The sequence below is a fragment of the Salinibacterium sp. GXW1014 genome (assembly GCF_044769865.1).
Lineage (GTDB): Bacteria > Actinomycetota > Actinomycetes > Actinomycetales > Microbacteriaceae > Homoserinimonas.
In genome coordinates this window covers 55858-109172 of record NZ_JBIZWA010000002.1, presented here as the reverse complement: position 1 = coordinate 109172, position 53315 = coordinate 55858, and the positions used below count along the sequence as shown (strand labels likewise).

At 67.6% G+C, this 53315-nt stretch carries 61 protein-coding genes and 2 tRNA genes (2 of these 63 only partly in view); 30 read left to right on the top strand and 33 right to left on the bottom strand.

The genetic code is table 11. The features are described from left to right. The 5 genes from ettA to msrA all read right to left on the bottom strand — a co-directional run. A protein-coding gene (gene ettA, locus ACIQK7_RS10305) for an energy-dependent translational throttle protein EttA (protein WP_403024345.1) crosses the window boundary here: on the bottom strand, positions 1-1415 show its 5' portion. Its footprint begins 268 nt before the window's first position; 1415 of the gene's 1683 nt are visible here — the first part of the coding sequence; the start codon lies at positions 1413-1415; the stop codon falls past the left edge of the window. Positions 1416-1435: 20 nt separating this feature from the next. Then, complete coding sequence (locus ACIQK7_RS10300) at positions 1436-1762, bottom strand: DUF6993 domain-containing protein (RefSeq protein ID WP_403024342.1); 327 nt, start codon at positions 1760-1762, stop codon at positions 1436-1438. A gap of 226 nt (positions 1763-1988) precedes the next feature. Further along, positions 1989-2486, bottom strand: a complete 498-nt coding sequence (ssb, locus tag ACIQK7_RS10295; RefSeq protein ID WP_403024339.1) for a single-stranded DNA-binding protein — start codon at positions 2484-2486, stop codon at positions 1989-1991. Positions 2487-2587: 101 nt separating this feature from the next. After that, positions 2588-2797, bottom strand: a complete 210-nt coding sequence (locus ACIQK7_RS10290) for a methyltransferase (protein WP_325210430.1) — start codon at positions 2795-2797, stop codon at positions 2588-2590. 94 nt (positions 2798-2891) lie between these two features. Further along, positions 2892-3419, bottom strand: coding sequence for a peptide-methionine (S)-S-oxide reductase MsrA (gene msrA / locus ACIQK7_RS10285; protein ID WP_403024336.1), 528 nt, complete (start codon positions 3417-3419; stop codon positions 2892-2894). Positions 3420-3558: 139 nt separating this feature from the next. Between msrA and ACIQK7_RS10280 the strand changes: the two genes are divergently transcribed. From ACIQK7_RS10280 to ACIQK7_RS10265, 4 genes are all read left to right on the top strand, one after another. Beyond that, a complete protein-coding gene (locus tag ACIQK7_RS10280) occupies positions 3559-4527 on the top strand; it encodes an aldo/keto reductase (RefSeq protein WP_403025675.1) in 969 nt (322 codons plus the stop codon). A 5-nt stretch (positions 4528-4532) separates the two neighbouring features. Continuing rightward, on the top strand, positions 4533-5483 hold the full coding sequence (locus tag ACIQK7_RS10275) for an EamA family transporter (RefSeq protein WP_403024333.1): 951 nt from the start codon (positions 4533-4535) through the stop codon (positions 5481-5483). A 75-nt stretch (positions 5484-5558) separates the two neighbouring features. Further along, positions 5559-5879 (top strand): hypothetical protein, encoded by a 321-nt coding sequence (locus tag ACIQK7_RS10270; RefSeq protein WP_403024330.1) that lies wholly within the window; start codon positions 5559-5561, stop codon positions 5877-5879. A 74-nt stretch (positions 5880-5953) separates the two neighbouring features. After that, positions 5954-6892 carry a hypothetical protein gene (locus ACIQK7_RS10265; RefSeq protein WP_403024327.1) on the top strand — a complete coding sequence of 313 codons (939 nt, stop codon included), beginning with the start codon at positions 5954-5956 and terminating at the stop codon, positions 6890-6892. A 28-nt stretch (positions 6893-6920) separates the two neighbouring features. On the opposite strand, the gene ACIQK7_RS10260 is transcribed toward ACIQK7_RS10265, so the two are convergent. The 3 genes from ACIQK7_RS10260 to ACIQK7_RS10250 form a co-directional block, all read right to left on the bottom strand. Continuing rightward, positions 6921-7310, bottom strand: coding sequence for a pyridoxamine 5'-phosphate oxidase family protein (locus tag ACIQK7_RS10260; protein ID WP_403024325.1), 390 nt, complete (start codon positions 7308-7310; stop codon positions 6921-6923). A 93-nt stretch (positions 7311-7403) separates the two neighbouring features. Further along, positions 7404-7476 (bottom strand) — tRNA-Arg (locus ACIQK7_RS10255). A 64-nt stretch (positions 7477-7540) separates the two neighbouring features. Then, positions 7541-7810, bottom strand: a complete 270-nt coding sequence (locus tag ACIQK7_RS10250) for an oligoribonuclease (protein WP_403024322.1) — start codon at positions 7808-7810, stop codon at positions 7541-7543. 58 nt (positions 7811-7868) lie between these two features. Between ACIQK7_RS10250 and orn the strand changes: the two genes are divergently transcribed. The 5 genes from orn to ACIQK7_RS10225 all read left to right on the top strand — a co-directional run bounded on the left by orn (position 7869) and on the right by ACIQK7_RS10225 (position 9814). Continuing rightward, positions 7869-8489 (top strand): oligoribonuclease, encoded by a 621-nt coding sequence (gene orn / locus ACIQK7_RS10245; RefSeq protein ID WP_325210442.1) that lies wholly within the window; start codon positions 7869-7871, stop codon positions 8487-8489. 55 nt (positions 8490-8544) lie between these two features. Next, a tRNA-His gene (locus tag ACIQK7_RS10240) sits at positions 8545-8620 on the top strand. Between the two features lie 99 nt (positions 8621-8719). After that, positions 8720-9004 carry an ATP-dependent Clp protease adapter ClpS gene (gene clpS, locus ACIQK7_RS10235; protein WP_403024318.1) on the top strand — a complete coding sequence of 95 codons (285 nt, stop codon included), beginning with the start codon at positions 8720-8722 and terminating at the stop codon, positions 9002-9004. Beyond that, positions 9001-9471 (top strand): DUF2017 domain-containing protein, encoded by a 471-nt coding sequence (locus ACIQK7_RS10230; protein ID WP_403024315.1) that lies wholly within the window; start codon positions 9001-9003, stop codon positions 9469-9471. The genes clpS and ACIQK7_RS10230 overlap by 4 nt, the downstream gene beginning before the upstream one ends. Then, the gene (locus ACIQK7_RS10225; protein ID WP_403024312.1) at positions 9464-9814 is read left to right on the top strand and encodes a metallopeptidase family protein; all 351 of its coding nucleotides are present in this window, start codon (positions 9464-9466) and stop codon (positions 9812-9814) included. Before ACIQK7_RS10230 ends, ACIQK7_RS10225 begins: the two co-directional genes overlap by 8 nt. A gap of 6 nt (positions 9815-9820) precedes the next feature. Here the strand turns inward: ACIQK7_RS10225 and dinB are convergent, their stop codons facing one another. From dinB to ACIQK7_RS10205, 4 genes are all read right to left on the bottom strand, one after another. Next, the gene (gene dinB / locus ACIQK7_RS10220) at positions 9821-11050 is read right to left on the bottom strand and encodes a DNA polymerase IV (RefSeq protein ID WP_403024309.1); all 1230 of its coding nucleotides are present in this window, start codon (positions 11048-11050) and stop codon (positions 9821-9823) included. A 33-nt stretch (positions 11051-11083) separates the two neighbouring features. Continuing rightward, complete coding sequence (locus ACIQK7_RS10215; RefSeq protein WP_403024306.1) at positions 11084-11818, bottom strand: M23 family metallopeptidase; 735 nt, start codon at positions 11816-11818, stop codon at positions 11084-11086. 102 nt (positions 11819-11920) lie between these two features. Continuing rightward, positions 11921-12844 carry a cation diffusion facilitator family transporter gene (locus tag ACIQK7_RS10210; RefSeq protein ID WP_403024303.1) on the bottom strand — a complete coding sequence of 308 codons (924 nt, stop codon included), beginning with the start codon at positions 12842-12844 and terminating at the stop codon, positions 11921-11923. Between the two features lie 32 nt (positions 12845-12876). Then, complete coding sequence (locus ACIQK7_RS10205; protein ID WP_403024300.1) at positions 12877-13872, bottom strand: Ku protein; 996 nt, start codon at positions 13870-13872, stop codon at positions 12877-12879. A gap of 69 nt (positions 13873-13941) precedes the next feature. Here ACIQK7_RS10205 and ACIQK7_RS10200 point away from each other — a divergent pair, with 69 nt between their 5' ends. Then, positions 13942-16422, top strand: coding sequence for an ATP-dependent DNA ligase (locus ACIQK7_RS10200; RefSeq protein ID WP_403024297.1), 2481 nt, complete (start codon positions 13942-13944; stop codon positions 16420-16422). Positions 16423-16426: 4 nt separating this feature from the next. On the opposite strand, the gene ACIQK7_RS10195 is transcribed toward ACIQK7_RS10200, so the two are convergent. Beyond that, on the bottom strand, positions 16427-16663 hold the full coding sequence (locus tag ACIQK7_RS10195) for a hypothetical protein (protein ID WP_403024295.1): 237 nt from the start codon (positions 16661-16663) through the stop codon (positions 16427-16429). Between the two features lie 178 nt (positions 16664-16841). Between ACIQK7_RS10195 and ACIQK7_RS10190 the strand changes: the two genes are divergently transcribed. The 4 genes from ACIQK7_RS10190 to glpK are packed head-to-tail and all read left to right on the top strand — an operon-like array spanning position 16842 to position 22139. Beyond that, positions 16842-17762, top strand: a complete 921-nt coding sequence (locus ACIQK7_RS10190; protein ID WP_403024292.1) for an SDR family oxidoreductase — start codon at positions 16842-16844, stop codon at positions 17760-17762. Between the two features lie 22 nt (positions 17763-17784). Then, the gene (zapE, locus tag ACIQK7_RS10185; protein ID WP_403024289.1) at positions 17785-18894 is read left to right on the top strand and encodes a cell division protein ZapE; all 1110 of its coding nucleotides are present in this window, start codon (positions 17785-17787) and stop codon (positions 18892-18894) included. 9 nt (positions 18895-18903) lie between these two features. After that, a complete protein-coding gene (locus ACIQK7_RS10180) occupies positions 18904-20616 on the top strand; it encodes a long-chain-fatty-acid--CoA ligase (protein WP_403024286.1) in 1713 nt (570 codons plus the stop codon). Next, positions 20616-22139 carry a glycerol kinase GlpK gene (gene glpK, locus ACIQK7_RS10175; protein WP_403024283.1) on the top strand — a complete coding sequence of 508 codons (1524 nt, stop codon included), beginning with the start codon at positions 20616-20618 and terminating at the stop codon, positions 22137-22139. The genes ACIQK7_RS10180 and glpK overlap by 1 nt, the downstream gene beginning before the upstream one ends. A 39-nt stretch (positions 22140-22178) precedes the next feature. Here glpK and ACIQK7_RS10170 read toward each other — a convergent pair whose 3' ends face one another. Beyond that, positions 22179-22352, bottom strand: coding sequence for a hypothetical protein (locus tag ACIQK7_RS10170; RefSeq protein ID WP_325210469.1), 174 nt, complete (start codon positions 22350-22352; stop codon positions 22179-22181). A 49-nt stretch (positions 22353-22401) separates the two neighbouring features. Further along, positions 22402-23256, bottom strand: a complete 855-nt coding sequence (locus tag ACIQK7_RS10165) for a DUF3097 domain-containing protein (protein WP_403024280.1) — start codon at positions 23254-23256, stop codon at positions 22402-22404. Between the two features lie 127 nt (positions 23257-23383). Here ACIQK7_RS10165 and ACIQK7_RS10160 point away from each other — a divergent pair, with 127 nt between their 5' ends. Next, positions 23384-23839: an SRPBCC family protein gene (locus tag ACIQK7_RS10160; RefSeq protein WP_403024278.1), complete on the top strand. Its 456-nt coding sequence runs from the start codon at positions 23384-23386 to the stop codon at positions 23837-23839. Between the two features lie 9 nt (positions 23840-23848). On the opposite strand, the gene ACIQK7_RS10155 is transcribed toward ACIQK7_RS10160, so the two are convergent. Next, complete coding sequence (locus tag ACIQK7_RS10155; protein ID WP_403024275.1) at positions 23849-24994, bottom strand: Rv2578c family radical SAM protein; 1146 nt, start codon at positions 24992-24994, stop codon at positions 23849-23851. Here ACIQK7_RS10155 and ACIQK7_RS10150 point away from each other — a divergent pair. Next, entirely contained in the window at positions 24885-25373 is a 489-nt protein-coding gene (locus ACIQK7_RS10150; RefSeq protein ID WP_403024273.1) for a GNAT family N-acetyltransferase, read from the top strand. The genes ACIQK7_RS10155 and ACIQK7_RS10150 overlap by 110 nt on opposite strands. A 20-nt stretch (positions 25374-25393) precedes the next feature. Here the strand turns inward: ACIQK7_RS10150 and ACIQK7_RS10145 are convergent, their stop codons facing one another. Next, positions 25394-26911, bottom strand: coding sequence for a methyltransferase (locus ACIQK7_RS10145; protein ID WP_403024270.1), 1518 nt, complete (start codon positions 26909-26911; stop codon positions 25394-25396). Continuing rightward, positions 26901-27329, bottom strand: a complete 429-nt coding sequence (locus ACIQK7_RS10140; RefSeq protein ID WP_403024267.1) for an ankyrin repeat domain-containing protein — start codon at positions 27327-27329, stop codon at positions 26901-26903. Before ACIQK7_RS10140 ends, ACIQK7_RS10145 begins: the two co-directional genes overlap by 11 nt. Positions 27330-27401: 72 nt before the next feature. Between ACIQK7_RS10140 and ACIQK7_RS10135 the strand changes: the two genes are divergently transcribed. Then, positions 27402-27977, top strand: coding sequence for a YdeI family protein (locus ACIQK7_RS10135; RefSeq protein WP_403024265.1), 576 nt, complete (start codon positions 27402-27404; stop codon positions 27975-27977). An 8-nt stretch (positions 27978-27985) separates the two neighbouring features. Here the strand turns inward: ACIQK7_RS10135 and ACIQK7_RS10130 are convergent, their stop codons facing one another. Both ACIQK7_RS10130 and ACIQK7_RS10125 read right to left on the bottom strand, forming a co-directional pair. Then, complete coding sequence (locus ACIQK7_RS10130) at positions 27986-28723, bottom strand: membrane protein insertase YidC (RefSeq protein ID WP_325210478.1); 738 nt, start codon at positions 28721-28723, stop codon at positions 27986-27988. A gap of 126 nt (positions 28724-28849) precedes the next feature. After that, positions 28850-29143 (bottom strand): hypothetical protein, encoded by a 294-nt coding sequence (locus ACIQK7_RS10125; RefSeq protein WP_403024262.1) that lies wholly within the window; start codon positions 29141-29143, stop codon positions 28850-28852. Between the two features lie 122 nt (positions 29144-29265). Here ACIQK7_RS10125 and ACIQK7_RS10120 point away from each other — a divergent pair, with 122 nt between their 5' ends. After that, the gene (locus ACIQK7_RS10120) at positions 29266-30315 is read left to right on the top strand and encodes a zinc-dependent alcohol dehydrogenase family protein (protein ID WP_403024259.1); all 1050 of its coding nucleotides are present in this window, start codon (positions 29266-29268) and stop codon (positions 30313-30315) included. Positions 30316-30328: 13 nt separating this feature from the next. Here the strand turns inward: ACIQK7_RS10120 and ACIQK7_RS10115 are convergent, their stop codons facing one another. Continuing rightward, a complete protein-coding gene (locus ACIQK7_RS10115) occupies positions 30329-31060 on the bottom strand; it encodes a DUF4097 family beta strand repeat-containing protein (RefSeq protein WP_403024256.1) in 732 nt (243 codons plus the stop codon). 105 nt (positions 31061-31165) lie between these two features. Then, positions 31166-31459, bottom strand: a complete 294-nt coding sequence (locus ACIQK7_RS10110) for a DUF503 domain-containing protein (protein ID WP_403024254.1) — start codon at positions 31457-31459, stop codon at positions 31166-31168. 36 nt (positions 31460-31495) lie between these two features. On the opposite strand from ACIQK7_RS10110, the gene ACIQK7_RS10105 reads away from it, so the two are divergent. Then, positions 31496-32179: an NAD(P)H-hydrate epimerase gene (locus tag ACIQK7_RS10105; protein WP_403024251.1), complete on the top strand. Its 684-nt coding sequence runs from the start codon at positions 31496-31498 to the stop codon at positions 32177-32179. Then, positions 32176-32679, top strand: coding sequence for a metallophosphoesterase family protein (locus tag ACIQK7_RS10100; protein ID WP_403024248.1), 504 nt, complete (start codon positions 32176-32178; stop codon positions 32677-32679). Before ACIQK7_RS10105 ends, ACIQK7_RS10100 begins: the two co-directional genes overlap by 4 nt. A 2-nt stretch (positions 32680-32681) precedes the next feature. On the opposite strand, the gene ACIQK7_RS10095 is transcribed toward ACIQK7_RS10100, so the two are convergent. Next, on the bottom strand, positions 32682-33017 hold the full coding sequence (locus tag ACIQK7_RS10095; RefSeq protein WP_403024246.1) for a hypothetical protein: 336 nt from the start codon (positions 33015-33017) through the stop codon (positions 32682-32684). A gap of 83 nt (positions 33018-33100) precedes the next feature. Here ACIQK7_RS10095 and ACIQK7_RS10090 point away from each other — a divergent pair, with 83 nt between their 5' ends. The 4 genes from ACIQK7_RS10090 (at position 33101) to ACIQK7_RS10075 (ending at position 36039) form a co-directional block, all read left to right on the top strand. After that, positions 33101-34099, top strand: coding sequence for an NYN domain-containing protein (locus tag ACIQK7_RS10090; RefSeq protein WP_403024243.1), 999 nt, complete (start codon positions 33101-33103; stop codon positions 34097-34099). A 48-nt stretch (positions 34100-34147) separates the two neighbouring features. Then, positions 34148-34813 carry a SatD family protein gene (locus tag ACIQK7_RS10085; protein ID WP_403024240.1) on the top strand — a complete coding sequence of 222 codons (666 nt, stop codon included), beginning with the start codon at positions 34148-34150 and terminating at the stop codon, positions 34811-34813. Continuing rightward, positions 34810-35589, top strand: coding sequence for a hypothetical protein (locus tag ACIQK7_RS10080; protein ID WP_403024237.1), 780 nt, complete (start codon positions 34810-34812; stop codon positions 35587-35589). The genes ACIQK7_RS10085 and ACIQK7_RS10080 overlap by 4 nt, the downstream gene beginning before the upstream one ends. A 96-nt stretch (positions 35590-35685) precedes the next feature. Further along, positions 35686-36039 (top strand): VOC family protein, encoded by a 354-nt coding sequence (locus tag ACIQK7_RS10075; RefSeq protein WP_325210489.1) that lies wholly within the window; start codon positions 35686-35688, stop codon positions 36037-36039. A gap of 1 nt (position 36040) precedes the next feature. On the opposite strand, the gene ACIQK7_RS10070 is transcribed toward ACIQK7_RS10075, so the two are convergent. Continuing rightward, the gene (locus tag ACIQK7_RS10070) at positions 36041-37081 is read right to left on the bottom strand and encodes an LLM class flavin-dependent oxidoreductase (protein ID WP_403024234.1); all 1041 of its coding nucleotides are present in this window, start codon (positions 37079-37081) and stop codon (positions 36041-36043) included. Positions 37082-37183: 102 nt separating this feature from the next. On the opposite strand from ACIQK7_RS10070, the gene ACIQK7_RS10065 reads away from it, so the two are divergent. The 3 genes from ACIQK7_RS10065 (at position 37184) to ACIQK7_RS10055 (ending at position 39197) form a co-directional block, all read left to right on the top strand. Beyond that, complete coding sequence (locus tag ACIQK7_RS10065) at positions 37184-37396, top strand: hypothetical protein (protein ID WP_325210491.1); 213 nt, start codon at positions 37184-37186, stop codon at positions 37394-37396. A gap of 74 nt (positions 37397-37470) precedes the next feature. Next, positions 37471-38406, top strand: a complete 936-nt coding sequence (locus ACIQK7_RS10060) for a serine/threonine-protein kinase (protein WP_403024230.1) — start codon at positions 37471-37473, stop codon at positions 38404-38406. Continuing rightward, positions 38403-39197, top strand: coding sequence for an alpha/beta fold hydrolase (locus ACIQK7_RS10055; protein ID WP_403024227.1), 795 nt, complete (start codon positions 38403-38405; stop codon positions 39195-39197). Before ACIQK7_RS10060 ends, ACIQK7_RS10055 begins: the two co-directional genes overlap by 4 nt. Positions 39198-39244: 47 nt before the next feature. On the opposite strand, the gene gatB is transcribed toward ACIQK7_RS10055, so the two are convergent. The 5 genes from gatB to ligA form a co-directional block, all read right to left on the bottom strand. Continuing rightward, positions 39245-40774: an Asp-tRNA(Asn)/Glu-tRNA(Gln) amidotransferase subunit GatB gene (gene gatB / locus ACIQK7_RS10050; RefSeq protein ID WP_403024224.1), complete on the bottom strand. Its 1530-nt coding sequence runs from the start codon at positions 40772-40774 to the stop codon at positions 39245-39247. After that, positions 40774-42315 (bottom strand): Asp-tRNA(Asn)/Glu-tRNA(Gln) amidotransferase subunit GatA, encoded by a 1542-nt coding sequence (gene gatA / locus ACIQK7_RS10045; protein WP_403024221.1) that lies wholly within the window; start codon positions 42313-42315, stop codon positions 40774-40776. The genes gatB and gatA overlap by 1 nt, the downstream gene beginning before the upstream one ends. Then, positions 42312-42644: an Asp-tRNA(Asn)/Glu-tRNA(Gln) amidotransferase subunit GatC gene (gatC, locus tag ACIQK7_RS10040; protein WP_147721556.1), complete on the bottom strand. Its 333-nt coding sequence runs from the start codon at positions 42642-42644 to the stop codon at positions 42312-42314. Before gatC ends, gatA begins: the two co-directional genes overlap by 4 nt. Before the next feature lie 57 nt (positions 42645-42701). Continuing rightward, a complete protein-coding gene (locus tag ACIQK7_RS10035; RefSeq protein ID WP_403024217.1) occupies positions 42702-44066 on the bottom strand; it encodes an alpha/beta hydrolase in 1365 nt (454 codons plus the stop codon). Between the two features lie 96 nt (positions 44067-44162). Then, entirely contained in the window at positions 44163-46421 is a 2259-nt protein-coding gene (gene ligA, locus ACIQK7_RS10030) for an NAD-dependent DNA ligase LigA (RefSeq protein ID WP_403024214.1), read from the bottom strand. Positions 46422-46533: 112 nt separating this feature from the next. Here ligA and ACIQK7_RS10025 point away from each other — a divergent pair, with 112 nt between their 5' ends. The 3 genes from ACIQK7_RS10025 to ACIQK7_RS10015 all read left to right on the top strand — a co-directional run bounded on the left by ACIQK7_RS10025 (position 46534) and on the right by ACIQK7_RS10015 (position 50227). Continuing rightward, the gene (locus ACIQK7_RS10025; RefSeq protein WP_403024212.1) at positions 46534-48186 is read left to right on the top strand and encodes an ABC transporter substrate-binding protein; all 1653 of its coding nucleotides are present in this window, start codon (positions 46534-46536) and stop codon (positions 48184-48186) included. Between the two features lie 77 nt (positions 48187-48263). Further along, a complete protein-coding gene (locus ACIQK7_RS10020; RefSeq protein ID WP_403024209.1) occupies positions 48264-49268 on the top strand; it encodes an ABC transporter permease in 1005 nt (334 codons plus the stop codon). Beyond that, entirely contained in the window at positions 49265-50227 is a 963-nt protein-coding gene (locus ACIQK7_RS10015; RefSeq protein ID WP_403024206.1) for an ABC transporter permease, read from the top strand. The genes ACIQK7_RS10020 and ACIQK7_RS10015 overlap by 4 nt, the downstream gene beginning before the upstream one ends. A 27-nt stretch (positions 50228-50254) precedes the next feature. Here the strand turns inward: ACIQK7_RS10015 and ACIQK7_RS10010 are convergent, their stop codons facing one another. The 4 genes in view from ACIQK7_RS10010 to ACIQK7_RS09995 are tightly spaced (at most 39 nt apart) and all read right to left on the bottom strand, a layout consistent with a single transcriptional unit that may run on beyond the window. Continuing rightward, on the bottom strand, positions 50255-51892 hold the full coding sequence (locus tag ACIQK7_RS10010; RefSeq protein ID WP_403024203.1) for an ABC transporter ATP-binding protein: 1638 nt from the start codon (positions 51890-51892) through the stop codon (positions 50255-50257). 39 nt (positions 51893-51931) lie between these two features. Continuing rightward, positions 51932-53041 carry a tRNA 2-thiouridine(34) synthase MnmA gene (gene mnmA / locus ACIQK7_RS10005; RefSeq protein WP_403024200.1) on the bottom strand — a complete coding sequence of 370 codons (1110 nt, stop codon included), beginning with the start codon at positions 53039-53041 and terminating at the stop codon, positions 51932-51934. Positions 53042-53072: 31 nt separating this feature from the next. Further along, a complete protein-coding gene (locus ACIQK7_RS10000) occupies positions 53073-53294 on the bottom strand; it encodes a hypothetical protein (protein WP_325210502.1) in 222 nt (73 codons plus the stop codon). After that, positions 53294-53315, bottom strand: the end of a protein-coding gene (locus ACIQK7_RS09995) for a winged helix-turn-helix domain-containing protein (RefSeq protein ID WP_325210503.1). It continues 320 nt past the right edge of the window; 22 of the gene's 342 nt are visible here — the last part of the coding sequence; its start codon lies off the right edge, out of view; the stop codon is at positions 53294-53296. The genes ACIQK7_RS10000 and ACIQK7_RS09995 overlap by 1 nt, the downstream gene beginning before the upstream one ends.

Sequence of the window (53315 nt, the reverse complement as noted above, 5' to 3'; positions counted from 1 at the left end):
GTCGGCTCGTCGAGCAGCAGGAGGTTTCCGCCCTGCTTGAGCGTGAGGGCCAGGTTGAGCCTGTTGCGCTCACCGCCGGAGAGCACGCCCGCCTTCTTCTGCTGGTCTGGGCCCTTGAAGCCGAACTGGGAGACGTAGGCTCGCGAGGGGATCTCGGTCTTGCCGACAGTGATGTAGTCCTGGCCGTCGGAGACCACCTCCCACAGGTTCTTGTTGGGGTCGATGCCGCCGCGGCTCTGGTCGACGTAGGAGATGTCGACCGTCTCTCCGATCTTGAGGTCTCCACCGTCGAGCGGCTCAAGCCCGACGATCGTCTTGAAGAGTGTCGTCTTGCCGACGCCGTTGGGGCCGATGATGCCGACGATGCCGTTGCGGGGAAGGCTGAAGGAAAGGCCGTCGATGAGGACGCGGTCGCCGAAGCCCTTCTTGAGGTTCTTCGCTTCGATCACGACGTCGCCGAGTCGCGGTCCAACGGGGATCACGATCTCCTCGAAGTCGAGCTTCCTGGTGCGCTCCGCCTCCGCGGCCATCTCCTCGTATCGAGCGAGACGCGCCTTCGACTTGGCCTGGCGACCCTTGGCATTGGATCGCACCCACTCGAGCTCGCCCGCGAGACGCTTCGCGAGCTTCTGGTCCTTCTTGCCCTGGATCTCGAGGCGCTCCGCCTTCTTCTCCAGGTAGGTCGAGTAGTTGCCCTCGTAGGGGTAGAGGCGACCACGGTCGACCTCACAGATCCACTCGGCCACGTGGTCGAGGAAGTACCGGTCGTGGGTCACGGCCATGACGGCGCCGGGGTACTTGGCGAGGTGCTGCTCGAGCCAGAGCACGCTCTCGGCGTCGAGGTGGTTGGTGGGCTCGTCGAGGAGGAGCAGGTCGGGCTTCTCGAGGAGGAGCTTGCAGAGTGCGACGCGGCGCTTCTCACCGCCGGAGAGGTGCCCGACCTTCTCATCAGCGGGCGGACAGCGCAGGGCGTCCATAGCCTGCTCGAGCTGTGAATCGAGGTCCCACGCGTCGGCCGCGTCGATAGCCTCCTGGAGCGTGCCCATCTCGGCCATGAGTGCGTCGAAGTCAGCGTCGGGCTCCCCCATCGCGAGGGAGATCTCGTTGAAGCGGTCGATCTTCCCCTTGATGTCTGAGACACCCTGCTGCACGTTCTCCAGCACGGTCTTGTCTTCGTCGAGCTCGGGCTCCTGCATGAGGATGCCGACCGAGAAGCCCGGCGTGAGTCGAGCCTCACCATTGCTCGGGGTGTCGAGCCCCGCCATGATCTTGAGGATGGTCGACTTACCGGCACCGTTCGGGCCGACGACACCGATCTTGGCCCCGGGGAGGAATGCCATGGTGACGTCGTCGAGAATCACCTTGTCGCCAACCGCCTTGCGGGCGCGGACCATCGAGTAAATGTATTCGGCCATGCCTCGAGTCTAGTTGTCGCTCAGCCCACGCGATGCGGGGTGCCGATCAGGCAGGTGCCGCTCGAGAGCACCGGAAAGACCGCGCTCGTGTACTCGCCGTTCCACTGGCCGACGATGCACTCCTCGCCCATGAGCGCGGCGAAGGAGACAGTGTCCGTGGCATTGCCGAGCGGCGTGCCATCCGGGGTGACCTCGAGTTGTCCCGCGGTCCAACCGGCCGAGGTCAACAGGGAGACGATCGTGGCGTTCGACATGTCTCCCCCCGCGGCAATATGAGATCGCACGACCTCGTCGAAGTACGCAATGTTGTCGCTCGCGCCGCCCTCGGGGTCGAACGTGGGAGGCAAGTCCGCCTCAGCGCTGGTGCTGGGGCTCGCGGTCGGCGGTGTCGAGGGTGTGGACATCGGTGATTCAGCAGCGCAGCCTGCAAGCACAAGAGTGACGACGATTGCGGTGAGCGCGAGCCCTCCGCGACGTGGCGTGCGCATGCGGCCTCCCCTGTCTCGTCGATGGGCGCTCCCCCGGCGCCGGCTCCACCGATTCTAGGGGCACGCCGACGCCGGGATGCTGTGCTCAGAACGGCTTCTCCGCGCCCGCGTCCTGCAGTTCTCCCGCGGGCGCCGCCGCCCAATCCGAGGCGCTGTCACCGAGAGGGCGTGCGGGATCGCTCGGCCCGGCCGGGGCATCCGCTCGCTCCTCTGGCGCCGAGACCACAACCGAGTTGCGACTGAAGCTCGCGGTGCCCCATGTGAGGTCGTGCCCGATCGACTCGGCCTCGACCTCAACGGTCAGTCCGCTGCGGTCGCCGCTCTGCCAGTCGCGCAGGCGCAGCCGACCCGTCACAAGCACCCGCTGGCCTTTCTGGAGTGACACGGAGGCGTTGGACGCGAGTCGACGGAATGCGGTGACTGTGTACCAGTTCGTGTCGCCGTCGACCCAGGACTGCGCTGCGCGATCGTACCTGCGCTGGGTCGAGACGAGCCGAAAGCTCGTGATGGGCAGCCCCTCGCTCGTCGTGAGATGCTTCGGCTCGGTCGCAACGAGCCCGGTCAGGGTGATTGTGTCTGTCATGCCGCCATTCTTCGGCGCGCATGAGCACACAGGAGGGCTGGTATCGACGACTGTGGAGGGCCAGCGGCCAGCCCCTGTGTGGAGGCCTGACGGGGTAGTTCCTAGTGCTCCCGGAACTCCGGCCAGTCACTGCCCGGCAGCAGGTTGGAGTGCAGCGCGCTCTTGGCCACGTCGAGGCTCGGATACACGCCCTTGGAACCGCCGGAGAGCATCCGCACCTCGTAGCCCTGCTCCGTCGAATGGATGGAACCCACGGCTCCTGCGGCCCCGAAAGCGACCCAGGTCTTGCCGACAACGATGTTGTTGCTCACGAGTGCTCCTTTCGTCGTGCCTCGACGATACGACGACTGCCCCTCGGAAGGCCAGAATTCAGGGCACTCCCAGACGCCGTCGCGAGAAGCGAGCTCAGGAGGCGCGCACGTAGCTCGCGAAGCTCTTGCGCACCTTCGAAACCTTGGGAACCGCAACGGCCATGCAGTACCCCTGGCCCGGGTTCTTGGCGAAGAAGTCCTGGTGGTACTCCTCGGCGTCGAAAAAGACCCCGAGCGGCGAAATCACAGTGACCACGCCCCCACCCCACGTCTCGGATGCCCGGTCGCGGGCGGCCTCGAAGAGCTCGCGCTGCGCATCATCTGTGTAGAACATCTCGGAGCGGTACTGGGTGCCGACATCCGCGCCCTGGCGGTTCAGCTGCCGCGGGTCGTGCAGCGTGAAGAAGACGTCGAGGATGACGTCGGCCGGGATGACCGACTCGTCGAACGTCACCGCAACGGCCTCCGCGTGCCCCGTCGCCCCCGTGCACACGGCCTCGTAGCTCGGCTGCTCGATGTGGCCGCCCGTGTAGCCAGAGACCACATCCTGCACGCCCTCGAGTGTGCGATACACCGCATCAAGGCACCAGAAGCATCCACCGGCGAGTACGAAAGTCTGCATGTTCACCACCCTACGTCTGCAACGGTTGCGAGACATGAGGGACAACAGGCGGCATCCGCATGGCATTCCCGCGGGACGGCCATATCCTTTAGCGGTGAACGCCGAGACCTACATCCCAGCTGCCGACCGGTACGACTCGATGCCCTACGCTCGCTCGGGGCGCAGCGGGCTCAGGTTGCCCCGGATCTCACTCGGCCTGTGGAACAACTTCGGGCACGATCATCCGCTCGAGACACAACGGGCGATCGTGCGACGCGCCTTCGATCGCGGCGTGACCCACTTCGACCTGGCGAACAACTACGGGCCGCCCGCAGGCTCCGCCGAGGAGAACTTCGGGCGCATCCTGAAGAGTGATTTCTCCCGCCACCGTGACGAGCTCATTATCTCGAGCAAGGCCGGCTACGACATGTGGCCGGGCCCTTACGGCGAATGGGGATCGCGCAAGTACCTGCTCGCCTCGCTCGACCAGAGCCTCGGACGCCTCGGACTCGACTACGTCGACATCTTCTACTCGCACCGTCCCGACCCCGAGACGCCCATCGAGGAGACCATGGGGGCACTCGCGACCGCCGTGCAGTCCGGCCGCGCGCTCTACGCCGGAATCTCCAACTACAACCCCGAGCAGACGCGGGCGGCATATCGCGCCCTCGCCGCTCACGGTATCCCCCTCGTGATCCACCAGCCGCGGTACAACATGTTCGATCGCACGCCCGAAGAAGGCCTGCTCACCGTGCTCGAGGAACTCGGCATGGGCGGCATCGTCTTCTCTCCCCTCGCCCAGGGACTCCTGACCTCCCGCTACGCCGCCGGGATTCCCTCCGACTCCCGCGTCGCCGAGGGACGCTGGTTGACGGAGAAGAACCTCGACGAGGCCTACCGCGAGCGAATCGCCGCGATCTCCAACGTGGCGGATGCCCGTGGCCAGAGCGTCTCGCAACTGGCGCTCACGTGGGTGCTGCGGCATCCGCAGGTCACCTCGGCCCTCATCGGCGCCAGCAGCGTCGCACAACTGGACGACAACCTCGCAGCGCTGGAAGCCCCGGCGCTGACTGCGGAGGAACTCGCCGAGATCGAGCCCTACGCGGTGCACGGCACCGGCGCCCGCTGACGGGCGTGGGGTACTTCTACGCGCTGCTCGCCGCCGTACTGTTCGGCGTGAACGGGAGCGTCACGCGCATCGTCGTCGACTCCGGACTCGACCCGGCCCAGCTGACGCTCTTCAGGGTCGCGAGCACGGCGGTCATCGCAGGGATCTACCTGCTCTTCGCCAACCGGCGCGCCTTCCGTGTGACACCGCGCCAGCTGCTCGCACTCATCCTGCTCGGCATCTTCGGCATTGCGATGCTCCAGTGGACCTACGCCATGGCAATCCAGCGCCTGCCCGTCGGCATCACGCTCCTCCTGGAGTACACAGCCGTGCTCATCGTCGCGGTCGTCGCGTGGGCGTTCTTCAAGGAGCAGGTCAAGGCCCGCCTCTGGGTCGCCATCGCGTGCGTGCTGGGCGGTCTCGTCGTCGTTGCGCAAATCTGGACGGCGGAACTCGACCCCGTTGGCGTGCTCTTCGGCCTGGGCGCGGCCGCCTCGCTCTCGATCTACTTCCTCGGTGGCGAACGCGAGGTGGGAAAGTCATCGGCGATGGCCGTGGCGTTCTGGGCCATGTCGTCGGCCACCGTCTTCTGGCTGCTCTTCAGCGGTTGGTGGAACCTCGACCCTGCGCTCTTCACCGACGCCGTCTCACTCCAGGGCAACCTTGCCCACGTGGAGTTGCCCCTCTGGATCCCGCTCGCATGGAACATGCTCCTGGGGTCATTCGCGCCCTTCTTCTTCTCGCTGCTCGCCCTGCGCTACCTGAGCGCGACCGCGGCGGGCGTCGTGGCAACGGCCGAGATCATCTTCGCCTTCGTCTTCGCCTGGCTGTGGCTCGGTGAGGGGCTCGCAGGAGTGCAGGTGCTCGGCGCTGCCGTCGTGCTGATCGGCATCGTGCTCGCGCAGACCGCCCGCAAAGACAAGGTGGTCGACGCCAACCTCGCCCTGAGTGACAGCGAGACCCGCGCAATCGCCTGAGCCGCAGGCGACGGATGTCGGTGGCCGTCGATAGCGTGCATGTCACACCGATCGGGGCCGGCCGACGGTGCAACCATGACCGTCGACCCGGAGAGAATCATGCTCGCACCGACCACTGCTCCCGACCGCCCGCGCCCGCACTCCAGCACCCACCCCTCTGCCACGGGGGCAACTCGCGTTGCGGGCCCCGCTGGACCCACGCTTGTCCCCCTGCGGGGCGGACTCTGGCGCGTGACGCGCAGCGACGGTGAGGTTCTCGGCTATGTGGAGCGGTATCAGGATCCGCAGGGCGAGCGCTACCGGGCAAAGCGCGTCAGCAGCTCGCTTCGCCGCTTTATCTCGCTTGGCGAGTTCTGGCGCATGGATGACGCACTCGCCTGCTTCGGCGCTGCCTGAGCATCTCGGGCGACCCGAGACGACACGCCCCACCACGCCCGGGATGTACCCCGGTCTCGCATAGTATCTGCCCCATGCAATGGTGGAACGATCTCGTGGACTGGCTCAATTCTGACGATGGGTGGCGCGTCATCTCGACGGCGGTCATCCCCTTCCTCGCGATCGTGGTGGCCGGCGTCGTCGCCGCCCTCATCGGCCGCGGAAGCGCGCGCCGCGCGATCGCGCACGCCGAGCAGGAGCGACGCATCGCCACCGTGGCGGCGCTCATCAGCGGCGCCCGCCGGGCCGCCCGCTGGAATGCGCTCTCCCTCCCGGAACAGCAGCACGCCGAGCATCTGCTGCACGACGCCGACACTCGCCTGCGACTCCTCCCCCTCAACGGCAGCGGCATGGTCGCCGACTGGGCCGCGCACGAGATCGAGGAGATGAAGCGCAACTCCGTATCGTTCAGCTTCCAGGCCGAGCAGTCACTCATCGAGTTCCGCAACCGGCTCGTGGAGTGGCAGATCCGGCCGGGACGCGCCAAGAAGCTCTTCAAGGCCGACCTCGACACCTGGGCCTACGAAGCCGGCCAGGCAGACCAGGACCTCGTGCGCCAGCAGAAGGAGTGGGCTCGCAAGCAGGTTGACGAGGCCGGTCCCGCGACAGTCGCGCCTGCAACCGGCGCGCCCGCAACCGCCGAACCCTCGAACGCCGCTGCGACCGGTGGCAAGGACGCGACGGCGGCGGAGCCATTCACGGCCCCGGACTATGCGCTGCCGGAATCAGTGACGGCGCGTGGGAGCGAAGCCCCGGTCGAGGACTGGACCGCCTCTACACCGGCCACACCTCCCCAAGCGTCAGTGACAGGGTCGCCTAATTCGACCGACGTGGTGGACGGACCGAGCTCGTCTGCCGGGGCAGAACCCGTTGCGGGCGAGTCTCCGAGCCCCGCAGATGACGATCAGACGCCTGGACCTGTCTCCGCCGGCACCGTGCGTCAGCGCACAGCGCCGGACGAACGAGACTACTGAACTCAGAAGCGCGGGATGGTCGTCGACCTCAGTCGGCGATCATCCCCCGTGAGCCCATCGCTTTCGTGATCTCGATGAGGATCGCGACGCGCTGCGGATTCACGCGGGGCGTGCGGTAGCGCTCCGCATAGAGGCGTACCGCCTCGGCGACGGATTCCGGATCATCCACCACCCTTCCCGTGCCCACCAGGGTCAACCATCGGGCGCCATCGACCTGCGAGATGGTTGCGTGCTGGCGTGCGCGGATGTTTCGCACTTTCTGCGACGACCCGGATGTGATGATTCGAGCGGTCCCGCTCACAATCGTGAAGCCGACAGGGACCACGTGGATGCTGCCATCCTTAGCGTGGGTCGACAGGGTGGCTAGGTGACGCTCGGTCGCGAAGGCGAGCCCGGCATCCGTCAGGGTGTGCGGCACGCCCTGAAGCTTACGGGCGGCTCGCGCAAGCACGGGATCGCGATTTTCCAGACTAGGTGGCAACTTTCCGAACTAGCGTGGCAAGTGACACTGTGCCCCCGGCAGGATTCGAACCTGCGACCAAGAGATTAGAAGGCTCCTGCTCTATCCCCTGAGCTACGGAGGCTGGGCACCCCTAGGATACCGCGGCGGGCACCTTCCACAGTGCCCACCGCGGACTCACGCGGTACTCAGTCGCGGTCGGCCGGGTCCTCAATTTGCTCGCTGTCGCCCGGGTCGTAGGTATAGGTGACGTGATACGTGCCGCCGACCTCGCGCCAGCTGGTGGCGTCGTAGTTGATCATCCCCTCGTTTCCAGCCTCAGACGCGAGGACGGTGAGCGAGTCGTCCCACGAGCCATCCGTGCTGATACGACGGTCGGTCTGCCCGTCGCTCGGGCCGCCGCTGTAGATCACGATGTATTCGTCGCCGTGGGCGAGTGTGGGCTTTGAGTCAGTCATGCCCTCATTGTTAGCACCACTGTGATGGCGAGTCACTGGGCGGCGATAGGATTTCCCAATGGCTAGCACCTCCGACCGACTCGTCTGGATCGACTGCGAGATGACAGGACTCGACCTCGAGAACGACGAACTCGTCGAGGTCGCCGTCGTCATCACCGACTACGACCTGAACCCGGTCGACCCGGGATTCTCGATCGTCATCAAGCCCGACCAGTCGGCGCTCGACAACATGGGCGATTTCGTGCGCAACATGCACGAGGAGTCGGGCCTCCTCGAGGAACTCCCCAACGGCGTGAGCCTCGCCGACGCTGAGTTCGCCGTGAACGAGTACATCCTGAAGCACGTGCCGGTGGCCGGCAAGGCTCCCCTCGCAGGCAACACGATCGGCACCGACCGCGCCTTCATCGCCAAATACATGCCCCGCGTCGACAGCCACCTGCACTACCGCAGCGTCGACGTGTCGTCGATCAAGGAACTCGCCCGCCGCTGGTTCCCCCGCGTGTACATCAACGCACCCGTCAAGAACGGCGGACACCGGGCCCTTGCCGACATCCTCGAGTCGATCCGCGAGCTCGAGTACTACCGCAAGGCCGTCTTCGTCTCCGACCCCGGGCCGACGACCGAGGAGCTGCAGGTCATCTCCTCCGGCGTGGTGGAAGATTTCGCCTCGCGTCTGTAATAGAATCTTCTAGTTGCCATCGCCGGGTCGAGAAATCGGCAGGCGAGAACACATGGTGGGCGTAGCTCAGTTGGTAGAGCGCTGGCTTGTGGTGCCGGATGTCGCGGGTTCGAGTCCCGTCGTTCACCCCACGGTGAGCCTCCCTGGAGGCCCAGGAAAGGCCCGGCATTGCCGGGCCTTTCCTGTTTCCGCCCCACGGGCGGCTCATCCCCATGTGACAGGCTGGAGTCATGACCCGCACGCTCGAGAGCACCGACACACGGCGCGAGGTCGCCTCTGACTCGCCGTGGCAGACGGTCGTCTGGAACGACCCGGTCAACCTCATGTCGTATGTCTCCTACGTCTTCCGCACCTATTTCGGATTCACGCCGGTCGAGGCCGAGCGGCTGATGCTGCTGGTGCACTTCGAAGGCAAGGCGGTCGTCGCATCCGGGAGTCGCGAGGAGATGGAGCGACACGTGGAGGCGATGCACGACTACGGTCTGTGGGCCACCCTGACGAAGGTCGACGCATGAGGCGCTTCGAGCCGCAGCCCGATGGTGCTGTCGTGGCGCAGATCGAGGAGGCCGAGGTGGCGCTCCTGAGCACCCTCGCCCGGCAGGCTGCCGACGTCGTCGCCGCGGCCGACTTCGACGACCCGGCGGTCGGGCGGATCCTTCCCGACGCGTACCCCGACGACCCCGAGGCCTCCGCCGAGTTCCGGCGCTTCACCCAGGCAGACCTCGCCGGCCGCAAGCTCGCGAATGCCGGCGTCATCCTCGAAGCGCTCGACGAGGTGCGGGAAGGCGAACTGCGCCTCCGACCCGAGCAGGTGCAGGCGTGGCTTCGCAGCCTCACCGACGTCAGGCTGATCCTCGCCACGCGGCTGGGCATCCAGGCGGAGGGCGACGAGGATCGCCCCGGCGTCGACCCCATGATGCGGGATGTCTACGACTGGTTGGGCTTCGTGCAGAACTCCCTCATCGAGGCGATCGATGCTTGAGCTGTCGGCGGAGGAGTTCGAACAACTCGTCATCGATGAGCTTGACCTGCTTCCCGACGAGATGGTGGACGGGCTCGACAACCTCATCTTCGTCACCGAGGACCGGCCGGAGGACGGCTCACTCGACCTGCTCGGCGTCTACGAAGGTGTCGCGATCACCGACCGCGGCCAATACGGTTTCGGCGAACTTCCCGACCGGATCGTGCTCTTCAGGGAACCGCTCCTGGCCGCCTGCGAAGACATGGACGAGCTCAAGGACCAGATCCACGTGACGCTCGTACACGAGATCGCGCACTACTACGGCATCGACGACGTGCAGCTGCACGAGCTCGGCTGGGGCTGACGCCGACTAGGGCCTTGGCCGATCCGCCCGCGGGGAGAGCAGCGAAGCCGGACGCAAGCTGTCGATGCCGAAGCGTCGGGTGACGCCATCGACCGTGCGCTCGGCGTCGCGCCATCCGTCATCCTGATCCCACAGGGTGAGCGCCGCTCCCCCGGCTTCGACGAGCTGCTCGGCGCGCACCCCGATGAGCCGGACGGGCGGATGCTCGCCCACCGAATCGAGCAGGGCACGCGCCTCAGTGAAGAGGGTGCGGGCGAGGTCGCTCGGCGTCGACAGCTTGCGCGAGCGGCTGATGGTCGTGAAGTCGGCGTAACGCAGCTTGAGTGCGACCGTGTTCGCCTCGAGGCCGTTCGCCCTCAGTCGGGCACCGACTCGCGTGCAGAGACGGAGCAGTTCGCGGCGCAGTTGCTCGCCATCCGTCACGTCGACCTCGAAAGTCATCTCGTGGCCGACGCTCTTCTCGACACGCTCGGTCGTGACACGCCGCGGGTCGATGCCGTTCGCGAGGTCGTGCAACTTGCTGCCGAGCGCCGTGCCCAGCGCGCGCTGCAGGCTCTCGCGTGGCGTAGCAGCGATGTCGCCGATCGTGTGGAGCGCGTGGCGCGTCAGCGCCTGTTCGGTCGCCTCGCCAACACCCCAGAGGGCCGAGACGGGAAGCGGGTGCAGGAACTCCAGTGTCTCCGCCGCCGGGATCACGAGAAGCCCGTCGGGCTTGGCCCGGCCCGACGCAAGCTTCGCGACGAACTTGGTGGATGCCGCCCCGACCGAGCAGGCCAGCCCCGTCTCATCGCGCACCCGCTGCCTGATGAGCGTCGCGACCTGCGCGGGACTGCCGAGCACCTTGCCGGCCCCGGAGACATCGAGGAATGCCTCGTCGATGCCGAGCCGCTCGACCGTGGGGGTCATGTCGTCGAAGATCGACATGACGAGGCGCGAATAGTGCCGGTACTTCTCGAAATGCGGCTCGAGCACGACCGCCGAGGGGCAGCGCCGCTTGGCCTGCGCGAGCGGCATGGCCGACCGCACGCCGAAGCGCCGTGCAGGATAGTTGGCTGCCGTGACGACCGAGCGCGGTGAGTCGCGGGCCACGACGACCGGCCGGTTGGCCAGGTGCGGATGGTCGAGCAGTTCGACCGAGGCGAAGAACGCGTCGAGGTCGACGTGCAGGATCGGCGAGGTCGAACTGTCGACGGATGCCGCGCTGACCTGCCGCGCGCTGCCATCCTGCTTACTCACCGCCTAAGGCTACGCGAGGCCACCGTCATCCGTTCAGCCGATGCGGGCGGCCAGCCACGCATAGGGATTGACGGAGCCCGAACCGCCCGGGTGGATCTCGAAGTGCAGGTGGGCACCAGCAGCGTTGCCCGTCGCGCCGACGCGACCGATGATCTGCCCAACCGTGACCGTGTCGCCGACGCGAAGGCCGAGCGAGCCGGCTTGGAGGTGCCCGTAGACGCTCGTCACGGGCACGCCATCGATCACATGGTCGATGTGCACGTTGACGCCCATGGCGTTGTCACCGGCAGCATTCGCCTTGCTCACGACGCCATTGGCCATGGCAGCGATGGGCGTGCCCGCGCCGGGGAAGATGTCGATGCCGTGGTGGAAGTTCGAGTAGCAGTTCGAGCACGAACGCGGGCCGTAGCCACTCGCGACGGCACTGCCCGGGGGCAGCGGGTACTGGAGCTTCGGCGGGGCGACCGCCGAATAGGAGTCGCGGGCGAGAGCCGCAAGTGGCGATGCCGCCGCGATCGTGAGCGACTGCGCCGGCGGCTCGGGCACCGACGCGATGAGCGCCTCGGAGCCGGTGTTCGTCGGGAGCACGAGGGCGATCGATGCGGCAGCGAGCAGCCCTCCCGTCAGGAGGCCAACGGGCGAGCGGAGCGCCTTGACCGTTCGGACGCCCCGCAGGCGGCGCAGGAGCGCGGGCGGCAGGCTCGGGGCCGGTGAGGCGGGGTCGGCGAGGTGGCGTGGAGGATGGGATTCAGTATCGAAGAGAGTCACGAGAGTGTTTCCGGGTGTGTTCCCGACAGGCGCCGGGCTGGGCAAGCCCACAACGCTAGACGCAGGAGCCTCCGAGCCGCCTGAGAGCCCCTCGCTGCCTCATCAGGGGTGCTGCAGCGGTTCCTGCGCCGCGTGCTCCGGCGGCTCGAGCTGGAACGTCGAGTGTTCAACGTCGAAATGGTCGGCGAGGCACGCGTCGAGCCGGATGAGGAGAGCGGATGCGCCGCCGCCCTTCAGCACCGCGTCGTCGACTACGACATGGGCCGAGAAGACGTTCTGCCCCGGCGTCACCGACCACACGTGCACGTCGTGCACATCGAGCACGCCGGGCGTCGCGAGCACGTGCTCTCGGATCAGCGTGACATCCGTGCCCCTCGGCACCTCCTGCCCCAGCACGGCGACGACATCGCGCAGGATGATGAAGACGCGCGGCAGGATGAGCGCGACGATCAGGAGCGAGGCGATCGCGTCCGCCGGCATGAATCCGGTGGCGAGGATCACGATCGAGGAAGCGATGACCGCGATCGAGCCGGCCAGGTCGCCCAGTACCTCGAGATAGGCGGCGCGCATATTGATGCTGGATGCGGCACCGCCCCGCAGCACGAGCAGCGCCGCGACATTCGCCAGGGCGCCGACGATCGCGACGACGAGCATGGGCAGCGCCTGCACCTGCCCAGACGGGGCGCCGAGTCGCGAGACCGCCTCGACCGCGACGGAGATCACGACCGCCGCGAGCAGGCCCGCGTTCACGAAGGCGGCGAACACCTCGATGCGGCGGTGGCCGAAGGTGCGACGCTCGCTCGGTGGGCGCGCAGCGATGACGGTCGCCACGAGCGCGATGACGAGCGCGATGAGGTCGGAGAGCATGTGGCCGGCGTCTGCGAGGAGCGCGAGCGAGCCGCTCAGCACGGCACCGATGACCTCGACCACGAGCACCGACGCGATGATGACGATCGCGATCACGAGGCGGCGGCGGTTCGCCGCTCCAGCCGCGTGGTCGTGGTGATCGTGATCGTGGAAGCCCATCGGCTCCACTCTATGGCCGCCTCAGGCCGGGCTCACGCCGACTTGCGAGAGGAGGATTTCTTGGCAGCGGCCTTGGTTGTTGCGGGCTTCTTGTCGTCGGATGCCTTCTTCGATGGCGCCTTCTTCCGCTCCGTGGCCTTCTTTGAGGAGGAGGGCTTCGCGGCGGATGACCCTGACGCGCTCTTTGGACTCGACCCTTTGGCCGAGGACTTCGCGGACGCCTTGCTTCCGGATGATCCGCCCCCGCGACTCTTCTCGACGCTGCGGCGGAGGGCCTCCATGAGGTCGAGCACCTCGCCACCGCCCTCGCCCTCCTCCGACTCGCCGAAGGTCGCATCCGTGTCGAGCGCGTCGCCCTGCTCCAGTTTCGCCTCAATGAGTTCGCGGAGCTGTTCCTGGTACTCGTCGGTGAACTGCGAAGGGTCGAAGTCGGCCTCGAAGGATTCGACGAGCGCGGCCGACATGTCGAGTTCCTTCTGCGAGATGCGCACCCGCTCGTCGAGGGCAGGGAAGCTCGCCTCGCGCACCTCGTCGTCCCAGAGGAGCGTCTGGATCATGAGCACGTCGCCGCGCACCCGCAGGGCCGCGAGCCGGGTCTTCTGCCGCAGCGCGAACTTCACGATCGCCGTGCGGTCGGTCTCCTCAAGGGTGCGGCGCAGCAGCGCGTAGGCCTTGGTCGACTTGGAGTCGGGTTCGAGGTAGTAGGCCCGCTCGAACATGATGGGGTCGATCTGCTCGCTCGGCACGAACTCTACGACGTCGATCTCCCGGCTGCGTTCGACGGGAAGCGCGTCGAAATCCTCCTTCGACAGCACGACGGTGCGTTCCCCGTCGTCGTACGCCTTGTCGATGTGGGCGTAGTCGACGACCTCGCCGCAGATCTCACAGCGCCGCTGGTAACGGATGCGTCCACCATCAGCGTCGTGCACCTGGTGCAGCGAGATGTCGTGGTCTTCCGTCGCGCTGTAGACCTTGACCGGCACATTGACGAGGCCAAACGCGATGGCACCCTTCCAAATGGCTCTCATGGCTCACATTGTGCGCTCCTTTCACAGGCATTCACAGGCTTCCCACGGAATCGGGAGCACTATGGGCGCATGGCCACGCGTGACCGAGGAGCAGATCAGGTCGTCGATATCGACGGCAAGCGGCTCAAGCTGACGAGTCTCGACAAGGTGCTGTATCCCGAGACGGGCACCACGAAGGCTGACGTGCTCGACTACTACTCGCGCATCGCGGAGGTCATGATCCCGCACGTCGCCAACCGCCCTGCGACACGCAAGCGCTGGGTGCACGGCGTCGGGACAGCGGATGCCCCTGGCCAGGTGTTCTTTCAGAAGAACCTCGACAGTTCCGCCCCCAAGTGGGTCGCACGTCGCGACATCCAGCACAGCGACCACGTCAACACCTATCCCCTCGTCAACGATCGCGCGACCCTCGCCTGGCTCGGGCAGATCGCCGCGCTCGAGATCCACGTGCCGCAGTGGCAGTTCGGGCGCACGGGCGTGCGCAAGAACCCCGACCGGCTCGTGCTGGACCTCGACCCCGGCGAGGGCGCTGGCCTCGAGGAGTGCGCGGAGGTCGCGAAACTCGCCCGCGCCATCCTGAGGGACATGGGACTCGATCCCCTGCCGGTGACGAGTGGCAGCAAGGGCATCCATCTCTACGCAGCCCTCGACGGGAAACAGGACTCCGACGCGGTCTCGGCCGTGGCACACGAACTCGCGAGGGTGCTCGAAGCCGACCATCCGGATCTCGTCGTGAGCGACATGAAGAAGGCCCTGCGCAAGGGCAAGGTGCTCGTCGACTGGAGCCAGAACAACGGCTCAAAGACGACCATCGCCCCCTATTCGCTGCGGGGTCGGCTGCGACCCATGGTCGCCGCGCCGCGCACGTGGCGAGAGCTCGCCCAACCGAGTCTGCGCCACCTCGACTACAAGGAGGTGCTCGATCGCGTGCGCCGACGCGGCGACCCGCTCGCCTCGCTCACAGAAGGTCACCTCGCCTCGCTCGAGCCGACACGCGAGCGCCTCGACAGCTTCGACGCGACACCTGAAACTGGCGAGCGGCTCGCGAAGTACCGCAGCATGCGCGACCCCGACAAGACGAGCGAGCCCATGGGTGGATCCGCCTCCCCCTCAGCAGATCGCCCCTCCTTCGTCATCCAGGAGCACCACGCGCGGCGCCTGCACTACGACTTCCGACTCGAGCATGAGGGCGTGCTCGTGAGTTGGGCGGTCCCCAAGGGTGTGCCCACCGACCCCGGCACGAACCATCTCGCCGTGCAGACGGAGGACCACCCGCTCGAGTACGGCGCCTTCGAGGGCTCGATTCCCGAGGGTGAGTACGGCGCGGGCGAAGTGACGATCTGGGACAGCGGCTGGTACGAACTCGAGAAGTGGCGCGATGGCAAGGAGGTCATCGCGACGCTCCACGGTGAGAAGCACGGCACGCACCGCTATGCCCTCATCCACACGGGCGGCAGGGACGGCCGGGAGGAGAACAACTGGCTCATCCATCTCATGGCACCAAAGGGGTCGCCGTCGACACGGTCGAAGAAGGCCGACGCGGCGGATGCGCGCGCCAAGACATCACGCGAGTCACCCCCAGCGCCTCCCTCCCCCATGCTCGCCTCCGCGAGCGACGACGGCGACAGGGTGCTCCTGCAGCAGGAACGCGACGACTGGGCGTTCGAGATGAAGTGGGACGGCATCCGGGCGATCGCCGTCGTCGACGACTCGGGGGTGCGCCTGACGAGTCGCAATGGCCGCGACCTCACGCGCAGCTATCCCGAGCTGGCGGAGCTCGCTGAGGCATCCGAGGCGTTTGCAATCCTCGACGGCGAGATCGTCGCGATCAATCGCGCGGGGAGACCCGACTTCGGGCGCCTGCAGGACCGGATGAACCTCACGAAGGCGAGTGACGTCGAGAAGGCGATGGCGCGCACCCCCGTGCACTTCATGGCCTTCGACGTGCTGTGGAGCGCAGGACGTTCACTGCTGAAGGAGCCGTATGACGAACGACGCGAGGTGCTCGTCGACACCGTCAACGAGACGGAGCGTGTCAAGGTTCCGCCGACGTTCGACGGCGACCTCGACGGTGCACTCGAGGCGAGCACGACGCTCGGACTGGAGGGGGTGCTGGCCAAGCGACGGGCATCGACCTACACCCCGGGCCGCCGCTCCAAGAGCTGGGTCAAGCTCAAGCACAATCGCATGCAGGAGGTCGTCATCGCGGGCTGGCGCCCGGGCTCTGGCTCCCGAGGGGGCCGCATCGGCTCCCTGCTGCTGGGACTACCGGATGCCGAGGGCACCCTGCGCTACATCGGCCGCGTCGGCACGGGCTTCAGCGAGAAGCAGCTCGACGAGCTCCAGAAGACCCTGCGGCGTCGCGAACGCAAGACGAACCCGCTCACCGACGTGCCGGCCGCAGACGCGCGCGACGCTGTCTGGGTGACGCCCGCGCTCGTCGGCGAGGTGGAGTTCACCGAGTGGACGCGCACCGGCCGTCTCCGGCATCCCGCGTGGCGGGGCCTCAGGGAGGACAAGACCGTTGAGGATGTGCGGCTCGAATCCTGAGCGCTCAGGCGATGCGCCGACGCGCGCTCTCGTAGGTCGCGAACTCTCCCACGATGGCACCGTTGCGGTCGGTCACCCGATAACCGGCACCCCATAGCTCTTCGATGAGCCCCATGAATTCCTTGCCGCGCTTTGCGACCCAGACCCCCTGGCCCATCTCCTTCCAGGTGATGGACTGTGCCTCGGTGAGTCGATCTCCGCCCACCGTCCGGAACGTGCTCTTCTCCGCCAACGACGTCATGCCACTCACCATCACCCTCAATGCATGCCGAACTCAACAGCCCCGCAGGGCCGGTGAGAACCTCCGGCAGTCGCGACCCGATTCGCGACGTTGCCGTCAACGTACCCCCGACTGGGGGACACATCAACAGGGAAACCGCTGGGGGCCGCGAAGTTCACGCAAGCGTAACCTCGCCGCCATGAGCGAGAACACCACGAACCCAGGCCAGACGTCATCGCAGAACGGCTCGAATGAGGATCCCCGCTCTGCCTACCGCGAAGAGGGGTTCCCGGAGCAGGATCTCTCCCAGCCGGGCACCACTGACGAGACGATGCCCACTCCCGACCACGGGGAGGACAGCTATGTCGGCACGGGACGCCTCGAGGGGCGCAGGGCACTCATCACGGGTGGCGATTCCGGCATCGGCCGCGCGGTCGCGATCGCCTTCGCCCGCGAGGGGGCGGATGTCGCGATCACCTACCTGGAGGAAGAGACGGAGGATGCCGAGTCGACGGCGGAGTTGATTCGTTCGGCGGGGCGTCGCGCGCTGCTCCTCCCCGGTGACCTGCGCGATGAGCAGCACAGCACCTCGGTCGTCGAGCGCACGATCGGCGAGTTCGGCGGGCTCGACACACTTGTGCTCAACGCGGGCTACCAGAAGAACCGTGAATCGCTTGCAGAGCTGCCCACCGAGGAGTTCCGCCGCGTGTTCGAGACCAACCTCTACTCGATGCTCTGGATCGCACGCACGGCGCTGCCGTCGCTCAGCGCTGGTTCGACCATCACGGTGACCTCGTCCATCCAGGCATTCAACCCCTCGCCCGAACTGATCGACTATGCGATGACGAAGGCGGCGCAGGTGGCCTTCGTCAAGGCCCTCGCCCAGGAGGTGGGCGAGAAGGGCATCCGTGTCAACGCGGTTGCGCCGGGCCCAATCTGGACGCCCCTGATCCCGGCCACGGGATGGCCGAGCAAGCTTCCCGAGTTCGGGCAGGACACTCCCCTGGGTCGGGCCGGCCAGCCTGCCGAGCTGGCACCCGCCTATGTGTACCTCGCGTCGGAGGACGCGAGCTACGTGTCGGGCGCCGTGCTGCCGGTGACGGGCGGCAAGGGGCTCTGAGCGCAGCAGGTAGCGTGGGAGGGTGAGTCCCTCCCCCGCTGCCCCTGACATCCGTGCGTCGATCGAGTCGGCGGCACACGCGGCCGGACACACGCTCGACGAGCACCAGCTGCAGGCGGTGCACGCGCTCGCTGAGTTCGGCGCTGCGCTCGGCGAGACGTCGGATGCCCCGGGCCGCGGCCTCTACCTGTGGGGCACCGTCGGACGGGGCAAGACCTGGCTCGCGGACGCCTTCGTCTCGGCGCTGCCGCCGAAGGGCATCCGGCGACTGCACTTCCACTCCTTCTATCGGCAACTGCACGCCAACCTCTACCGGGATGGCCGCCCGCGTGCGGGAGCGATCGACGAGGCGATCGACACGCTGCTCGACCACGTGAACCTGCTGTACTTCGACGAGTTCCACCTGCACGACGCCGGCGACGCGACGCTCGCGCTGAGGGTGCTGCGGCGCATCGCCGAGCGCGGCATTCCGCTGCTCGCCACCTCGAACTACCCGCCGAGCGGACTGCTTCCCGACCCGCTTTTCCACCACCTCTTCGAGCCGGGCATCCGCCTCATCGAGTCGACGATGCAGGTCGTCACACTCGACGGCACGACCGACTACCGCCGTCGCGAACGGCCGGAGGAGCGCCGTCAGGGTTTCGCTCGCGGCAGCTGGGAGCCATACGGCCTGCGGGCAGAGCCGACGGCTGGAGAGGCCCACGAACTCCGCAGCAGCGGCAAGGGCGTGACAGCACGACGAGCGGATGATTCGGAGCTCTGGATCACCTTCGCCGAGCTGTGCGAGCGCCCGACCTCCCCCAGCGACTACTTGGAGTGGGCCGAGCGTTGGTCGACGTGGGTCGTGGAGGGCGTGCCCCGGCTCACGACGTGCTCGCCACAGGCGCGCCAGCGCTTCCTCAACCTCGTCGACGTGCTCAACGACCGCGGCGTCGCCGCGAGCTTCCTGAGCGAGCTGTCGCCCGAGGAGGTGCTCGAGGGCACCCCCGTGCCGACCGAACGTGGCGCGGTTGCCGACCGCGAGGAACTCGGCCTCGGCGTCGACGGCCTGCCCATCGACGTCGCGCGGACCGCCAGCAGGCTGGCCTTGCTGCGCCGCCCCGTGGCATCCTCTGCCGGCATGCGTGACTAGGCTGTCGGAGTGAACGAGCACTCCTCCCCTTCGAATCCCCCGCGCCCCTGGCTCGCGAACTACGCACCGGGAGTGCCGCACGAACTCGAGCTCCCGAAGGGCAGCCTGCTCGACATCGTCGAGAACTCCGTGCGCGAGTTCCCGGATGCACCCGCCCTCGAGTTCTTCGGCTCGACGACGAGCTACGCCCAACTGGGCGAGCAGATCGACCGGGCCGCTGAAGGGCTTCGTGCCCTCGGCGTGACGGCGGGCGATCCGGTCGCACTCGTGCTGCCGAACTGCCCGCAGCACATCGCCGCGTTCTATGCCGTGCTGCGACTCGGAGCGATCGTCGTCGAGCACAATCCGCTCTACACCGCGCGAGAGCTGCGTCACCAGTTCGAGGACCACCGCGCCAAGGTCGTGATCGCCTGGGACAAGGTCGTCGAGCACATCCAGGCGTTCCCCGCCGATGTCGCGGTGGATGCCATCGTCTCGGTCGACGTGACGCGCGCCATGCCTGCGCTCACCCGGGCGGCGCTCCGTCTGCCGGTGCCGCGCCTGCGCGAGACCCGCGCCTCGCTCACGACGGCCGTCTCAGGCACGACGCCATGGCACGAGCTGTTGACCTCGGACCGCATCAGTGGCGACGTGCCGAAGCCGACGATCGACGACGTCGCGGTCATCCAGTACACGAGCGGCACGACCGGGCACCCCAAGGGCGCCACGCTCACGCACCTCAACCTCGCGGCCAATGCCGCGCAGGCCCGCGCCTGGGTGCCCTCCGTGCCGCGCGGTGAGGGCTGCGTGTTCTACGCGGTGCTGCCCATGTTCCACGCCTACGGGCTCACGCTCTGCCTCACCTTCGCCATGAGCATGGGCGCACGCCTCGTGCTCTTCCCGAAGTTCGACCCCAACCTCGTGCTCAAGGTCATGCGCAAGCGCCCCGCCACCGTACTCCCTGCCGTACCGCCCATCTACGAGCGACTCCTCACGGCCGCGAAGGAGCAGGGCGTCTTCCTCGAGGGGGTGCAGGTGAGCATCTCGGGAGCCATGCCCCTCTCGACCGCCCTCGTCGAACCGTGGGAGGAGGCAACGGGCGGCTACCTGAACGAGGGCTACGGCCTCTCGGAGTGCTCCCCCGTGCTCATGGCGAACCCGGTCTCGGAAGCACGCCGCGCCGGCACGGTCGGCCTCCCCCTGCCCGACACGGAGGCGAAGGTCATCGACCCCGACGATCCCTCCGTCGAGCTTCCCCTCGGGGAGCCGGGTGAACTCGTCGTGCGCGGCCCGCAGGTCATGAGCGGCTACTGGAAGAAGCCGGAGGAGACGGCCGCCGTCTTCGTGCCCGACCCCGACGGCGGCGCGCCCTGGTTCCGCACGGGCGACATCGTGACGATCGACACGGGCGGCTTCGTCACGATCGTCGACCGCATCAAGGAACTCATCATCACCGGCGGCTTCAACGTGTCGCCGAGCGAGGTCGAGGAAGCCGTCAAGACCCACCAGGACATCGTGGACGCGGCCGTCGTCGGCATCCCGAACGAACGCAACGGCGAGGAGGTCGTGGCCGCCGTCGTGCTGCGCCCCGGTGCCACCTTCGACGCCGAAGCCGTGCGCACGCACGTGCGTCCGCTGCTCACGCCCTACAAGGTGCCGAGGCGCGTGATCGAGGTCGACGAACTGCCGAAATCCCTCATCGGCAAGACTCTTCGGCGAGTGGTGCGCGATAGCCTGCTCTGATGAGCGACGACGCCCGATACATTCTCGCGATCGACCAGGGCACGACGAGTTCTCGAGCCATCGTCTTCGACCGCTCCGGGGCCGTCGTCAGTGTCGGACAGAAGGAGCACCGGCAAATACTGCCGCGAGCGGGATGGGTCGAGCACGACGCATCCGAGATCTGGAACGGCGTGCGCGAGGTCGTCGGCCAAGCGCTTTCTCGGGCCGATATCACCCGCCACTCGATCCATGCGGTCGGCATCACGAACCAGCGCGAGACAACGGTCGTCTGGGATGCCAAGACGGGTCGACCGATCACGAACGCGATCGTCTGGCAGGACACCCGCACCCAGGGCATTGTCGAGCGACTCGCGGCTGACGGGGGCCTCGACCGCTTCAGGGAGGCGACGGGCCTGCCGCTCAGCACCTACTTCTCGGCGACGAAGATCGCCTGGATCCTGGAGAACGTCGAGGGCGCGCGCGAACGGGCCGAGCGCGGCGAGCTGCTCTTCGGCACGACCGACACATGGGTGCTCTGGAACCTCACGGGCGGCGTACGCGGCGGAGTCCATGCGACGGATGTCACCAATGCGAGCCGCACGCTGCTGCTCGACCTTCGCACGCTCGAGTGGCGGCCCGACATCCTCGACGCCTTCGGCATCCCCGCCTCGATGCTGCCCGAGGTGCGCAGCTCTAGCGAGGTGTACGGCACGGCGGGGCCGTCGAGCCTACTGCGCGAGACGCCGATCGCGGGCATCCTCGGCGACCAGCAGGCGGCGACGTTCGGCCAGGCCGCCTTCGACGCGGGTGAGGCCAAGAACACCTACGGCACGGGCAACTTCCTGATCGTCGGAACGGGAACGGAACCCGTCATGAGTGGCAACGGCCTGCTCACGACGATCGCGTACAAGCTGGGCGACGGCGAGCCCCACTATGCGCTCGAGGGGTCCATCGCCGTGACGGGCTCCCTCGTGCAGTGGCTTCGTGACAACCTCGGCATCATCTCGAAGGCCGAGGAGGTCGAGTCGCTCGCGCTGAGTGTCGACGACAACGGCGGGGCGTACTTCGTGCCGGCCTTCTCCGGTCTTTTCGCTCCCCACTGGCGACCGGATGCCCGTGGTGCCCTCGTGGGCCTGACCCGCTTCGTCAACAAGGGGCACATCGCCCGTGCCGCACTCGAGTCGATCGCGTTCCAGACCCGCGAGGTGCTCGACGCCGCGACGGCAGACACCGGCACGCGACTCGAGGAGTTGAAGGTGGATGGCGGGGCAACCGGCAACGACACGCTCCTGCAGTTCCAGGCCGACGTCCTCGGCCTCCCCGTCGTGCGGCCGGAGGTGGGCGAGACGACGGCGCTCGGCGCCGCCTATGCCGCTGGCCTCGCGACAGGATTCTGGAGCGACCTCGACGAGCTGCGGGCGAACTGGCGCGAGGGAAAGCGCTGGGAGCCGACGATGGAGGCGGCCGAGCGAGACAGGCTCAACCGCAGCTGGGACAAGGCCGTGCTGCGCACCCTCGACTGGGTGGACGAGGACGTGAAGTGAGACCGGCGCTCAGCCGATCACTCCGCTAATCCGATACGGCTAGCGGTCAGCGCGCTTCAGCACGTGGGCGGGGATCGCAACCGCCAGGGAAACGGCGAGGATTCCGCCGAGGAACGACACGAGCTCGAGGCCCTCGATCTCCGGCGCGTACCCCATGAGGACCAGGCCACCGGCGAAGATGACGAAAGACAGCACGAAGGCGACGATGTTCATGCCTCGACTCTACCGCGCCGAGCGCCCCAGAGGCGTCACGGCTCCTACGCTATTCGGCCGTCACGAAATCGATGAGTTCCTCGACCCGGCCGAGCAGCACGGGCTCAAGGTCTGCATAGTTGCGCACGGTGCCCAGGATGCGCTGCCAGGCGCGGGCGATATCGGCCTGTTCCTCGTGCGGCCAGCCGAGGGCCTCGCAGATGCCGTGCTTCCATTCGATGCCCCGAGGGATGATGGGCCACGCGTCGAGGCCAAGGCGGGCCGGCTTGACCGACTGCCAGATATCGATGAAGGGATGCCCCACCACGAGCACGTTCTTGCCGTGCGGTCCGCGCTGCACCGCGTCGGCGATGCGCTGCTCCTTCGACCCCGGCACGAGGTGGTCGACCAGCACGCCAACGCGCCGCTCCGCCGTCGGCCGGAAGTCGCGGATGATCGACTCCAGGTCATCGACACCCTCGAGGTACTCGACCACGACGCCCTCGACGCGCAGGTCGTGGCCCCACACCTTCTCGACGAGTTCCGCATCGTGGCGACCCTCGACGAAGATGCGGCTCGCACGCGCGACGCGGGCCGTGTGGTCGGTCACGGCCACCGAGCCTGAGGCGGAACGCAGCATCCCGCTCGGCGCCGTGCGGGCGGGTGCCGTGAGCACGACGGGTTTGCCCTCGAGCAGGAATCCCGGGCCGAGCGGAAACAGTCGCACGGCCCCCTTGAAGTCCTCCAGCTGCACGTGTCGGCCATCGATCCCGACGACAGCGCCGCAGTATCCGGTGTCTGCCCACTCGATCACGAGGTCGTCGACCGCCTCGACCTGCGGCGGCGGGGTTGGCCTTCTGCGTCGCGAGAAGTCAGCGAGCACGTCGGAGCTGTAGCGGTCGGGGCCGAAGAGGTCGTCACTCACCCAGAGAGGCTATCCCCTTGCTCCGCGATCGCTGTGAATAGGCACAGCCCTCAGCCAGGTCTGACTAACGTCCGAAGCCGGGAGCCACTCCCCATCCCAAGGCTCACCACTATCGAAGGAGCAGGATATGGCACAGGTAATCGAGACCATCGACGTGGACGTGCCCGTCAACACCGCGTACAACCAGTGGACGCAGTTCGAGTCGTTCCCCCACTTCATGAGCATGGTGAAGAAGATCACCCAGACGACCGACGAGGTCACCCACTGGGAGGTCGTGATCGGCGGTCAGGAGCGCGAGTTCGACGCGAAGATCACGGAGCAGATTCCCGACGAGCGCATCGCCTGGAACAGCATCGGCGGCGACGACAACCACGCCGGCGTCGTCACCTTCCACAAGCTCACCGATACCTCGACGCGTGTCACAGTGCAGCTCGACTGGGAGCCCCAGGGCCTCGTCGAGAAGGCTGGAGAGGTGCTCGGGTTCGACGACCGCTCGATCAAGGCCGACATGAAGAACTTCAAGGAGTTCATCGAGGGCCGTGGCCGCGAGACCGGCGCCTGGCGCGGCGAGGTCGACAACTGACGACAGGCCTCAGAAGAGGGTTGGCTGCGCCATTGCCCGAGCGGCGAGGCCCGGCGGCAACTCCTCTGAGATGAGCGACGGCGGGCTCACTGCCGTCGCGCCGACACGGGCGAGTTCCTTCGGGAGCTCGCCCGTTCGTCGTGTCGGCACGCTCTCGCCTTCGAGCGCGCTCGACATCACGCCGCCCGTGGCGGGATCCTCGAGCCCCCGCTGCAGGCCGTGCGCCCTGATCAGCGGATGGATCTTGGCTGCGAGCCACTTGCGGTACTCCTTGGGCGCGTAGGTGCCCCGCGAGTACATCGAGCGGTATCGCCCCAACAGCTCGGGATGCTCCCGCTCCAGCCACGCGAAGTACCATTCCTTGACGCCCGGCTTCAGATGCAGCGCAGAGTAGGTGACCGAGGTGGCCCCTGCCTCACGGATGCGACGGAGCGCCTCATCGAGGTGCGCGCGTGTGTCGGTGAGGAACGGCAGGATCGGCATCATGAAGACCGTGCAGCCGAATCCGGCCTCCCGCGCCGCGGTCACGGTCGCGAGCCGTGCAGCAGCCGTGGGCGTGCCCGGCTCGACCGACTGCTGCAGTTCGTCGTCGTAGATTGCGATCGACATCGCGAGGTCGACCGGCACGTGCTGCCGCGCCTCAGACAGGAGCGGGAGATCGCGACGCAGCAGCGTGCCCTTCGTGAGCACCGAGATGGGGGTGCCGGATGCGGCGAGCGCCGAGATGATCCCCGGCATGAGCCGGTACCGGCCCTCAGCCCGCTGGTAGGGGTCGGTGTTCGTGCCGAGGGCGACCGGATGCCTTCCCCACGACGGCTTCGAGAGTTCCTTCGTGAGCACCTCGCCCACGTTGACCTTCACGATGATCTGCGTATCGAAGTCCCGGCCCGCGTCGAGGTCGAGGTAGTTGTGGGTGGGCCGGGCGAAGCAGTAGGTGCACTGGTGCAGGCATCCGCGCATGGGGTTGATCGTCCACCCGAAGGGCATCTTGCTCTGGCCTGGCACCCGGTTAAGGGCGGACTTGGCGAGCACCTCGTAGAAGGTGATGCCGTCGAACTCGGGCGTGCGGGTCGTGCGCACCAGGTTGTTCAGGCGGGCAAGGCCTGGCAGGGCATCCGCCTGTTCCTCGTTGATCTCCTGGCCGCTCCAGCGCATGCGCCCATTAGAACATATGTTCGAATCATGCGCCACCACCCAGCCGGCGTGTAGGCAGAGAGGTGAGGATGGGCGTATGAGCGACGCGACCGTGATCCCCAACGAGCAGGCCCACCACTATGACCTCACCCTCGACGGCAAGGTCATCGGCCATATCAATTACCGCGACGACGGCGACCGTCGCGTGATCCTCCACACGAAGGTCGACGACGACCAGACGGGCCAGGGCTATGGCACGAAGTTGATCGTGGCTGCGCTCGACGACATCCGGGCACAGGGCAAGCGGGCCGTGACCCTGTGCCCCATGGCGGCGGCGTATGTGGCGAAGCACGACGACTACCGCGACATCGTCGATCCGCCCCACGTCCTGGACAGTTGAGCCTCAGAGCGATATAGCTCTCAGCTGAAGTGCAGGAAGCCTGTGAAGGCGAGTTCCCGTACGCCCGGGAGCACCTCTGCGAGCAGGCTGTCGGCGTCGACCTCCAGGAGCTGCGCGATCGCAGCCGTGATGGCTCGGATGCTCAACTCTCCATCGCACGCCCCCACCACGGCCGCGAGCGCCGTATCGACCTGGCGCGTCCTGCCGAAGCCTCCCCCCTGTCGCAGGGTCATGACGGTGGGATGCTCGTCGCCCGGCCAGTAGTGCCGCTCCTCGGTGACGTCGCCCGCGAGCGTGAGCCGGGCATCCGCGAGCCGCTCGTCGCCCAGCGCGGTGAGGATGTCATGCGTGCGAAGTGAGGTGGCGATCGCCTCCCCCAGCGCCGTCGAGCCGAGCGGGCCGTGCAGGCGCTCGAGCCTGCGGAGCGTCGGAGCGCCCTCGCGCGGCCGGCGCAGGGTGAGATAGCCGAAACCGACGCGGTCGACGCCGCGCTCCGCGAAGTCGTCGAGCCATGCCGAGTACAGGCGGTCGAAGTCGTTCGTGCCGGGTTGCGTGCCACCGTCGCGGATCCACGTCTCTGCGTACTCCTCCACCGACTGCACCTCGCGCTCCACGACCCAGGCGTCGAGCCCCGATTCATCGATCCAACGGCCGACGCGGTCGAGCCCGTCTTCACCGGCCCGGTACTCCCAGTTGCCGAGCAGTTGGGCGATCCCGCCCGGCTCCAGGTGCTCGCCGACGCCGCGCACGACCCCCGCGACGAGGTCGTCGCCGACCATGCCGCCGTCGCGGTACTCGTAGCTCGGCACGCCCTCCATGCGAGGGGTGATCACAAAGGGCGGATTGGAGACGACGAGGTCGAAGCGTTCGCCCGCGACGGGCTCGAAGAGGCTTCCCTCCCGCAACTCCACCGTCTCGATCCCCGCAAGGCGGCTATTGAGGCGTGCGAGCTCGAGCGCACGGCTCGAGATATCGGTGGCGACGACGCGGTCGGCGTGCCGGGCTGCATGGAGCGCCTGGATGCCGCACCCCGTGCCGAGGTCGAGCACGGAGCCGACCCGGTCGCGCACCGTGAGGCCGCTGAGCGTGCGCGACGCTCCCCCGACACCGAGCACATGGCCCTCCGGGATCGCGCGGCCGAGCGCCAGCTCGCCGAGGTCACTCGCGAGCACGAAGCTGCCTGCACCGTGTGCGTCGATGAAGTCATAGGGGCGCACGTCCAGGCGCGGCTTGACCTCATCGCCGACGCGGGCGACGAGCCCGAGCCGTTCCGCGCCCGCCGTGCCCAGCATGGGCAGCGCGGCGTCGAGCCGCTCGACACTCATCGGAAGGCCGAGCACGAAGAGCCTTGCGAGGGTGCCTGCGCTCGATTCGTCACTGTCGAGCGCGCGAAGGGCGGGCACGCGCTGCCCGCGGAACAACGCGGCATCCGCTTCGGGCCCCCACAGCGCCGTGAGGGTGTCAACCGTGAATCGAGCGGACGCGAGGTCGGAACGCAGCGCCTCGATGAGCCGGGCGTCGCCCTCCTCAGTTGCCACGGGGTCCCGCGGCGTGCTTCTCGAGCAGCTCGACCATGTCACTGATGCCGAACTGGCGCGCGATCTCCAGTGCCGTGTGGTTGCCGACGTCAGGGTCTGCCCCGGCGTCGAGCAGCGCCTGGGCGATCTGCGCGTTGTTCCGGAACACGGCGCACGCCATGGCCGTCTGCCCCATGTCATTGACCCGATCGGTGTCGGCGCCGCGCTCCAGCAGGGCCAATACGGTCTCCGGATGCTGGTGGTAGGCCGCGAGGATCAGCAGCGAGTCGCCCTTGGCGTTCGTCAGATTGACGGGCACTCCCCCGTCGATGAGCGCTGCAAGCTCCTGCGTGCTGCCGGAGCGGGCCATTCCGAAGATCGACTCGATGAGCTCGAGTTCCTCGGCGGTGAAGCTGGGCGTGCCCGCACTGTCGTCCACGTGTCTCCTTCTGGTCGTCCTTCCACGGTACTCGCGCTCGGTGATGTCGGCTGCACGCAATAGCCTGTCGTCGTGGTCGCACACAACGACAAGCCCGTGCTCTATCCGCACACCGCCGAGGAATGGGAGGCGTGGCTCGACGAGCATGAATCCTCCCACCCGGGGGTGCGCCTGCAGTTGCGCAAGAAGGCTTCCACCAAGCCCGGCATCCGCTACCCGGAGGCGCTCGATGTCGCCCTCTGCTTCGGCTGGATCGACGGCCAGCTCAACTCCCTCGACAGCGACTTCGTGTTGCAGTCCTTCACGCCCCGCAGGCCCAAGAGCGTGTGGTCGCAGCGCAACCGCGATTACATCGAGCGACTCACGGCGGCGGGACGGATGCGCCCGGCCGGCATCGCCGCCGTCGAGGCCGCGAAGGCGGACGGCCGCTGGGATGCTGCCTATCGCGTCGCGACGGCGGAGACACCCGCAGACCTCCGGGCCGCGCTCGATGCCTCGCCCGTGGCATCCGCTGCCTTCGACGCGCTGAGCTCGCAGAACCGCTTCGCGATCATCTTCCGCACGAACGATGCGAAGCGCCCCGAGACGCGCGTGCGCCGGATCGCACGCTTCGTGGAGATGCTCGAGCGCGGCGAGACCCTCTACTGAGCAGGCCGTCACCCGGAAGCCAGCACTCGCCGAAGGATGACCCGCTCGCCGAGCGTCCAGCTCGTGCTGACCGCAAGGTAGAGCGCCGCGGCGAGCGGCACGACCGCCGCGACGACCACGGTCGCGAAGGCCAGCCAGCTGAGCGGCCCGTCGGGTGCGAGGGCGCCCGGGATGTCGCCGACCACGGGCGCGGAGGCCGCGAAGCGGATGGCGACGAGGCGCGAGAGGAAGGCGACGACAGCGATGACGCCCATCACGAGCGCGTGGGCCAGGAAGCCCGCGCCGCTGGAGACCGCCGCGACGAGGGAATCGCCAAGGGCGGTGCCAAGGAAGGAATCATCGAGCAGCACATTGGCGTGACCGTTGATGACGGCGAAGGCGAAGAGCGCGTAGACGGTCGAGAGCACTGGCGCCTGCAGCAGCAGGGGAAGGCATCCGGCGAGGGGCGAGGCCTTCTCCTCCGCATAGAGCGCCATCGTCTTGCGCTGCAACAGCTCGGGGTTCTTGGAGAAGCGTCGTCGCAGCTCCGCGAGCTTCGGCGCGAGACGACGCCGGGTGTACTCGGCGCGCACCTGGGACACGCCGACGGGGATGAGGAGGGCGCGCACGATGACGGTGATGAGCACGACCGCCAAGGCTGCCGACATTGCCCCGGCGATGGGGTTCAGCAGTTCTGCGAAGGCGAGCACGACCGAGTAGGCGGCGTCGAGCACGGTGGAGAAAGGGGCGAGAGAGGTGAAGTCCATGAGGGTTTCCGTTCAGCATCGAAGAAGGGACGCCGGATGGGGCGTCAAGGGGCACGCAGGCGTGCAGGCCGCGCGCGAGGGTCGCGTCGCGGCACGCGCAACGGCAGGGATGGATGTCCCGCGGGGCTACGCGGAGAGGAGCGCTCCGGGGGCGCGACTGCGCGGACGACCATCGGTCGTCGGATGCTGCGGCTCGGGTGAACGGTCGAGCGCCTGACGGTGGGCCCGTGCGCGGCGGCCGATGCCGGGAACCGTGGCCTCCGCGCTCGGGCGTGAGGCCAAGCGACGCGCGACGTAGCCGAGCACAAGCGTCGTCGTGATCGCCAGGACGACCGTCATGGGCTCGCTCGGCACGGCGGCGAAGGCGAGGAAGACGAAGGTCATGGTCGCGACGAGTCGCTGCATGACGGCCGATTCCACTGTTGCCTCCGCGTGATCTGGTGACTCGAGGCTAGCGCACGCAGCCGCGCCCGCGGCAGGGGTCAACGGGGTGCCGCAAGCGGTATGTCTCCTGCAGATCGCGACTGCCTAGACTGCTACGCATGCGAGCAACGATGATCCATGGCGAGCGCGATGTGCGCCTCGAAGAGGTACCGGAACCCACCATCCTGACCCCTCGTGACGCGATCGTGCGCGTCGTCGCCGCCTGCGTGTGCGGCTCCGACCTGTGGTCGTACCGCGGCGTGGAGAAGGTGCGGGAGCCACGGCCGATCGGCCACGAGTTCATCGGTGTCGTGGAGGACACGGGCACCGAGGTCTCGCACATCGCCGTCGGAGACTTCGTGATCGCGCCGTTCTACCACTGCGACAACACCTGCGTGAACTGCCGCAACGGCGTCACGACCTCATGCCAGCACGGCGGCTGGTGGGGCGCCCCCGATCGCGAGGGTCATCTCGCCAGCGGAGCCCAGGGCGAGCGCGTCAGGGTGCCGAACGCCGACGGCACGCTCGTCGTCACCCCGCGGCATCCCGATGAGGACCTGATCCCGAGCGTGTTGACCCTCGCCGACGTCATGGGCACCGGCCACCACGCGGCAGTCTCGGCCGGCGTCAGCCCCGGTAAGACGGTCGTGGTCGTCGGCGACGGGGCCGTCGGGCTCTGCGCCGTGCTCGCCGCGAAGCGACTCGGCGCGAGCCGAATTGTCGCGATGTCGCGCCACGAAGACCGCCAAGAGATCGCCCGCGAGTTCGGCGCGACCGACATCGTGGCGGAGCGTGGCGACGAGGGGGTCGCTCGCATCCGCGAGCTCTTCGATGGGGTCGGCGCCGACTGCGTGCTCGAGTGTGTCGGCACCAAGGAGTCGATGGACCAGGCGATCCGCTCCGCGCGGCCCGGCGGCATGGTGGGCTACGTCGGCGTGCCCGCTGGTGGCCCCGAGTTGCCCGTGCGGCGTCTCTTTCAGAGCAACGTCGGCGTGCGCGGCGGAGTCGCCCCCGTGCGCGGTTACATCGAGGAGCTCATGCAGGAGGTGTTCGCGGGCACCATCAACCCGGGCCGCGTCTTCGACCTGCAGCTTCCCCTCGAGGAGGTAGCGGAGGCCTACGCGGCGATGGACGAACGCCGGGCCACGAAGGTGCTGCTCCGCCCCTGACCCCGAGCGCGCGTCAGCCGCGAAGCACCGTGATGGAGCCGTTCGAGGTGCGCAGATCGAAGCGGATGTCGGCATCCGGGTCGCTGCCCAGGTCGTTCGAGGTGCCGCCATTGCTGGTCTCGATGTCGATGCGGTAGTCGCCCCTGGGTGCGGTGAGGGTGATGGATCCGTTCGAGGTGTGCGCCGTGACATCCGCCGTTCCGTCGGTCTCGAGCTCGATGGAGCCGTTGGACGACTCGGCCTCGACCGTACCGTCGCTGAGCGCGCGCCCTTCGATGCGCCCGTTGCTCGTCTTGGCGTGGACCTCGCCCACGATGTCGTCGAGCGTGATGCGGCCATTGGATGTCTTCACGTCGATATCGCCGAGGTTGCTCACGTCGATCGCACCGTTGCTGGTGGCACCGCTGACGGGGATGCGCGAGGGCACCTCGACCGTGTAGCTGACCGAGCACTGCGGGCCGCAGTCCTCGAGGACGAGCACGCCTTCCCTGACCCGGTGCGAGTCTTCGTCGGGCAGGTCGAAGCGATACCGCAGTTCGCGGTACACCGTCACCGCGTCGAGGTCGTCGACTCCGAGGATCGTCACGCTGCCGGAGTCGCCATCGAACTCGACCGCGGTGATCTTCTCGTCGATCGCGATGGTCTCGTCGAAGGTCTTCTGCGGCAGGAGTACGCATCCGCTGAGGGTGACGAGGGAGGCCGCGACGAGGGAAGCGGCGGCGGCGATGCGGGCGGGGCGGTGCATGGTGACTCCTTCGGGTGCTGGTGCCGGTGGGCGCGACTCGAGCGTAGGGCGCAGCACGGCAACGCCGATATCGGGGTCTCCCCCGATTCTGGCCTCAGGGTCGCGCTACGCGTCGTCGCTCGAGTGCAGCGTCCTGCGCACACTCAACAGTTCGAACTCCGGATGCTCGGCCACGACGTCTTCCGCACGGTCGAGCACCTCGCGCGCGCGTGCGGCGCTCGACGACACCGCCGCGGCACCCACGAGGGCCCGGCGATGCAGGTCGAGATACCCCACCTCGGCGACGCTGATGTCGAAGCGGCGCAGTTCCGCCACGAGGGGGCGCACGATCGACCGCTTCTGTTTGAGGGACCGCACGTCTCCCAGCAGGATGTCGAACTCGGCCGCCGCGATCCACATGCCGACCACGCTACGCGCCGACGTAAGGTTCTTGCTATGCACGCCTACCTCGCCTCCCAGGTGCACGATGCCGAGGCTCCCTTCCTCGCCGCCGGAGTCCCGCTCATGGCGCGGGCCGCCGCCGCGCTCGCCGAGGAAGTGGCGAGGCTGTTGCCGCAGCAGGGAAGCGTCCTGTTGCTCGTCGGCGCCGGCAACAACGGCGGCGACGCGCTCCTGGCGGGCGCCGAACTGGCCCGCACGGGCCACCGAGTGCACATCCTGCCCACCTCGACGCGGCTCCACGAGGAGGGCCTGAGCGCGGCCGTCGGCGCAGGGGCGACGGTCGAAGACGCGGATGCTTCGGCTCGCCTCGCCCGCTCCTGCGACGTGCTCGTCGACGGGATCGTGGGCACCGGTTCCGCGGGAGACCCCGCCCTGCGCGGGGCCGCCCGCGCCATCGTGGAGTCGGTGTTGCCGGTCATACGCGAGCCGAAGCATCCGCTCGTCGTCGCCGTCGACCTGCCGAGCGGCGTCGACCCCGACGACGGCACTGTGCCAGCACCCGCCGTGCTGCCCGCCGACCTCACGGTCACCTTCGGCGCCATGAAGGTCGGGCTGCTGCGGCCACCGGCGCGCGCGTATGCGGGCCGCATCGTCGTGGTCGATATCGGCATCGGCGCGGAGCTCGCGAAGATGGAGCCCGCGGCGCACTACGAGCTCGCGGAGGCGGAGACGGCATGACAAGACTTCTCCTGATCGCCGATACGCACGTGCCGAAACGCGCTTTGCGCATCCCCGAGCAGGTATGGCGCGCGGTGGATGGCGCTGACGTCGTGATCCACGCGGGCGACTGGGTCGAGGCATCCGTGCTCGACGAGCTGGAGGCGCGCGCGACGCGCCTGATCGGGGTGTGGGGCAACAATGATGGCGAGGAACTCAGGCGTCGACTGCCGGAGGTTGCGCACGAGACGATCGGGGGCATCCGTTTCTCGGTCGTGCACGAGACGGGCGCCGCGCAGGGTCGCGAGAAACGCTGCGAGGCGGCGTTCCCCGACACCGATGTGCTCGTCTTCGGGCACAGCCACATCCCGTGGGACACGACGACACCGCGGGGGCTGCGCCTGCTCAACCCCGGGTCGCCGACCGATCGACGCAGGCAGCCGCAGTGCACCATGATGACGGCGGTCGCTTCCGACGGTGAGGTGCACGACGTCGAGTTGGTCACCGTCGACCGCGGCTGACCCTACTTTTTGAGCGCGCGGATGACTCGGCTCAGCGCCTTTCCTGCAACCCAGGTGAGCGGGATCGAGACCGCCAGGAGCGGTATGAGTGCTGGAGCGAATCGCGGGCCGTTGGGCCCCGGCACGAACATGCCGAGGGGAATGCTCGCACCCCCGCCACCGCCGCCCTCGCCCTGCTCGGCGCTGTCATCGCCCCCAGACCCACCTCCGAACCCGAAGGTGACGAGGGAGACGGGCACCGCGTCGACTCCGCCGATCTGCACCTTCTCTCCGTAGTTGACCTTGGCGCCCAGCGACGAGGTGACGCGCTCCGAAAGTTTCTCCACGATGTTCGTCATGGCGACGACGATAGCCCTCGCGTGCCCGCAGGCCCAGCGCCCGCGTGGTTCCGTCTCTCAGCCGGAGGCAGCAGACTGTGCATATGCCTGAAACGACAGAGGGACGCGTCGCCGTCTACATCGACTTCGACAACATCGTCATCAGCCGTTATGACCAGATCCACGGTCGCGGGCACTTCATCAAGGAGCAGATCCGCAGCATCACGGCCGACAGCGTTCGCGACGACCGAGATCTCGCAGCACGACTCGAGCGCGCGACCGTCGACATCGGCGCGGTGCTCGACTACGCGTCATCCTTCGGCTCGATCGTCATCAGCCGCGCCTACGCAGACTGGTCGATCGAGGTCAACGCCAGCTACAAGGGCCAGCTCATGGAGCGTGCGGTCGATCTTGTGCAGCTGTTTCCCGCCGTCAAGTCGATGAAGAACGGTGCTGACATCCGCCTCGCGGTCGATGTCGTCGAAGATCTCTTCCGCCTTCCAGATCTCACCCATGTCGTGATTGTGGCGGGCGACAGCGACTACATCCCTCTCGCCCAGCGCGCGGCGCGACTGGGGCGCTACGTCGTCGGCATCGGAGTCGCCGGTTCAACGAGCAAGTTCCTCGCCGCCGCCTGCGACGAGTTCGCCGACTACGACGCACTCCCCGGTATCAGTGACGATGAGCCAGTCGAGGTGGAGGCGCCGGAGCCGGACCCGAAGACGACGGATGCCACCGCCCCTGCCGATGCGTCCGGCAACGGTCGCGCTCGCCGACGCGCCAACCCCAAGGCCTCCTCGGACAGCACGACCCCGTCTGCGCCCAGCAAGCGTGCCAAGCAGGCAGCACAGCAGGCAGCATCCGCCCTCCTGACTCGCGCGCTCAGGCTCGGCCACGCGAAGGACGATGCTGATTGGCTCGTGAGCTCCTCGGTGAAGAACCAGATGTTGCGGATGGACCCGTCGTTCCAGGAGTCTGCGCTGGGCTACAAGAGCTTCACCGAGTTCCTGACCTCGCGCGGGAACATCGTGCAGGTGAAGCAGGACGGCCAAATGCGCCTGCTTCGCCTTCGCGGCAAGGATGACGAGGACGCGAACGACTAAATAAGCTCAAACCTTATATTCGCCGAGAATTAGCTCTATGCTTATGCCATGGAGCTTCCGGAACGAGCCATAGCGATCATCGCTGACGTCTCGCGGTCGCGCAGCCACCCCGACCGACGGGCGCTGCAAGACGCTGTCGAGACCGCCTTCGCCCGCGCGTCCGCGGAATTGGAACACATCGAGCCCCTCCATGCGACCGTCGGCGACGAGTTCCAGGCGATCCACCGCGACCTCGCTGGTGCCGTACGGCTCACGCTCCTTGCTCGCCTCGCACTCCCGGAGGGAGTCGACTGCCGCTTCGGGCTCGGCCATGGCGAGCTCCGCTCGATCGGCAAGGGTGCCGTCGGCAGGCTTCAGGACGGCTCCGCGTGGTGGTCAGCGCGCGAGGCCGTCTCCGAGGCCCGCGAACGCGAGTACTCTCGACAGCCCTTCCTGCGCACCTGGTATCGAAGCGCGACGGATGCCCCGCTCGATGCGACCGCGCCGGCGTCAGATGCCATCGTCAACGCCTACCTCGTGACCCGGGACCACCTCGTCACGTCGATGTCTGCGAGGGAACGCCGCCTGCTGCTGGGGCAGCTTTTGGGCCGGACCCAGACGCAACTCGCCGACGACGAGGGCATCACCCAGTCGGCCGTATCGCAGAATCTCCGCCGCAGTGGCGCGGCTGCAGTGCTCGCCGGTGAGACGCTTGTCGCAGGAGGTCGTCCGTGATGCTCATTGCCCTGCTGTTCGTCTCTGTCGGCGTGGCCGACATCGCGCGCGAGCGCTTCCGTAAGCCGGCCGGGCCGCTCGTGGGCGCTGCCGCGGGCGCAATCGCCGCCGTGCTCGTGGCCCTGGGCCTCGGCATCCCACTTGCATGGAGCCTCGCAGTCATCGGCGTCATGCTGGCCTGGGTCGCCTCCACCGCGCTGCCATCGAGCGGCCAGAGCAGCTACCTCAAGCTCGCGATACTTGGCGCCGCGACAGTCGCGGCGTGGGCCTTTCCCGTCGTGCAAGCGGATCACAAGGGGGCGATCGCGGCCTGGTACCGGAACCTCCCCTACGAGGTCGCTGGAGAGATCGGCTTCGAGACCTTCGTTCTCGCGGCCGCCAGCGTGCTGCTGTTGCTCGAGACATCGAACATCATCGTGCGGCTCATCCTGGCAGCGGTGCCTCGCGCAACGTCCACCTCGCCGCTTCCGGCCCCACCAACTCGCCGCTCCTGGTTCTCCCGGTCGCAGCCCGCCGTGAGCCCTGCCCCGACGGCCGAACTCCCACTCAAGGGCGGGCGCATCCTCGGCCCCTTCGAGCGGGTGTTTCTCTTCGCCCTCATCCTGGCTGGCCAGTTCACGGCGCTCGCAGCGCTCGTTGCGGCAAAGGGCATCATCCGATTCCCGGAGATCTCGAAAGACACCGCTCACGGTGCAAAGGCCGAGTATTTCCTCGTCGGAAGTTTCGCCAGCTGGGGCGTTGTGCTCGCCGTCGCGGTACTGCTGCAACTCACGTGAGGTCGCCTACAACATCACCGCAGAGCTTCTATCTCCGAGTTATCAGCGCTGGGCTAATCCCTTGAATGCGAAGCAGCCGCAGCGCATACTGGCGGCATGCTGACGATCGGGTCCGTCGTGTTGGGAGTCCGCGACATCCCCACTGCCGTCGAGTTCTGGTGCACCGCGCTCGACTATCAGACGCGCGAGCAGCCCGAGGTGGACTGGGCCACACTCATCCCCCGCAATGGCGTCGGCGTGCCCATCTCGCTCATGCAGGTGACATCGGATGCCCGGACGCACCGTCGGCACCACCTCGACCTCTACGCGGCCGACCAGCAGGCAGAGGTCGCGCGGCTCCTCGCCCTGGGCGCGCACGAGGTGCACGACTGGGAGTACGAGGATGACGCGGACTACGTCGTGCTCGAGGACCCAGACGGCAACCGCTTCTGCGTCGTGGACAAGGGCTAACTCACGCTTCTGCCGCGAGCAGCTCCCGCACGCGGGGCACGACCTCGCGACCGTAGAGCCCGATTGACGACATCAACTGCGCGTGGGGCATCGTGCCATTGGCGTACTTCAGATCGAAACGGGAGAGGCCGAGCCCACGCACCGTCCGCACGATCTTGTGCGCGACGGTCTCTGGAGAGCCGACGAAGAGAGCGCCCTGGGCGATCTCTTGCTCGTACTCCGCGCGCGTCATGGGCGGCCACCCGCGCTCCCGGCCGATGTTGTCGCGATTCGCCTTGAAGTGCGGGAACAGCTCCTCGGCGGCCTGCTCGTCGCTCGCGGCGACATGCCCGGGCGAGTGAGCGCCGATCGGCAACTCTTCCCGTTCGAACTGGGCGAGCGCGCGCTTGTAGAGATCGGCGTATGGGGCGAAGCGGAGGGGATCGCCGCCGATGATTGCGAGCATGAGCGGCAGGCCATAGTGGGCGGCGCGCACGACCGACTCGGGGCTGCCGCCGACGCCGACCCAGGTCTTGAGCGTGCCACTCTCGAGCTTCGGATAGACGTGTTGCTCGGCAAGCGGCGAACGCATGGTGCCCGACCAGGTCACCGCGTCGTTCTTGATGAGCTCGCTGAAGAGTTCGATCTTCTCCTCGAAGAGCTGCTGGTAGTCCCCCATGTCAAACCCAAAGAGCGGGAACGACTCTGTGAAGGATCCCCGACCGATGATGACTTCGGCGCGCCCATTCGACAGTGCGTCGACCGTGCTGAAGCGTTCGAACACGCGAACGGGATCGTCTGAACTGAGCACCGTCACGGCGGAGCCGAGCTTGATGCGTGAGGTGCGCGTCGCGATGCCCGCGAGCACGACTTCGGGAGCAGACACGGCAAAGTCGCTGCGGTGGTGCTCGCCGATGCCGATGAAGTCGACACCGAGCTCGTCTGCCAGCACTGCCTGCTCGACGATATTGCGAATGCTTTCGGCATGCGACAGCGCTCCACCGTCTGCATCAGCCATGACATCTCCGAAGGTGTCGAGTCCTAGTTCAATCTGCGCGCTCACGAGACCCTGCAATCTTTTTCATCGAGTTTCATACGTTGACATATACACTGAACTCGCACACCACCCGGCGTATTCCCTTTCAGCTCCGACGACAATGGATTCATGAGCACATCACCAGACCGCCGCTCCAACTTCCGCACCCTCGCTGCGTGGGCCGTCGCATCCGTTTCAATCGTGCTCGCCATGCTCTTCGCTGGTCTGCTTCTCCGTGACCCTGGCCTCGTCTCGGCCTGGGTCGGACTCGCGTGCTTCGGCATTGCCGCAGTCGGGGCCATCACGACGGTGGAGATCGAGCGCAGGGCACGCCGCAACTGAGCCGCGGCTCCGCAATTATCACGAAACGATATCGGCCGATGCAGGAGCGTGAGGCGCGGGGTTAGCCTGCGTCCATGAGTCACGACGCTGCACACGACAGCGCCGTACTGCTGGGCGGTCGCTATCGCCTGGGTCCGGCGCTCGGCGTCGGAGGGATGGCCTCGGTGCATCGCTCGCGAGACATGCTGCTCGGCCGTGAGGTTGCCATCAAGGTCTATCGATCGGCCGCACTCGACCAGGCCGAGATCGATCGACAAGAAGCCGAGATCCGCACGATCGCAGGACTCAACCACCCCGGTCTTGTGACCGTGCTCGACGCCGGCGTCTACCTGCCGCACCCTGACACGCCCACGATCTTCCTTGTGATGGAACTCCTCCGGGGTGGCAACCTCCATGAGCGCTTGCGACGCGGCAAGCTCGACTCCCTCGAGGCCGCGCTCATCGGCTACGACATCGCCAGCGCCCTGAACTACCTTGCCGAGCGCAACGTCGTGCATCGCGACATCAAGCCGGCCAACATCCTGCTCGTGACCTACGCCAGCACCGACACGCGCACCTACGCCAAGCTCATCGACTTCGGGATCGCAAAGAGCGACGGCCGCCCCGAGATCGCGACTCCCGGGACCGCAACGGGCACCGCACCCTACCTGAGCCCCGAGCAGGCGAGTGGTGACGAACTCGGGCCGCCCAGCGACGTGTACTCGCTCGGACTTGTTCTGCTGGAATGCCTCACGGGCGTTCGTGCCTTCCCCGGAGACTCAATCCCCTCCGCGGTTGCACGACTCATGCGGGATCCCGACGTGCCGAAAGACCTGCCTGAGGAGTGGCGCACACTGCTGGCCGCCATGACAGCACGCAAGCCAGAGGATCGGCCCGCACTCAGCGATGTGGTGCTGGGTCTCCGCACCATTGTGGTCGGCGAACTCGCCCGCACCCACGATCAGGCTTCTGAGCCCTCGGATGAGGCGGAGGCAGCGGACACGAGCGACGCTGACGTGGCAGCTTCGTGACCGAACACGCTCGTCGCTCTGTCGCCTCGCACGACGGACTGCGGCTCACGGTGCACGAGTTCGGGGAGCCCGACGCTCCCGCGGTGCTCGCGCTGCACGGCTTCGCATCGAGCGCGATCGCCAACTGGCGAAGCACTGGGTGGGTCCGCGATTTGAGCCGGGCCGGACACCGCATCCTTGCCCTCGACCAGCGCGGACACGGCGAGAGCGACGCCCCGCACGATCCCGCGTACTACTCGATGGATCGATTCGCCCGCGATGTGTCGACAGTCGTCGAGGACTACGGCTTGTCTGACGTCGCGCTGCTCGGGTATTCGCTCGGTGCGCGCGTGAGCTGGCTCACAGCATCCAAGTTCCCCCATCTCGTGCGGCGTGCCGTGCTGGGAGGACTGCCCTCGGGCGACCCGCTGGAGCGCTTCGATCTGGCGGCAGCGCGGGATCTCGTCCGCCTGGGACGGCCAATCGACGACGCGCTCACGGCAACCTTCATGCGCATGGCATCGACCCTTCCGGACAATGACCTCGAGGCTCTTGTCGCCGTCGTGGAGGGCCTTCGCAGCGGCCCCCAGGTCAACATCGCGCAGGCTCCACGCCAAGCACTCCTGCTCGCGACCGGCACGGAGGATCCCCTCCTCGAGCAGTCCCGCTCGCTCAGCGAGGCGGCGCCGGATGCCTCATTCCTCGAGCTTCCCGGCCGCCACCACTTCAACGCGCCCACCTCCCGCGACTTCCGTCACGCGGCCATCGAGTTCTTGTCCCCGAACCGTCAGGACGTCGGGCCGATGCAGTGACGCCGCCGCCCATGAACGGGCGACGGCGTCATGCGAGCGGGTAACTACTACTGGGCAGCGCGCTCCAACACGAGCTCACGCACGCGCGCGGCATCCGCCTGGCCCTTCATTGCCTTCATGACGGCACCGATGATCGCACCGGCGGCCTGCACCTTGCCGTCGCGGATCTTCTCGAGCACGTCGGGCTGCGAGGCGAGTGCCTCATCGATCGCGGCGACGAGCGCGCCGTCATCAGAGACGACGGCGAGACCGCGCGCCTTCACGACATCCTGCGGCGATCCCTCCCCCGCAATGACGCCTTCGAGCACCTGGCGCGCGAGGCGGTCGGTCAGTGCGCCGTCCTCGACCATCGCGACGAGCTCGGAGACCTGCATGGGCGAGACAAGCGTTGCCGCGTCGACGCCACGCTCGTTCGCGATGCGGGCGATCTCGCCCGTCCACCACTTGCGGGCGGCGTGAGCGGATGCCCCGGCCGCCGTCGTGGCCTCGACCTCGTTGAGCAGGCCCGAGTTGACGACATCCTGGAACTCGAGGTCGGTGAAGCCCCAAGCCTCCTTGAGGCGACGGCGACGCACGGCGGGCGGCTCGGGAAGGGCTGCTCGCAGTTCCTCGATCAGCTCGCGCGACGGCTCGACGGGCACGAGGTCGGGCTCGGGGAAGTAGCGATAGTCGTCGGCGTCGCTCTTTGGGCGACCTGCAGAGGTCACGCCCGTGTCCTCGTGCCAGTGGCGCGTCTCCTGGATGATGGTGCCGCCCTTCGCAAGGATGGCCGCCTGCCGCTGGATCTCGTAGCGGATCGCCCGCTCGACACTGCGCAGGCTGTTGACGTTCTTCGTCTCGGTGCGCGTGCCAAGCGGAGCCGGATCCTCGCCGGGTGCCGTGCGCGGGCGCAGTGAGACGTTGGCATCGCAGCGGAGGTTGCCGCGCTCCATGCGCGCCTCAGAGATGCCGAGGCCGATGACGATGTCGCGGATGGTCGCGACATAGGCCTTCGCGAGCTCGGGGGCACGGTGCTCAGCGCCGAAGATCGTCTTGGTGACGATTTCCACGAGCGGCACACCCGCACGGTTGTAGTCGACGAGCGAGTACTCAGCGCCCTGGATGCGACCGGTCGCGCCACCGACGTGCGTCAGCTTGCCGGCGTCCTCCTCCATGTGGGCGCGCTCGATCGGCACCTCGAAACGCGTACCGTCGGCGAGTTCCACCTCGACGGCACCCTCGAATGCGATGGGCTCGTCGTACTGGCTGATCTGGTAGTTCTTCGCGAGGTCCGGGTAGAAGTAGTTCTTGCGGGCGAAACGCGATGACGGCGCGATCTCGCAGCCGAGCGCGAGGCCCAGGCTGATCGAGTACTTGACGGCCTGCTCGTTGACCACGGGCAGCGAACCGGGCAGTCCGAGGTCGACGGGCGTGATCATGGTGTTGGGCTCGCCCGTGCCGCCGTCCGCGGCTGCCGGGTTGGGGGCATCCGAGAACATCTTCGTCTTGGTGTTGAGTTCGACGTGCACCTCGAAACCCAGTACGGGCTCGAAGAGCTCGAGGGCCTTGTCGAAGTCCATCAGTTCTGCCTTGGCCATCAGACCGCTCCCTCCTGAGCCGCGAAGTCCTCACCAAAGGCGAGGTTTGGTGCCTTGCTGAGCAGCGGATGTCCCCACTGCTCCTCGAAGAGCGACTCGAGCGCCGCGCCGACCGTGTACAGGCGGGCATCCTCGCGCACAGGAGCCATGATCTGCAGGCCCGTGGGGAGCCCATCTTCCTCGGCGAGGCCCATCGGCAGGCTCATGCCGGGCACGCCAGCGAGGTTCGCAGGAATCGTCGTGACGTCGTTGAGGTACATCGCGAGCGGGTCGTCGAGCTTCTCACCGAGCTTGAACGCCGTCGTGGGCGCCGCCGGCGAGACGAGCACGTCGGCCTGCGTGAAGGCAGCGTCGAAGTCGCGCTGGATGAGCGTGCGCACCTTCTGCGCGCTGCCGTAGTAGGCGTCGTAGTAGCCCGCGCTGAGCGCATAGGTGCCCAGGATGATGCGGCGCTTGACCTCATCGCCGAAGCCCTGCTCGCGCGTCGCCGCCATGACCTCCTCGACCGTCCCGCCGTTCGGCAGCTTCGCGCGCATGCCGAAACGCACGGAGTCGAACTTGGCAAGGTTGCTCGAGGCCTCCGCAGGGAGGATCAGGTAATAGGCCGCGATCGCGTAGTCGAAGCTGGGAGTCGAGACCTCGACGATCTCGGCACCGGCCGCGGCCATCGTGTCGAGCGCCTTGAGGAACAGCGAGTGGACGCCGGGCTGGAATCCCTCCCGGTCGAGCTCCTTGACGACGCCGACCCGCACGCCGGCGAGCGAACGCGACTTGGCGCCGGCGCGAGCCGCCTCGGCGAAACTCGGCCACGCATCGCGCAGCGACGTCGAGTCGCGCGGGTCGTGCCCTCCGATGACGTCGTGCAGCAGGGCCGCGTCGAGCACCGTGCGCGTGACGGGACCGATCTGGTCGAGCGACGAGGCAAGCGCGATCGCACCGTAGCGCGAGACGCCGCCGTAGGTCGGCTTGACGCCCACAGTGCCGGTCACGGCGCCGGGCTGGCGGATCGAGCCGCCCGTGTCGGATCCGAGGGCGAGGGGCGCCTCGAAGGCCGCGACGGCCGCAGCTGAACCGCCACCCGAGCCGCCGGGGATTCGCTCGAGGTCCCAAGGATTGCGCGTGGGGCCGTATGCCGAATGCTCGGTCGACGAGCCCATCGCGAACTCGTCCATGTTGGTCTTGCCGAGGGGAATCAGGTCGGCGTCGCGCAGCCGACGCACGACCGTCGCGTCATACGGCGGCACCCAGCCCTCGAGGATCTTCGACCCGGCGGTCGATGGCATGTCGATCGTGCACAGCACGTCCTTGATCGCGACGGGCACTCCCGCAAGCGGCGACAGCGTCTCGCCCGCCGCGCGTCGGGCGTCGACCGCTGCGGCGGTCTCGATCGCGGCATCCGACACGTGGAGGAACGCGTGCACGTCGCCGTCCACCGCGGCGATGCGGTCGAGGTGGGCCTGCGTCGCCTCGACGCTCGACACCTCGCCACTCGAGAGCTTCTCCGCGAGCGCGGCCGCGGTGAGGGTGGTCAGGTCGGTCACTGTTCTTCTCCCAGGATCGCGGAGACGGCAAAGCGCGTGCCGTCGTGCTCGGGCGCGCCCGCAAGCGCCTGCTCAGTCGTCAGCGTCTCCCCCACGACATCGTCGCGGAAGACGTTCGACAGCGGGATCGGGTGCGAGGTCGCCGGGACGTCGGGCGTCGCGATCTCGGAGACCTTCGCGATCGAATCGACGATGGCACCGAGTTCACCGGTCAACTTGTCGATCTCCTCGGGAGTGAGGGCGATTCGCGCAAGGTTGGCGAGGTGCGCAACCTGTTCCGGCGTGATCTGCTCGTGCGGCGCGGGGCGCCCTGTCGAGTTCTGGGACATGCGGCTCCAAGTGGATGTGCGGGGGTTCGGGCCCCAGTCAGGGCCAATCGGCCAATTCTATCCGGCGGCCAGGAGCTGCTGGCCCGAGGTGCCTGTCACACGCTCCCCGAGACCGAGCCCGATGAGCGCGAAGTTGCGCATCGATTCGGAGTGTTTCGCGAAATACCCGAGGTGCCCCGTGACCGCCGCGAGGGTCTCGCCCGTTGCGTCATCGATTCCGCCCGCGACACCCATGACGATGGCACCGAAATCAGGGGCGCCCGGGTCCGCACCGTGGATTGCGGTGTCGACGATCGGGTCCCAGTTCGCCTCCGCGACGAAGACCGTTCCCTCCGCGAGCCCGAAGTCGGCCGCGCGCTCGACGCCGACTCCCGGCGAACCCGCGATCGCGATCGCATCGATGTCGAGCGTCCCCCGGGCGAGGGAGAGCGACGCCGCGGTCGAACCGTAGGAATGGGCGATGAGGGAGACGTGCGGTTGGTCGGCGCCTCTCGCCTCGCGAAGGCCCGCGACCGTGGCATCCAGCTGCTCCGCGCCCTCCCGGGCCTTGTCGAGGGTGCCGACCGTGAAGATGTCGGGGGTCTCGTAGCCCATCCACGCCACGGTCGCGAAGCTGGCGCTGGCAACGGATGCTTCCTCCGACACGCCTCGCACGAGGCCCGCCTTGTCGCGGTGGATATCGAGGGCGATCTCCGTCCAGTCCACGATCTGGCCCTCGACCGTGAAGAACATCCCGGGCACGAGGTAGCTGACGTAGTCGGCGACATCGAGATCACCGAGCGCCACGACGGCGCGGCCCGGCCACGTGTCATCGACCGCGATAAGGGAACGCATGGGCGCCGCCTGCCCCGGGCCGAGCGCCTTTTCGATCTCGCGGAGCATCGACAGGCGGGACTCCGCCTCGTGCCGCGCCGAACGCCCCGTGGTCGAGGCGACGTCAACTTCGAGTTGCCGCAGCGAGCTCTGGAGGAAGGCACGGTTCGCCGTGTCGCGGACGGCGTAGGGCATGCCCTCGAGGTTGCCGAGGAGGCGAGGAAGCGTGCGCAGCAGGCTGTGCCGCTGTCCGGCGGGCACGCTCGACCACCAGCCGGCCACGACGGATGCGGGCGGCGGCTCGCTGAGTAGGGCAGCCACCGCCTCGGGGTGGCCGCGCGCGAAACGTTCGAGGCTCACGATGTCGCTCAGCGCAAGCGCGTGGAGGAGTTCGGCACCCATGAGCCCGGCAAGCTCATCCGGCGTCACCGCCGACTCGTCGGAGAGGGTGGGAAGTCCGCTGACGGTCGCGTTGTAGGCGACGGCCTGTGCCCTTGTGGCCGGTGCTTGCGGGCCTTTCGTGGGCTCGTCGAAGGTGGCGACGAGAGTCGACGCGAGTCCGAGGAGGATGGTCGATGCCGCGATCAGCGCCACAAGACGAGGCAGCACGGGTAGCCCTTCTGCCGAGCGATCGGACAGTTCCGTGTTGAGTCTACTTCGGGTCTGCCGCGAATGGGCTACTGCGCTCGCGCGAGCGGCCAGCCGTCAGAGGTTGTTCTCGAGCCCGGCAGGCCCCTCGCGCACGAGGATCGCGAACTGGGCCGCGTCGATGATGCGAAGGCCGAGCTCCTCGGCCTTTGCGAGCTTCGAACCAGCGCCCGGCCCCGCCGCGACGAAGTCGGTCTTCTTCGACACGCTCGACGCCGCCTTGCCCCCGGCCGCGATGATCGCCTCCTGTGCACCCTCGCGGGTGAAGCCCTCGAGCGAACCGGTGGCCACGACCGTCAGGCCAGCAAGCGGACCGCCCGCAGCTGCCGCGGCCCCGGGCCCGGGATGCCCCGGCGTCGAGAACTGTACGCCGGCGGCAGCCCAGCGGTCCACGATCTCGCGGTGCCAGTCGACCTCGAACCAGTCGATGAGCGCGTCCGCGATGATGCCACCCACGCCGTCGACCGCCGCGAGCTCCTCGCGCGTCGCGGTGCGAATCGCGTCGAGCGAGCCGAAGTAGTCGGCGAGGGCTCTCGCGGCCACGGGCCCGACGTGACGGATGTTGAGGCTCACCAAGATGCGCCAGAGGGGCTTCGTCTTCGCCGATTCGAGGTTCTCGATGAGTTCGATCGCGCCCTTGGCCGGAACTGCGTGCTCGTCCCCAAAGAACTCGCCGGACTCGGGGTCGTATGGCGGGTCGCCCTTCTTGCGCTGGCGCTGAAACGGCGTGACAACCTTGGGTTCACCATCGTCGCCGAGCTTGACCATCCCGGTCTCGCTGTCGCGCACCTGCACCCTGATGGGAAAGAGATCGCGCACCGTGAGCTCGAAGAGGCCCGCCTCCGTCTCGAGCGGTGGCTCGGCGGGAAAGAGCGGCTGAGTGAGGGCCGCGGCGCTGACCTCGCCCAGGCCCTCGATGTCGAGCGCGCCGCGGCTGCCGACGTGCTCGACACGACCGCGCACCTGCGCTGGGCAGGCGCGCGCGTTGGGGCACCGGAGGTCGATATCGCCCTCCTTTGCCGGTCGCAGGGGCGTGCCGCACTCGGGGCAGTCGCTCGGCATGACGAATTCGCGTTCGGAGCCGTCGCGCAACTCGACGACGGGGCCGAGCACCTCGGGGATGACATCGCCCGCCTTGCGGAGCACGACCGTGTCGCCGATGAGCACGCCCTTCGCCTTGACGACGTCTTGATTGTGGAGCGTCGCCTGGCGCACCTCGCTGCCGGCGACGCGCACCTTCTCCATGACGGCGAACGGTGTTGCGCGACCCGTGCGTCCGACGCTCACGACGATGTCGAGCAGCTTCGTGTTGACCTGCTCCGGCGGATATTTGTAGGCGATCGCCCACCGCGGCGCTCGGCTCGTCGCCCCAAGCTCATCGTGCAGCGCGAGCTCATCGACCTTGATGACGATGCCGTCGATCTCGTGTTCCACCGAGGCCCGGTGCTCGCCATAGTGCTCAATGAAGGCCTCCACCTCGTTCGCCGTGCCGACGACGCGGTAGTGGGAGCTCGTGGGCAGACCCCACTGCGCGAGGAGTTCGTAGACCTGCGACTGCGCGGCGACGGGCGGGTTCGGCCAGGCACCGATGCCGTGCACGAGCATCCGGAGCGTCGACAGACGGCGGTGCATCTGGGCGAGCTTCTCGGCCGACTTGCCCTCGGCCTTCTGGCGCAGCGAGCCCGAGGCGGCGTTGCGGGGGTTGGCAAACACCCGTTCGCCCGCTTCGGCCTGCTCCGCATTCAGTTCGCGGAAGGCCTCGACCGGGATGAACACCTCACCGCGCACCTCGACGAGGGGCGGATGCCCCGTGCCGGCAAGCCGCTGCGGGATCGATTCGACGAGACGGATGTTCTCGGTGACGTCTTCCCCGGTGCGCCCGTCACCGCGCGTCGCGGCAGTCGTGAGCACGCCGTTCTCGTAGCGCAGGTTGATGGCCAGGCCGTCGATCTTGAGCTCGCACAGGTAGTCAATGTGGCGGTGCGCGTCGCGCTCGACCTTCGCGGCCCACGCGCCGAACTCCTCGAGCGAGAAGACGTTGTCGAGGCTCAGCATGCGTTCCGCATGCTCCACGGGGTCGAAGAGCGTCTGCGCGCGACCCCCCACCGTCTGCGTCGGGCTGTCCTGCCCCTGGAGCTCAGGGAAGAGGCGCTCAAGCTCCTCGAGACGACGCATCATGGCGTCGTACTCCTCATCGGAGGCGAGCACCTCGTCCCGCTCGTAGTAGGCCTCGCGCAGTTCGAGGATGCGGGTCGTGAGCTGATCTGCCTCGGCCTTCGCCGACTCGAGCTCTGGAGGGGTCACGGACTCTGCCACGAGGTCAAGTGTATGTATGACCGCCGACACAGCGATCGAAACAATGCCGTAACCCACTTGGGGGGTAAAGTCATCGAAATCTGCACCATGCCCCTACCAACGGAGGATGTCCATGCACACAAGAACTCGCAGACAGCGCCGCCTCGGCGCTGTTGCCGGCACCGCGCTCGGCGCAATGCTCGTGACGGGTTGCGTCGCGAGCGAGCGGGGCGAAGACTCGGGGGACGCAGCGGGCACCTTCGTGTTCGCCGCATCCGCGGAGCCCGTCACGCTCGATCCGGCTTTCGCCAACGACGGCGAGACCTTCCGCGTCGCCCGGCAGATCTTCGAGGGCCTCGTCGGTGTCGAACAGGGCAGCGCTGACCCCGCTCCCCTGCTCGCGGAGTCTTGGGAGGGCAGCGACGACGGCCTGAGCTATACCTTCGAACTCAAGGAGGGCGTGACCTTCCACGACGGCACCGAGTTCAATGCCGAGGCCGTGTGCTACAACTTCGACCGCTGGCACAACTTCGAGGGCATCGCGCAGAGCCCGAGCGCCTCGTACTACTACAACAACCTCTTCAAGGGTTTCGCCGGTGACGAAGGCGCGGTCTATGAGAGCTGCGAGGCACCGAGCGACAACGAGGCCATCGTGCACCTGACGCAGCCGTGGGCGGGCTTCATCGCCGCCCTGTCGCTCCCGTCGTTCTCGATGCAGAGCCCAACCGCCCTCCAGGAGTACGGCGCCGACGACATCGGCGGCACGGAGGAGGCCCCGAGCATCTCCACGTATGGTTCCGAGCACCCGACCGGCACGGGTCCCTTCACCTTCTCGTCGTGGGACGCCGGCTCGCAGGTCGAGCTCACCGCCTATGAGGACTACTGGGGCGAGCAGGGCGATGTCACGGATGTCATCTTCCGCGTCATCGACGACCCGAACGCGCGTCGCCAGGCGCTCGAGGCCGGCACGATCGACGGCTACGACCTCGTGTCACCTTCTGACACCGTCGCCCTCGAGGAGGACGGCTTCCAGATCATGCCTCGCGACCCCTTCACGATCCTCTACCTCGGCATCAACCAGGCGGTGCCGGAGCTGCAGGACGTGCGCGTGCGCCAGGCGATCAGCATGGCGATCGACAAGGAGCAGCTCGTCAACCAGACGCTGCCCGAGGGCACCGAACTGGCAACGCAGTTCATCCCGCCGGTCGTCTCGGGCTACAACGAGGACGTCACGACCTACGACTACGACGTCGACGCGGCCAAGGCGCTGCTCGCTGAGGCGGGCATCCCCGAGGGTTGGGAGCTGACCTTCAACTACCCGACCAACGTGTCGCGCCCCTACATGCCGAACCCGGAGGAGATCTTCACGGTCGTCAGCACCCAGCTCTCCGCCATCGGCATCACGGTCGTGCCCCAGGCGAATGAGTGGGGTGAGTACCTCGACATCATGCAGGGCAGCGCCGACCACGGCATCCACCTGCTCGGCTGGACGGGTGACTACAACGACACCGACAACTTCGTCGGCGTCTTCTTCGGCCAGCCCTCGATGGAGTTCGGTTTCGACAACCCGGAACTCTTCAACGCCCTGACGGAGGCGCGAGGCACCGCGACGATCGAGGACCAGCTGCCGCTGTACGAGGACATCAACCAGATGATCGCCGAGTACATCCCGGCCGTGCCCCTCGCCCACCCGGCGCCTTCGCTCGCGTTCAGCGAGCGAGTCGCCAGCTACCCCGTGAGCCCCGTCAATGACGAGGTCTACAACCTGGTCGAGCTGAACGACTAGTCCGCCATGATGGGGGCACCCCGCGGGGTGCCCCCATCACCGCGACCAGCCCCGGCTGGCCAACCCTGAGGATGCCTGTGCTCCAAGTGATCGCGAAGCGCCTAGCGCTCGTCGTGCCCACCCTCTTCGGCCTCTCGCTGCTGCTCTTCCTCTGGGTGCGGGCGCTCCCCGGCGGGCCCGCGAGTGCGCTCCTCGGTGAGCGCGCCACGCCGGAGCGCGTCGAACAGATCAACGAGCTCTACGGCTTCAACAAGCCGATCCACGAGCAGTACCTCACCTACATGGGCCGCTTGCTGAGTGGGGACTTCGGCGTCTCGATCCAGACCGGCCGGCCCGTGCTGGAGGAGTTCGCCAACCGCTTCCCCGCGACCATGGAACTCAGCATCGTCGCCCTCATCTTCGCGGTCGGCATCGGTGTCCCCCTCGGCTACATCTCCGCAAAGCGCTACGGCAGGCTTCCTGACCACGTCGCGGTCGTCGTGAGCCTCGTCGGCATCACGGTGCCCGTCTTCTTCCTCGCCTTCATCCTCAAGTACTTCTTCGCTGTGGAGCTCGGCTGGTTCCCGCCCGACGGTCGCATGGATGCCCGGATGGACGCGACCCACGTGACGGGCTTCTACGTGCTCGACGGCATCCTCACGGCCGAATGGGACGCCGCGTGGGATGCCTTCATGCACCTCGTCCTTCCCGGCATCGCCCTCGGCACGATCCCGCTCGCGATCATCGCGCGCATCACGCGGGCCTCCGTGCTCGAGACGCAGGGTGCCGACTTCGTTCGCACGGCGCGGGCGAAGGGACTTCACGCTTCCTCGATCCGCGACCGCTTCGTGCTGCGCAACGCCATGCTCCCCGTCGTCACGACGATCGGCCTCCAACTCGGCCTCCTCATCTCGGGAGCCGTGCTCACCGAGACGGTCTTCGCCTTCTCGGGCATCGGCCAGTTCCTCGCGACCGCGATCTTCCGGCGCGACTATCCCGTCCTCCAGGGATTCATCCTGTTCATCGCGGTGCTGTACGCCCTCATCAACCTGATCGTTGACGTGAGTTACAGCATCATCGACCCGAGGGTGCGTGTGCAGTGAGCTCCTACCTTCCCCCCGCCCCCGAATCCGGCACGGGCGCCACCGCCCCCTCGGGCGGCGCCGACTCGGCGCGCACGACCCGCGGTTCGAGCCTCTGGGGCGATGCGTGGCGCCGGCTCCGGCGCAACCCGCAGGCGATCGTGGGCGCCTCGATCGTGGCCGTGTTCGTGCTCGTCGCGATCCTCGCGCCCCTGCTCGCGCCCTACGGCGGCCAGGAGCTGCCCGGTGCACGATTCATCCGCCCCACCGTCATCCCGGGCATCGGCGAGGTGGAGGGCTTTGCGCTCGGCCTCGACCGCTTCGGCGGGGATGTGCTGAGCAAGCTCATCTGGGGCGCGCAGGCATCGCTGCTCATCGGCCTCATCTCGACCGCCCTCGGCTTGCTCGGCGGACTCCTGCTCGGCCTCGTCGCCGCGACCTTCGGCGGCTGGGTCGACAACGTCGTCATGCGCGTCGTCGACGTGCTCCTCTCGGTTCCGAACCTCCTGCTCGCCGTGAGCATCGCCGCGGTGCTGGGTCAGACTCCCTATGCCGTCATGATCGCGATCGCCGTGAGCCAGGTGCCGATCTTCGCCCGTCTCCTGCGCTCGTCGATGATCGCCCAGCAGAGTTCCGAGTATGTGCTCGCGGCGAAGTCACTCGGGCTCGGCAAGCCCGCAATCTCCTTCACGCATGTGCTGCCCAACAGCCTCGGCCCCGTCATCGTGCAGGGTACGCTCTCGCTCGCCACGGCCGTCATCGAGGCCGCCGCCCTCTCGTTCCTGGGCCTCGGCGGAGGGCGCCCGGAGACCGCCGAGTGGGGGCGGATGCTCACCTACGCGCAGAACGAACTCGCGATCGCGCCGCAGCTGGCCTTCCTCCCGGGTCTCTGCATTGCCATCACGGCGCTCGGCTTCACGCTGCTGGGAGAGTCCATGCGCGAAGCGCTCGACCCGCGCTCGGGAGCACGCCGCCGCTGACGCGTCAGCGGTGCCAGGGCCGAGGGCTCAGGCTGAGGCGCGCTCGTTGCCCGGGATGGCCGCCAGCAGCGCCTTCGTGTACTCGTGCTGCGGGTTCTGGAACAGTTCCTCGCTCGGCGCCGCCTCGACGATACGACCGTCCTTCATGACACAGACGTAGTCGCTGATGAGCCGCACGACCGCGAGGTCATGGCTGATGAAGACGTAACTGAGCCCGAGCTTCACCTGCAGGTCGTCGAGCAGCGTGAGCACCTGCGACTGCACGAGCACGTCGAGGGCCGAGACCGGTTCGTCGCACACGATGAGATCGGGGTCGAGTGCGAGCGCTCGTGCGATTGCGACGCGCTGTCGCTGGCCGCCGCTCAACTCGGAGGGGTATCGCTTTGCCGTGTCGCTCGGCAGGGCGACCTGTTCCAGCAGTTCGCGAACCTTGGCCCGGCGCTCGGTGGGGGTACCGCGGCGGTAGACCTTGAGCGGTTCCTCGATGATCCGCTCGACCGTGAACGAGGGGTTGAGCGAGGAATACGGGTCCTGGAAGATCGGCTGCACCCGCTGGCGGAAGTCGCGGAGTTGCGCCTTCGAGAGACTCGCAACGTCATTGCCGTCGAAGAGGATGGAGCCGCTGGTGGGCTCGACGACGCGCAGCAGCATCCGTGCCGTCGTGGTCTTGCCCGAACCCGACTCCCCCACGATCGCGACCGTCGTGCCGCGCGGCACGTCGATCGTCACGTCGTCGGCGGCGACGAAGTCGCCCGCCTTGCCGCGCCGGCGGAACACCTTCGTGAGCCCCCGCACCTCCATGATGTTCTCGTGTTGCGCGTCGGAGGCCGCGTGCCGCTGCGGCTGCTCGCGAATGGCGGCGATGCTCGGCGCTGCCGCGACGAGCCGGCGCGTGTACTCATGTTCGGGTGCCGTGAGGATCTGCTGGGCCGGCCCCGTCTCGACAGTGCGCCCCCGGCTCATGACGACGACGCGGGAGGCGCGCTCGGCCGCGAGGCCGAGGTCGTGCGTGATGAGGAGCACGCTTGTACCGATCTCGTCGGTCATCCGCTCGATCTGGTCGAGAATCGTGCGCTGCACTGTCACGTCGAGCGCGCTGGTCGGCTCGTCCGCGATCAGCAGGCGCGGACGGCAGGCAAGCCCGATCGCGATGAGCGCGCGCTGGCGAAGGCCGCCCGAGAGTTCGTGGGGGTACTGCTTGGCGCGCTGGGCAGGGTCGGGGATGCCCGCCGACGCCAGCACCTCGATCACCTTGCGGTCGACGTCCCGTCGCGTCGCCATTTCATGCGCGAGGAGCGTCTCGGCCACCTGCGTGCCGATCTTGGAGACGGGGTTGAGGTTCGACATGGGGTCTTGCGGCACGAGCCCGATCGAGGCGCCCCGGATGCTACGAAGCTGCGACTCCTTGGCCCCCACTAGTTCGGCACCGTCGAAGAGGATACTGCTGCCGGCGCCGACGCGAGCATTCCCCGGCAGGAGGCCGATGATCGCCATGGCGCTCGTCGACTTGCCGGAGCCTGACTCCCCCACGATGGCGACCGTCTCGCCCTGAGCGATCTCGAGGGAGAAGTCCGTGACCGCCTCGACGGGGCCTGACTCGGTCGAGAAACTAATCGCGAGGTCGCGAACGCTGAGGAGTGGGGCGTGCTGTGGGGCATCCGTCATTCCCCCATTGTGCCGCAGGGCACCCCAGTTCGGGGGCGTTCAGTGCGCGGCGAGCGGCGCCGCACTCACGGTGCGGTCGATCGTGCACTGGCCGAGCACGCGCGTGCCGACGTAGACAACGGCGGTCTGACCCGTCGAGACACCATTGAGGGGCACGTCGGGACGGATGATCAGCTCGCCCGTCTCGACATGGGCCAGTGCCGAAACGGGGTCTGAGTGTGCCCGCACCTGCACGTGGCAGGCGAAGGGCGTTGCGGCGTCGGCGGGAGGAAGGCCCGCCCAGCTGAATCGGCTCCCCGCGATCTCGGCGAGGTCGAGCGCCTCGCGCGGACCGACGACGACCGTGTTCTGCTTGGGCTGGATGTCGAGCACGTAGCGGGGGCGGCCGTCCACGCTGGGGATGCCGAGATTGAGTCCCTTGCGCTGGCCGATCGTGAACGCGGCGGCGCCCTCGTGCTTGCCGACTTTGTTGCCCTCGCGATCGAGGATGATGCCGGGCTCGGCGCCCAGCCGCTCGGCGAGCCAGCCGCGAGTGTCGCCGTCGGGAATGAAGCAGATGTCGTGGCTGTCGGGCTTGCTCGCGACGCTGAAGCCGCGCTCGGCCGCTTCAGCCCGCACTTCCGCCTTGGAGGGCGTGTCCGCCAGCGGGAACATGCAGTGCTTCAGCTGCTCGGCCGTGAGCACGCCCAGCACATAGGACTGGTCCTTGGCCCAGTCGGCCGCGCGGTGGAGTTCACGATTGCCGTGCTCGTCCTCACGGATCGCGGCGTAGTGGCCGGTGACGACAGCGTCGAAGCCGAGGTCGATTGCCTTCTCGAGGAGCGCCGCGAACTTGATCTTCTCGTTGCAGCGCATGCAGGGGTTAGGTGTGCGACCCGCCTCATACTCGGCGATGAAATCATCGACGACGTCTTCTTTGAAGCGCTCCGAGAAATCCCACACGTAGTACGGGATGCCCATGATGTTGGCGGCGCGCTGCGCGTCCATCGAGTCCTCGATCGTGCAGCATCCACGGCTGCCCGTACGCAGTGTGCCCGGCATGCGGCTCAGCGCGAGGTGCACGCCGACGACCTCATGACCCGCGTCGACCGCGCGCGCGGCAGCAACCGCGGAGTCCACCCCGCCACTCATCGCCGCCAAAATCTTCATCGCAGCAGTCTACGCGGCGACATCTGAGCGGTCACGGGATGTCGGTGAGCGTCTTCTCGACGGCGCCGAGACGCGAGTCAATCGCATCGAGACGGGCGATGAGCCGCTCGTTGACGGCGGTGTTCTGCTCGAGCGCCTCCGCGACCTTGTTGTTGCGTTCAGCGAAGATTCTGCCGAGCGTGATGAGTCCGCCGACGATGATGGCGACGATCGCGATCCACGCGAACCACGGGATATAGGCCAAGGCTTCCATCAGTTGTCTCCTGTCTGTGTG

Excerpts from the sequence above, each read along its gene's own strand:
- ACIQK7_RS10205 (WP_403024300.1), bottom strand. The coding sequence starts at position 13,872 with ATGAGAGCCATTTGGAAGGGTGCCATCGCGTTTGGCCTCGTCAATGTG.
- ACIQK7_RS10085 (WP_403024240.1), top strand. The coding sequence starts at position 34,148 with ATGGAGCTTCCGGAACGAGCCATAGCGATCATCGCTGACGTCTCGCGG.
- ACIQK7_RS10120 (WP_403024259.1), top strand. The coding sequence starts at position 29,266 with ATGCGAGCAACGATGATCCATGGCGAGCGCGATGTGCGCCTCGAAGAG.
- ACIQK7_RS10105 (WP_403024251.1), top strand. The coding sequence starts at position 31,496 with ATGCACGCCTACCTCGCCTCCCAGGTGCACGATGCCGAGGCTCCCTTC.
- ACIQK7_RS10195 (WP_403024295.1), bottom strand. The coding sequence starts at position 16,663 with ATGACGTCGTTGGCGGAGAAGAGCACGTTCCGGACGGTGGGCGGAGAT.
- ACIQK7_RS10100 (WP_403024248.1), top strand. The coding sequence starts at position 32,176 with ATGACAAGACTTCTCCTGATCGCCGATACGCACGTGCCGAAACGCGCT.
- ACIQK7_RS10225 (WP_403024312.1), top strand. The coding sequence starts at position 9,464 with ATGCTTGAGCTGTCGGCGGAGGAGTTCGAACAACTCGTCATCGATGAG.
- clpS (WP_403024318.1), top strand. The coding sequence starts at position 8,720 with ATGACCCGCACGCTCGAGAGCACCGACACACGGCGCGAGGTCGCCTCT.
- ACIQK7_RS10075 (WP_325210489.1), top strand. The coding sequence starts at position 35,686 with ATGCTGACGATCGGGTCCGTCGTGTTGGGAGTCCGCGACATCCCCACT.
- ACIQK7_RS10200 (WP_403024297.1), top strand. The coding sequence starts at position 13,942 with ATGGCCACGCGTGACCGAGGAGCAGATCAGGTCGTCGATATCGACGGC.
- ACIQK7_RS10270 (WP_403024330.1), top strand. The coding sequence starts at position 5,559 with ATGACCGTCGACCCGGAGAGAATCATGCTCGCACCGACCACTGCTCCC.
- ACIQK7_RS10250 (WP_403024322.1), bottom strand. The coding sequence starts at position 7,810 with ATGACTGACTCAAAGCCCACACTCGCCCACGGCGACGAATACATCGTG.
- ACIQK7_RS10155 (WP_403024275.1), bottom strand. The coding sequence starts at position 24,994 with ATGCGCTGGAGCGGCCAGGAGATCAACGAGGAACAGGCGGATGCCCTG.
- ACIQK7_RS10190 (WP_403024292.1), top strand. The coding sequence starts at position 16,842 with ATGAGCGAGAACACCACGAACCCAGGCCAGACGTCATCGCAGAACGGC.
- ACIQK7_RS10000 (WP_325210502.1), bottom strand. The coding sequence starts at position 53,294 with ATGGAAGCCTTGGCCTATATCCCGTGGTTCGCGTGGATCGCGATCGTC.
- ACIQK7_RS10090 (WP_403024243.1), top strand. The coding sequence starts at position 33,101 with ATGCCTGAAACGACAGAGGGACGCGTCGCCGTCTACATCGACTTCGAC.
- ACIQK7_RS10115 (WP_403024256.1), bottom strand. The coding sequence starts at position 31,060 with ATGCACCGCCCCGCCCGCATCGCCGCCGCCGCTTCCCTCGTCGCGGCC.
- ACIQK7_RS10150 (WP_403024273.1), top strand. The coding sequence starts at position 24,885 with ATGCCGTCGAACTCGGGCGTGCGGGTCGTGCGCACCAGGTTGTTCAGG.
- glpK (WP_403024283.1), top strand. The coding sequence starts at position 20,616 with ATGAGCGACGACGCCCGATACATTCTCGCGATCGACCAGGGCACGACG.
- ACIQK7_RS10210 (WP_403024303.1), bottom strand. The coding sequence starts at position 12,844 with ATGGGCTTCCACGATCACGATCACCACGACCACGCGGCTGGAGCGGCG.
- ACIQK7_RS10025 (WP_403024212.1), top strand. The coding sequence starts at position 46,534 with ATGCACACAAGAACTCGCAGACAGCGCCGCCTCGGCGCTGTTGCCGGC.
- mnmA (WP_403024200.1), bottom strand. The coding sequence starts at position 53,041 with ATGAAGATTTTGGCGGCGATGAGTGGCGGGGTGGACTCCGCGGTTGCT.
- gatB (WP_403024224.1), bottom strand. The coding sequence starts at position 40,774 with ATGGCCAAGGCAGAACTGATGGACTTCGACAAGGCCCTCGAGCTCTTC.
- ACIQK7_RS10170 (WP_325210469.1), bottom strand. The coding sequence starts at position 22,352 with ATGAACATCGTCGCCTTCGTGCTGTCTTTCGTCATCTTCGCCGGTGGC.
- ACIQK7_RS10095 (WP_403024246.1), bottom strand. The coding sequence starts at position 33,017 with ATGACGAACATCGTGGAGAAACTTTCGGAGCGCGTCACCTCGTCGCTG.
- ACIQK7_RS10060 (WP_403024230.1), top strand. The coding sequence starts at position 37,471 with ATGAGTCACGACGCTGCACACGACAGCGCCGTACTGCTGGGCGGTCGC.
- msrA (WP_403024336.1), bottom strand. The coding sequence starts at position 3,419 with ATGCAGACTTTCGTACTCGCCGGTGGATGCTTCTGGTGCCTTGATGCG.
- gatC (WP_147721556.1), bottom strand. The coding sequence starts at position 42,644 with ATGTCCCAGAACTCGACAGGGCGCCCCGCGCCGCACGAGCAGATCACG.
- ACIQK7_RS10280 (WP_403025675.1), top strand. The coding sequence starts at position 3,559 with ATGCCCTACGCTCGCTCGGGGCGCAGCGGGCTCAGGTTGCCCCGGATC.
- ACIQK7_RS10160 (WP_403024278.1), top strand. The coding sequence starts at position 23,384 with ATGGCACAGGTAATCGAGACCATCGACGTGGACGTGCCCGTCAACACC.
- ACIQK7_RS10130 (WP_325210478.1), bottom strand. The coding sequence starts at position 28,723 with ATGGACTTCACCTCTCTCGCCCCTTTCTCCACCGTGCTCGACGCCGCC.
- ssb (WP_403024339.1), bottom strand. The coding sequence starts at position 2,486 with ATGACAGACACAATCACCCTGACCGGGCTCGTTGCGACCGAGCCGAAG.
- ACIQK7_RS10010 (WP_403024203.1), bottom strand. The coding sequence starts at position 51,892 with ATGACGGATGCCCCACAGCACGCCCCACTCCTCAGCGTTCGCGACCTC.
- orn (WP_325210442.1), top strand. The coding sequence starts at position 7,869 with ATGGCTAGCACCTCCGACCGACTCGTCTGGATCGACTGCGAGATGACA.
- ACIQK7_RS10265 (WP_403024327.1), top strand. The coding sequence starts at position 5,954 with ATGCAATGGTGGAACGATCTCGTGGACTGGCTCAATTCTGACGATGGG.
- ACIQK7_RS10065 (WP_325210491.1), top strand. The coding sequence starts at position 37,184 with ATGAGCACATCACCAGACCGCCGCTCCAACTTCCGCACCCTCGCTGCG.
- ACIQK7_RS10110 (WP_403024254.1), bottom strand. The coding sequence starts at position 31,459 with ATGTGGATCGCGGCGGCCGAGTTCGACATCCTGCTGGGAGACGTGCGG.
- ACIQK7_RS10230 (WP_403024315.1), top strand. The coding sequence starts at position 9,001 with ATGAGGCGCTTCGAGCCGCAGCCCGATGGTGCTGTCGTGGCGCAGATC.